We start from the raw sequence: 57,671 nt of genomic DNA on the forward strand, positions 1-57,671 counted from the left end.
CGTACGAGACCACACCAGAACGGCCTTACACCCGCGAGACCACCCTCCGCTGGTCGAGTAGCGACCGAGGCGCCAGCCGAGGCCGCGTATCGAGACCACACCAGAACGGCCTTACACCCGCGAGACCACCCTCCGCTGGTCGAGTAGCGACCGAGGCGCCAGCCGAGGCCGCGTATCGAGACCACCGCCGCCGTGGCACACCGTCTACAGCTGCACCTGCGCCAGGATCGGTGTCGTCGGCTGCGGCGACCCGCCCTCCGGTTCCACGGTGACCGCCAGAACCGTTGCCGAGTCGAGGTTCTCGACCAGCGTCGGATCGTCGGCGCCCGTCGACGGGATGAGACCCGCCGACACCGGTTGATCCTCCTTGCCGACCAACCAGAGTTGGAACTCGCGGTCGGAAGCAATGGGGTTGTTCAGATCACGCAGCAGTGCCACAGCCTGATTGCGCTCGCGTGAGGTGACGACCGACATGGTGCCGCGATCATCGTCGAGCTGTTGTGCGGCGAGTTGGGCGTCCGGTGCGGTCAGCACGTCGAGTGCCTGCTGCCCCGCAGCGGTCACCGTGGGCGCCGCCGGGTCCGGTGCGGTACCGCGTCCGATCACCACTCCGGCGCCGAGCGCCACCACGATCGCTGCTGCCGCGGCGGCGATCACCGCGGCCCGTCGGCGGCTGCGTGCTCGGTCGATCGGAATCGGCGCGGGCGCCGAATCGGCCGTCATATCACCGCTGGGTCCGTCGGACGATACAGCGTCACCACGCCCGTCGGACACCGCAAAGACATGGTCGAGCACCCGCGCACGCAGGTCACCCGGGGCATCGATTGCATACGAACTCGCGAATTCCACCATCGCCGCGCGCGTCTCGGCAACTCGCGTGTGGTAGATGCGCCGCTCGACCTCGCTCAGGTCCGCCAGTTCACGTTCCACGCGGTCGTGTTCGGTGGGCGGCAGTACCGCGACGGCATACAGTTCGATGTGATCGTCGAGCCAGTCGGTGTCAGACATGATCTCGACCTCTCAGACAATTGCGAAGCTTGCGAAGTCCGTCGCGAATACGCGTCTTGATGGTGGGCAGCGGAGTCGACATGTGTTCGGCGACCTCCGGATAGGTCAAGCCGCCGAAATAGGACATCTCGATGCTGTCACGCTGCAGGACACTCAGCGTGTTCAGACACGTCCGCAGTTCGGTGTTCTCTTCGCGGGCCACCACGATCTCCAACGGCACCGCCGACGCGGGCGCCTGATTGCTCGACTCGTATTCGGTGGCCTTGCGGTGATGCACCTCCTCGGATCGGACCCGATCGACAGCGCGCCGATGAGTGATGGTCATCATCCAGCTGATCACCGAGCCACGGCCGGGGTGATACTGGTCGGCCTTCTGCCAGAACTGCAGATAGGCCTCCTGAACGATCTCCTCCGCGTAGTTCCGGTCCCGGACGACGCGCAATGCCAGGCCGTAGACACGGCCGCTGGTGAGGTCGTACAAGCGGGTGAATGCACCGCGATCGCCGAGCGCGGAATCCGCGAGCAGGGTACGCAGGAGATCGGGATCGTCGGCCGCCCCCGTGGATGTCATCCCTCCACGGTAGCCAAAGCGGTCCGGGGCAGACCGGGATCACGGCGGGAGAACAGCACCGGAGGATCGCCCGCTAGACTTGGGCAGCCACCCAGCCATGGGTTTTCGGCGAGTGGGGGTTTTCGGCGAGTGGGAATGGATTGGGGCATCGTGGGGAGACATCAGCGTCTGATCGTCGGGATGTTGTCGGTGATTGCGGCGGTCGTCGCAACGGTGGGTGTGGGTACGGCATCGGCCGCACCGGCATCGCGCATCGTGAGCACCTATGACGACGATCCGCAGCAGGTCACGCTGCTCGTCTACTCGGCGGCGATGAACAAGAACATCCCGGTCACCGTGCTCACTCCCCGTGATCGGTCCACGCCCAGCCCCACGCTGTATCTGCTCAACGGTGCCGGCGGCGGCGAGGATTCGGCGACGTGGGACGCACGTACCGACTACAAAGAGTTCTTCGCCGACAAGGATGTATACGTCGTCACACCGATCGGCGGCGCCTTTTCGTACTACACCGACTGGCAGCGCGACGACCCGGTGCTCGGCCGCAACAAGTGGCAGACCTTCCTGACCAAGGAACTGCCCCCGCTGATCGACGCGCAGTTCAACACCACCGGGCGCAACGCCGTCGCCGGCATCTCGATGGCCGGCACGACGGTGTTCAACCTCGCCATCGCCGCCCCCGGCCTCTACCGCTCGGTGGCCGCATTCAGCGGATGCGCCCGGACCAGTGACCCGGTGGGTCAGCAGTACATCCGGTTCGTCACCGCCGACCGTGGCGGCGGCAACCTGGAGAACATGTGGGGTCCCCTTGACGGGCCGGGGTGGCGCGCCAACGACCCGTATCTCAACGCCGAGAAGCTGCGGGGCACCAAGATCTACATGACCTCGGGCACCGGGCTGCCCGGCACCCACGAACGCCTCGAGGACCCCTTTGTCCAGGGTGATCCGTTCTTCCTCGCCAATCAGGCCCTACTGGGTGGCGCGATCGAGGTGGCGATCGATCAGTGCACGCGTCAGATGGCCGGCCGCCTCGCCGAGCTGCGCATCCCCGCCGACGTCACGTTCCGAAACACCGGAACCCATTCGTGGGGCTACTGGCAGGACGACCTGCACCGGACCTGGCCGCAGATCGAACGCGACCTACGCTGACTTCCCCGGGTTCCCCACCCCCGGGGGACTCACCAGCTGTCGAGGCTGGTGTAGCCGTCCTGTAGTGCGCGGGCCAGCAGATGCGCCTTGGTCGGCGCTTCCCGGCCGACACCGGAGTACTTGGCGCGGATACGGGCCAGGTGGGTACTCACCGTCGACGCGGAGATGAACAGCGCAGTCGCCGCCTCCTCCTTCGACTCAGCCGCCAGCCACGCGAGCAGGACCTCGACCTCGCGCGACGAGAGTTCCGGTCGTCGTGGGTCGGGCATCGTACCTTCCGCTTGACGGTAATCCGACAGTCGTGTCACCCGCGCGTTCAGCCCCACGGCGGCAGGCTGGGCCATATCGTCGGGACCCGCTGGGCGGGCGGGTGTCGAGCGGCCCGGATACGGCGTATGCGAATGCGCGGTCATCTGTCTTCCTTCGCTCGGCACCAACATTTCCCGCTGATGCGGGCGCTCCAGTCCCCCGACAAGACCGCACCACAGAAACAGCAGGTTAGGCGATCACCGCCGCGCGGTGTAGACCCAGAACTGGGGACACCGATGCCCGTCAGGTCCAGCGCATAGAGTCGGAGCCAGCGCTCCGGGCCGCGGCGATGTATGGATTCACCCACGCGTACCGAGTGAGACGGGATGTGACATTCACCCCGCCTTACTCAGGTGTGCGCCCGATACCACCTCTGCGTGAGGATCGGTCCGGTGCCGGGGCGGGCCGTCGGCCGGGGAGGGGCAGCCAACCGTCCTCGACCGCGCGCTTGAACAGATCGAGCTTGGTCCGGGTGGGACGCCCCGCGGCGGCGTACTTCTGCCGGATTCGCTTGAGGTACTCGTTCACCGTTTCCGCGGTCACCCCCAGAGCGGCACCGACTCCGGCCGACGTCTCGCCGGAGGCGTACAGGGTCAGCACCCGCTGCAGCTGTGGACTCAGATCGACCGCGGCGAGGTCGGGGTCGGCATCGATGGCTGCCGCCCACTCGGTGGTCAGCACCGCATGTCCGGAAGCCGCCGTTCGGATCGCATCGACGATCTCACCCTCCGAAGCGGATTTGAGGACCACGCCAAGAGTGCCCGCCCGCGCGGCGGAACGGAGCAGATCCGGGTGTTCCCCCGAGGTGTAGACGACGGTCCCGATGCCCTCTTCGGTGAGCCGGGCGACGTTCTCACCCGGGCTCGTGCCGTCGTCGAGCCGCAGGTCGAGGATGACGATGTCCATCGCGATACCCTGCGCCAGCAGTCCGTCCACTGTGGACGCCGAGCACACCAATTCCAGGTCGGGTTGGCGGTCGAGAATCCGTTCGATTCCCCACACCGGTGAGGGATGATCGTCGACCATCCCCACCCCGACCACCGACCGGTCCGCGGTTGCCACCCGTCCTCCCTCCGACCACCGGTATGCGCACGCGCAACGCCCAGAGTGCCGACGACCCGACGTCACCAACGCCTTCCGACAACCTTGTCACAGCGCCGCGAGTGCGCGGTCGCCGATGGCGCGTAATTCGGCCGGATGTCCGACCCACCGAGCTCACCGGGTGGAACCGGCCCACCGCCGGTTCGGATCTGACATGCTGACGGAAGCAAATGAGAACATGTTCCAGTTTCGAGGAGACCTATCGATGTCCCAACCCGGGTCCACCCATGACGTCCTGGGCACCGCCGTCTCGATGCCGGTCGAGATCCGCAATGCTCGGTGTTTTGTCGCCGGATTCACCGCTGACGCCGCCGCGGTGGCCCACGCGATGCGGTCGGCTGGCCCGGCGGCGCCCGAGCTGCGGCCGTTGCGCCTGCGACCAGGCCGGACGATGTGCATGCTGGTCTTCGTCGACTACATCGACGGCGACCTGGGACCGTACAACGAGTTCGGCGTCTGCTTCCTGGTCGAGGAGCCCGGCCGGCCGGCCGCATCGCCGGCCTCCGCGTTGCGCTCGCTGGCCCGCGGCGACGCCCGTGCACTCATCCACCACCTGCCGGTCGACGGCGACTTCACCCTCGCCGCCGGCCGGGGCATCTGGGGCTTCCCCAAGACCCTCGCCGACTTCGACGTGGACCACGACTCCCCCACCCGCCACGGCAGGGTCTCCGCGGATGGACACCTCATCGCAGACCTCACCACCCGACGCGGCATCCCGGTGCCCGACAACGCGAAGGACACCGTGCTGAACGCGTACTCCCAACTCGACGGGGTGCTGCGGATGACGCCGTGGAAGCTGACGTCCACCGCCGGCACCCGCACCCGGTTGGGTGGTGCGCGCCTGACCTTGGGTGACCATCCGATCGCCGCCGAGTTGCGGACACTACGCCTGAGCCGGCGCGCGCTGATGACGACATCGGTGGATCGACTGACGATGACGTTCGAGGATCCGACAACCATCTCCTGAGCCCGGCGCCCCTTCCCGAGCCCCCGCCCCAGCAGACCGCAGGCCGAGTGAGGCGAACGTGTCGCTTTCCGCGACGTTCACCTCACTCGCCGACGACACCGGTCTCGCTACACTGACTCCGAGGAACCCGGACAACACGTGGAGCGGCCGCACCGATGAGCAACCTGGAGACGCGTCCCGACGAGATCGATTGTCGCTCAACTGTTCACCGCGGCGACGCGGGAGCCGAAGGGACCGTGACGGTCGAGGTGCTCGCCGCCCGCGACGTTCCGTTGGGCGGCCCGCGCGCCATGACGGTGCATCGCACCCTGCCTCAACGTCGCCGTTCGTTGATCGGCGCATGGTGTTTCGCCGATCACTATGGTCCCGACGATGTCTCGGCGACCGGCGGGATGGATGTGCCACCGCACCCGCACACCGGGTTGCAGACCGTGAGCTGGCTGTTCTCCGGCGAGATCGAACACCGCGACACCATGGGCAATCACGCGATGGTGCGCCCGGGGGAACTCAACCTGATGACCGCCGGACACGGAATCGCACACACCGAGGTGTCAACACCCGACACGACGATCTTGCACGGCGTTCAACTGTGGGTGGCGCTGCCCGAGTTCGCCGCCGACACCCCGCGAGATTTCGCCCACCACATCCCGTCGGCGTTCCACCACGACGACGTCGAGATTCGGGTATTCCTGGGCGAACTCCTGGGTGAGCGGTCACCCGTCCACACCTTCACACCCCTACTCGGCGCGGAACTGCGGCTGCCACCCGGCGCCCAGATCGAGCTACCGGTCACCACCGCACACGAGCACGGTCTGCTCGTGGACGCCGGGGTGATCCGCGTCGTGAATTCCGCGGCCGAACCCCTGCAACCGACCGAACTCGGCTACATCGGGCTCGGTGCGACGGCACTATGCCTGCGCAACGAGTCCGACGAACCGGCGCGCGTGATACTGCTCGGCGGCGCACCGCTCGACGAGCAGATCATCATGTGGTGGAACTTCCTCGGGCGCAGCCATGAGGACATCGTCGCGTTCCGTCAGCAGTGGACCGAGCACAGTGAACGATTCGGCCAGGTCGAGGGCTACTCCGGTGACGTCCAGCATCTGCCGGCGCCTACGTTGCCGAACAGCCGGCTGAGCCCGCGGCACAACATCCCGGGCCAGGCGTGAGCGACCGTCAGGGTTGCTGACCGAGCAGGCGCGCGAAGTTCGCGATACCTGCATCCTCGGCCGAGGACCGTACCCCGTTCTCGGTACGCTCCGGCTCGGGAGCCGGTACGCCCGGCGCGGATGGTCGACCCACCGCGGCCGCGAGTTCACCCGCCGCCCGCCGGATGCGATCGCCGAGCGCCGCAGTGTCGCCGGCCGCACCGGCCCAGTCCTGCGCTGCCGCGTACACAGCAGTCGGCAGCACGATCGCGCGCAGGTAGGCGAACAACGGACGCATGGCATGGTCGAGCACCATCGAGTGTCGTGGGCTCCCGCCGGTGGCGGCGAGCAGCACCGGGGTGCCCCCGAGCTTCTCCACGTCGACCAGGTCGAAGAACGACTTGAACAATCCGCTGTAGGACGCGTTGAAGACCGGCGTGGCGACGATGAGTCCATCGGCCTCGTAGAGCCGCTGCAACGCCTCGCGCACCGGGTCGACTGCGAATCCGGTGGCCATCGAACGGGCGATGTCGGTGGCGAGGTCACGAAGATCGATCACCGTCACGTCGACCGCACCAGCCCCGGTCCCGTCGTCGAGGGCTCCGACGACGGCCTCGACCAACCGATCCACGAGCAGGCGCGTCGACGACGGATCGCCCAGTCCGGCATTGACGGCGACGATCCGCCGGGGAGTCCGAGCCGCGGTCATACACTCGCCTCTTCGCGCGTGTCGCCGGCCGCGGCTGCGGTGCGCGCAGCCACCAGGGAGGCGTGGGTCGGGGCGTCGGGTACCGCGGCGGGTCGGCCGGCCTCGAAGCCGGCACGCAACTGCGGCAACACCTCTCCCAACTCGTCGAGCTGGGACAGCACCGTCTTCAGCGGCAGCCCCGCGTGGTCGACGAGGAACAGCTGTCGCTGGTAGTCGCCGAAGCTCTCCCGGAACGAGAGGGTCTTGTCCACGAACTCCTGAGGGCTCCCGACGGTCAGCGGCGTCTGCTCGGTGAAGTCCTCGAGCGAAGGGCCGTGACCGTACACCGGCGCGTTGTCGAAGTACGGGCGGAATTCCCGCACCGCGTCCTGCGAGTTCTTCCGGATGTAGAACTGGCCGCCCAGGCCGACGATGGCCTGCTCGGCTGTGCCGTGTCCGTAGTGCTCGAACCGTTCGCGATAGAAACCGATGAGTCGCTGGAAGTGTTCTTTGGGCCAGAAGATGTTGTTGGCGAAAAAGCCGTCACCGTAATACGCGGCCTGCTCGGCGATCTCAGGGCTGCGGATCGATCCGTGCCACACGAACGGGGCCACGGAGTCCAATGGCCGTGGCGTCGACGTGAACGACGTCAGCGGAGTGCGGAAGTTGCCCTCCCAGTCGACGACGTCCTCACTCCACAGGCGGTGCAGCAGGTGATAGTTCTCGATGGCCAGCGGGATGCCCTGCCGGATGTCCTGACCAAACCACGGATAAACCGGCCCGGTGTTGCCGCGCCCCAGCATCAGGTCCACCCGACCGTCGGCGAGGTGTTGCAGCATGGCGAAGTCCTCGGCGATCTTGACCGGATCGTTGGTGGTGATGAGCGTGGTGGCCGTGGACAGCTGCAACCTCTCGGTCTGGGCTGCGATGTAGGCGAGCGTCGTCGTTGGTGACGACGAGAAGAACGGCGGGTTATGGTGCTCGCCGAGCGCGAAGACGTCGAGGCCGATGTCCTCGGCCTTCTTCGCGATCTGCACGATCGCCTTGATCCGTTCGTGCTCGGTGGGCGCGACCCCGGTGGTGGGATCGACGGTGATGTCGCTGACGCTGAAGATTCCGAACTGCATTGTCGCGCCTCCTGCGCACTCGGCGGATGTGTCATTCAGTCTAACCGGACCACGGTCCGATTAATTCCGCGGTGCTGCCGCCCGACAACCATGAGTTAGTGTGGGCTTACTCAAGAGGAGGAGACGAAATATGAAGGTTCGCAAGCCCCTTGCCGCGGCAGTTCTCGCCGCCGCCACCGTCCTGGCCACGGCCGCCTGCTCCGAGGAGGCGTCGGACACGGCCAGCAGTGTTGCCAACGACGCGTCGGCGGCGGTCGCCTCGGCGGCCGGTGACGCAGCCAGCCAGGCCCGCGATGCCGTCAGCGGTGCGGTCAGTTCGGCGAAGGATGCGGTGATCGGACTGAGCACCGAGGACGCCCAGAGCACGCTGCGCACGGCGGTGGACCCGGCGAGCACCACCGAGCAGGTCGAAGGAGCCGTCGACACCAACAATCCGGAGACGATCAGCGCGCTGCAGACCTATGCCGAGACCTCCAGCGCCGCCGGCTACACGCCCGACGTGTACACGGTCAAAGAGGTGACTGAGCAAGGCTCGAGCACCGCGACGGCGACCGTTGCTGTCGCCAGCCCGCACGCCCCGGCACCGGTGGACATCCAACTGAATTATGTGCGTGTCGGCACCAACTGGAAGCTCACCGCGGACGCGGTCGACACGCTGACCAGCATGGGCGGTCAGCACGGCGGCTGAGCTTCAACCGATCATCGGCTTGCACCACGCTGTCGCCGCGTCCGGAACCCGGACGCGGCGATTGTCGTCGCACCTATCGTTATCGCTATGTGATGTTCTTCGGGTGCAGTGGAGGCAGAGCGTCGGGCAACCGTGCCCGGCAATCGTGCAGGACCAGCACCATGTAGACCCAGCACCGTGCAGCGCCGCGTTCGTTCGTGCAGTACTGGAGATCGAACAGAACCGATGATCGGCCACCCGTGGGCCGCCGGCCAGGAGGGTACGCCATGCGGGAGACCGATCACCCCACCGAGTCAATACCGCCCGCGTTGACCGATCGCATCGCCCGGTGGCCGCTCGAGAACATCGACACACAGCTCCCGGAGACCGGCGAATCCACAATCGAGACGTTGCGAGACCGGCCCGGCGCGACCGACGAATCGGCCGCCGTACCCGGTTCTATGTGGCCGCCCTCAGCGATGAATGCGAGTTGGCCACTCTCGGCGAGTAGCTCCGCGAACGACGCCCCGCTACCCCCGGTCGCCGACGTCTGGTACCCCGCTCCGGTTATGGCGACCGACTCGAGGCACCTGAACACGAACGGGATGAATGTCCCGGCACAGCCGAGTTCCCGGATGGCGACGACGGCGTTGGTCACGTCGATGATCTCGCTCCCACTGGCCCTCGTGGGTGTGGGAGCCATCCTCGGCTTCATCGCGACGACGCTGGGGGTGATCGCCCTGGTGCAGATCGCGACCGGCCGACGACCGGCGCCGGAGCCGAACCGCTATCGCGGCACAGGCCGGGCCGTGGCCGGCACGGTGGCGGGAATCGCGAGCATGATCATCGGCGCACCGATACTGCTGGTGATCTTGATGGTGCTCGCGATCGTTTGAGCGTCGATCGGACAGCGTCGGGGCGGCCCAGGCCGACCCCTACCCACAAGCGTGTCGGTGAAGTGGATCAGCTGACGGCGCGCAGGCGGCGACCTTCCCCGCCGCCGAGTTCGCGACCGAGCCACGCGACGATGTCGCTCATGACCCGGTTGCGCTCGGCGGCTCCGTCGATACGCGTGAGACCGGGCATGCAGTGGATGAGGCCGGCGTGGAATGCCGCGTCGTGCGACATGCCGTGGCGGTCCATCACGGAGCGGTACGAATCGATGGCCTCGTCGAGGGCACCGTAGGTGACGACATCGTCACCGAAGCGAACAGCAGTCAGGCGCGGGGTGATCTCGGCCCGCCGCCGGATGTCTTCGATCAAATCCAACATGTTCACAGTCGTTCCCCCGAACTCCGTGTTGTGACCCTGGCCACGTTGCCTCCCAGAATGGTTCTGGCGCCAGGTCCGTCTATATAGCTTGCCTTGCTAACGGCTCTTTGGGAACCGCGGACGCCAGATTGTGTGCGAATCCACAGGTCAGAGCAGATTCTCGGTACAACTCCATGTTACTGTTGTGACTCAAGTTGTTGGAGTGGCGAATAGTGCTTGATGTTCAAGCGTTATCCCGGCTACACAGCCTCGCGACGTCGTGGCCGGATGAGAGTCACGCGCGGCGCGCCGCGTCCGCGTCCATCGCCTCGATCAGACTCTTGGGACGCAGGTCGGTCCAGTTCTTCTCCACGTAGCCCAGGCATGCCGCCCTACTGTCCTCCCCGAACACCGTCCTCCAGCCGGCGGGGATGTCGGCGAAGGTCGGCCACAGCGAGTGCTGATTCTCGTCGTTGACCAATACGTAGAAGCGGCCGTTGTCGTCGTCGAAGGGGTTGGTCACGGGTGTCCTCCAAGGATCGTGGGTGGATAGTGCAGATGGATTGCGGGTGACGGATGTGGTGACGGTGCCGCTGCGGTGACGGTGTCGGTGCTGCGGCTCCTACGACTCCGCGGCGTCGGCGTCGGCGAGCCACCGGTCGAGTTCGGGCCCGATGACCTCGAGCGCGCCAGGGTTTGCCAGGCCGAGGTGATCGGCGTCGACATCGACATTCGCGATGCGGCCCGCGACGTGGGGTCGCCAACCGTCGGCGACCGCGGCCGGATCCGCCTTGTCGCGGGTCGCGGTGAACACCAGCAGCGAACCGTCATACGGGGCCGGCCGGAACTGTTCGACGAGCGTTTCGCCGACCGCGAAGCTGTCCATGACGCCCTGCACCTGGTCGACGCTGAGCAGGCCCATCGACGCGATCTGTTCGCGGATGATCTCGGCGACCTCTTCGGCGCTGTCCGCGTGCACATTGTCGTCGAGGTCGAACAGATCGCGCCATCCGCCGAGGAAGTCGCCGACATAGTCGCCGCCGAGCTCGACACCGGCCGGTGCAGACCCGGAACCGTCGTCGGGTTGCGGCGGGATCGGCGACGAGTCCATGACGCCGAGGAAGGCGACCTCCTCTCCTTCGGCGCGCAGCGCGGTCGCGATGGCGTACGCGACGTAGCCACCCAGCGACCAGCCCAACAGGTGATACGGACCGTGCGGCGACACCCGGCGGATCTCGGTGAGATACCGCTGGGCCATTTCCTCCACGCTCCGCGCGCTGGGCTCGCCGGCGACCACATGCGGGTCCTGCAGGCCGTACACCGGGCGATCCCCGAGATAGGGCACGAACCCGCCATAGAACCAAGCCAGGCCACCGGCAGGATGGATGCAGAACAGCGGCGGCCGCGTCCCCTGCGCGTTGAGGGTGATCACCACCTCGCCGGAACCGGAGCCGCCGGAGATCCGAGCCGCGAGCCCACGCGCCGTGGGGTCGTTGAACAGCCAGGCCAACTCCACGTCATGCCCCTGCTCGCGCAACGCACCGAGCACCCGCGTCGCCGACAGCGAGTTGCCGCCCAACTCGAAGAAGCTCTGGGTGACACCGACCTGCTCGAGTTCGAGCACGTCGGCGAACGCGGCGGCCACCACGGCCTCCATCTCGGTCTCCGGGGCCACGTACTCCTCGGTGCCGGTCTCGATCACCGCTTCTGGGAGCGCCCGTTTGTCGAGCTTGCCCACCGGGGTCAACGGCAGCGCGTCGAGCACCATGATCGCGGCGGGGACCATGTGCGACGGCAGCCGTCGGCCGACGAACTCACGCACCTCGGCCACTTCGATCCCACCGTCGCCGACGATGTAGCCGGCCAGTGCGGTCGCGACCGAGCCGCCCACACCGACGACAACGGCCGACTCCACCGCCGGATGTTCGGCCAGCACGGCCTCGATCTCGCCCAGCTCGATCCGCAGTCCGCGCAGCTTCACCTGATCGTCGGAACGTCCGGCGTACTCCAGCACCAGTTCGCCGGCACCGTCACGGCGCCAGCGAACCACGTCGCCGGTTCGGTACATCCGCTCCCCCGCGGTGCCGAAGGGGTTGACCACGAAACGCTCGGCGGTCAGTCCTGGCCGGTCCAGGTAACCCCGGGACAGTGCCGGACCGACGGCGTAGAGCTCGCCGGGCACACCGACCGGCACCGGCCGCAGACGACCGTCGAGCACGAGCAACGTCACCCCGGCCAACGGCCGTCCCAACCGCACCGGCGCGCCGACGGCCATCGGCTCACTCAGCGTGATGCCGATGGTGGTCTCCGTTGGTCCGTACAGGTTGTGGATGGCCACATGCGGCGCCCACGCGTCGACCAGCGACGGCGGCACCGCCTCACCGCCGGCCATCAGCGCGGCCAGATCCGGCAGCGCGGCCGGGTCCAGCGTCGAGAGCACCGTCGGGGTGAGGAAGGTGTGCGTCACTCGGTGACGCTGCATGAATTCCTGCAACACGTGACCGCCGACGGCCGCGGTCGGCCGGTAGGCCAGGGTGCCGCCGTTGACCGTGGCGAGCAGGTACTCCAGGACCGACGCATCGAAACTCGGCGATGCGAACCCCAGGACCACCGGGGCATCTGCGACCGACAGTCGTGAGGTCTCCTGTGCGGCGAAATTCGCCAGCCCACCATGAGTGACCGACACACCCTTCGGCCGGCCGGTGGAGCCGGATGTGTAGATCACGTACGCGACATTGTCGGTCCGCACGCGACCCGACATCTCGACGGCGCTCACCGCGGCGTCGGACAGGTCGGCGATCGCCGCTCGGGTCGAGTCTCCGTCGAGACGCACCCACTCGAACTCGTCGCCGGGAAGTTCCCCGGTGCGGACGGTCAGCCCGAGGATCGCCCCCGAGTCCTCGATCATGTTCGCCACCCGTTCGGCCGGGTAGTCGGGGTCGATCGGCACATATCCGGCACCGGTCTTGGTGACCGCCCAGATCGCGGTGAGCAGCTCCACCGACCGACCGATCGCCAACGCGACCAGCGACTCGACGCCGATCCCCCGCGAGATGAGCCAGCGCGCCAGCTGATTGGACCGCGCATCGAGTTCGGCATACGTCAGCGCGGCACCGTTTCCGTCGACTACCGCGACGCGGTCGGGGTGCGTGTTCGCAACCTCGGCGAACATGTCGCCGAGCAGGCGCGGCGCGGTCCCCGTGCCGCCGGACACCGTGGTGAACGCGGCCATCTCGCCGCCGCCGAGAAGACCGATGTCGGCCGTCAGGGTCTCCGGAGCGCTCGACACGGTCCGCAGGATCTGCACCAGTGCGTCGATGAACACCTCGATCTGGGTGGCGTCGAAGGCGTTCGGCAGATACTTGAGAGTCAGCGAGAGTCGTTGGCCCGCAACGGGTGAAGTCGACATGTTGAGCGGGTAGTGGGTGGCGTCGGAACCGGCGAAGTCCACGATCTCCAGCCCGCCGGTCAACGAGGCACCCGTGGTGGACAGCGAGTCGGTGTCCACCGGATAAGACTCGTGCACCGTCAACGTGTCGAACAGCTGGCCGCCGATACCGTTGCCGCCGGCCAGTCCGGTCAACTCCGCCAGCGACAGATGCTGGTGATCGAGAACCGCCACCTTGCTCTGCTGCAGGCGACCCAGCACGGTCGAGATCGACGCCTCCGGATCGACGTCGACCACCGCGGGCAGCGTGTTGATGAACAACCCCACCATGGATTCGACGCCCTCGAGGTCGGCCGGACGACCGGATACGGTCTCGGCGAAGGTGACCACCCGGTTGCCGGTCAACCGCGACACGAGCACCGCCCAGGCGAACTGCAGCACCGTCGCCACCGTGGCCCCCTCGGCGCGAGCGAGGGCCTCGATGCCGGCGGTCACGTCGGCATCAAGAATGACCGACAGATCTTGCGGCAGTGCCTCATTCGTTGCTTCCGCGCCCGGCGCCACCAAGGTGGGCGCCGTCACCGGCGCGAGCACCTCGCGCCAGGCCTGCCGACCGGCGACGTCGTCGGTCGCCGCGAGGTGACGCAGGTAGTCCTCGAAATCACCATCGCCGGTACCGATCTGGCCGGTGTAGGTGACTCCGTTGGCATACAGCGCCAGCAGATCGGCCAGCACCAGCGGGCCCGACCAACCGTCGATCAGGATGTGATGGTTGGTCACCACCAGATGCGCGGTATCGCCGTGGCGGACCACTGCGAACCTCATCAGCGGCGGGCGCGCCAGGTCAAACGGGGTGCGCCGCTGGATCTCGGCGACCTGTGCCACCCGTTGCTCGACCACATCGTCGGAGGGGCCGGTGCCGTCGGTGACGTCGACGACCTCCCAGGGCACCTCGACCGACGGCGGAACCACCGTCACCACCGCACCACTGCCGGTGCGCACGAAGCCCGACCGCAGAGCGCGATGGTGCGCGAACAGGGCCTGGGCCGCAGCATGCAGGCGGTCGATGTCGACGGTCCCACCGAGTTCTAGGATCGACTGCACCACGTAGACATCCACCGGCGCGTCGGTCTCCGAGCCCACGGCGCCGCCGGCGAGCTCGGCCTCGAAGTGCAAGCCCTTCTGCAGGGGAGACAGCGGCCAGATGTCGGCCCCGGGCCACCGCTGGGCCACGTCGTCGAGGTCGTCCTGGGTGACCCCGGCGCCCGGAACGTCCGACGGGGACAGGCCCGGATCACCGATCACCGACAACGTGTCGACGATCGCGGCCAGTTCCGCCTGCCACCGCGATGCGATATCGGCGGCATCCGCATCGCCCAGCACCCCGCGGACGAACAGGAAGTCCGCCGAGAGTTCGCGGCCGTCCCGGTCCGAGAGGGTGCCGACGTTCACCGTCAGCGTGTTCATCGCGGTCATCGCACCCGACACCGTGGCCGGCAGGACCGGCGCCGCCGGGTCGGCGGTGAACGGCACCACCACGTCGTCGCCGGATGAGCGGCTGCCGGCACCGAAGAAGTTGAAACCGATCGACGGCAACGCGGTCCCGGCCAGCCGGTCGTCCCCACCGGCATCCGCCGCGGTGAAGCGCAGCAGTCCGTAGCCGATGCCGCGGTCCGGTTGAGCCAGGCGCTCCTCCTTCGCCGCTTTCACCGCGTGCACCACGTCGTCGGCCGGGTCGAGCGCCAACGGCACGAGGGTGGTGAACCAGCCGGCGGTTCGGGACAGGTCGGCGGTGTGCGGGTCGGTCCCCCTGGCCACCACTTCCTCGTAGCGGCCGTGGCCTTCGACCAGCACGGTGACCGCGGCGGTGTCGACGATGCCGCGATCGCGTTGCCACGATCGCACCGCGCGGGCCAGCGCCGCGATCAGCGCATCGTTGACGTGACCGGAGTACGCGTCGACGACCCTCGTCAGCAGCGCCTCGGTGACCGTGCGGTCCACCCGGACCCGCAGAGAGTCGACGGTCGCGAAGGTATCGCGGTGCGGGTCGAAGGGCACACCGAAGTCGGTGGGATCGCGGTCCACGCGGGCCAGCCAGTGCCCCATCTCGTCACCGCGTTCGCCGGCCTGCGCGGCGAGTGCCGCATGCCAGGCCCGCGCCGAGGTCACCTCGGGACGCACCGCCGGCTCCGCACCGGACTGCAGTCGACCCCAGACGGTGATGATGTCCTCGATGAGGATCGGCCAGGAGACCGCATCGACACCGAGGTGATGGATGGCCAGGACCACACGGGCACCGCCGTCGCCGACGACCAGGACCGCGGACACGATCACTCCGGCAGCCGGGTCGAGCCGGCGCAGTGCTGCGGCATGCGCGGTGCGCAATACCTCGTCGTACTCGGCGGAGCCGGGCGCCGCGGCCGTGGTCGCCTCGTCGACGACACATCCGATGCCCTCGCCAAGCGCATACGCCCAGCCGTCGTCGGTGTGGCGCAACGTCGCCGACAGCATCGGATGGGCACGCGTCACCGCATCCAGCACGGCGGTCAGCGTCGGGAGGTCGAGTCCATCGGGTGCGATGAGCACCGTCGACTGGGAGAAGTCGGCGAAGTCCGCCCCGCTCTGCGACAACTCGAGCATCCAGGCCGCCACCGGCGGGATCGCGACCTGCTCACCGGCAGGCTCGCTCAACAGCGGCAGCCGGTCTCCGCCCGCCGCCACCGCATGCGCCATGGCCCGAACCGTCTTGTGTTCGAAGACATCTCGCGGGGACACCGAGAACCCGGCGGCACGGGCGGCAGACGAGAGCTGGATCGCGAGGATCGAGTCGCCGCCGAGCGCGAAAAACGACTCGGCCACACTCACCCGATCGACACCGAGCACGCCCGCCACGACACGCGCGAGTGTTTCCTCGGTGGAGGTCTCCGGCGCCACGTAATCGTCACCGGCGCCGTCGAGTTCGGGCACCGGAAGCGCCCGACGATCGAGCTTGCCGTTGGCCGTCAACGGCAGCGCGGTCACCGGGACCACGATGCTGGGCACCATGTAGCCGGGTACCGCCCGGGCAACCGCGTCGCGCACCCGCGCCGCGTCGACGTCGGCGCCCGGTTCGGCGACGACGTAGCCGATGAGCTGTTCACCACGCCCCGGGAGTTCGACGACATTGGCGGCACCCGCGGTGATCCCGTCGACACCGAGCAGCGCTGCCTCGATCTCACCGAACTCGATGCGGAATCCACGTAACTGCACCTGCGCGTCACCGCGACCGAGGTACTCGATGTCGTCGCCGATGCGGCGGGCGAGGTCACCTGTCCGGTACATGCGGGCACCGCTGCGATCGAAGGGATTGGCTACGAACCGGGTCGCCGAGAGTCCCGGCCGGCCCAGATAGCCCTGCGCCAGTTGCCCACCGGTGACGTACATCTCGCCGACGACGCCCGGCGGCACCGGATGCAACCGCTCGTCGAGGATGTGGATCGCCAGCGAGTGCAGGGGCCGCCCGATCAGGGATGCGTCGCCCGCGGCGACGAGGTCGCGGTCGAGCGGACGGAAACTCACGTGCACGGTGGTCTCGGTGATGCCGTACATGTTGACCAATTGGGTGGTCTCGTCGGGATGGTCGTCGAACCAGCGCCGCACCTGCTCGAAGCCCAGCGCCTCACCGCCGAACACGATGTAGCGCAACGGCAGATCGACCGGGTCGCGCCGCCGCGCGTCGATGAGTTGATAGAACGCCGACGGCGTCTGGTTGAGCACCGTCACGCCCTCGGCGGCGAGCAGCTCCACGAAGGCATCGGGGTCGCGCGCCAGGGCACGATCGACGATCACCAGCCGCGCCCCACACAGGAACGGTCCCCACAACTCCCACACCGAGAAGTCGAACGCATAGGAGTGGAACATCGTCCACACATCGGTGGGCCGGAAGTCGAAGTCGCCGGCCGCCGTGTCCATCAGGGTGATGACGTCGCGATGGGTGATCTCGACGCCCTTGGGCAGACCGGTCGAGCCGGAGGTGTAGATGACGTAGGCCCGCGAGGACGGCCGCACCGAGGGTACCGGCACCGCGAGATCGGTCCCGGCCGAGGCGAGTTCGTCGACGTCGACGGCCACCACGCCGGCGGGCAGACCGGCGAACAGCTCGTGGCCCGAGGTCGCCGCGTCGGTGATCACCACGCGCACCGACGCGTCGGAGACGATGAACGCCAACCGGTCCACCGGGTTGGTGGTGTCCAGCGGCAGATAGCCGGCACCGGCCTTGAGCACGGCGAGGATCGCCACCGGGAGGTCGACCGAGCGTGCGGTGGCGATACCGACGAGGTCACCGGCGCGGACACCCCGGGCCGCCAACGCCGCTGCCACCGCACCGGAGCGGCGATCGAGGTCGGCGTAGGACAGCGACACGTCCTGCGCGGTCACCGCGGTCCGCGTCGCGTGGTCGGCGACGGTGTCCGCGAACAGCTCCACCAGGGTGCGGTCGGTGTTCGTCGTCTCGGTCACGGGCGCCGGAAGTGCCGCCAGGGCGCTCGATTCGTGATCGGTCAGCAGCGCGACATCCCCCACCGGCACCTGCACGTCGGCCAGGCAGGTGGCCAGCACCCGGACGAATCGATCGGCCATGGTGCGCACGGTCGCCGCATCGAACATGTCGGTGGCGTAGACGATCTGCGCCGGCCACGGTTGTCCCTGGGTGCCGCCGGCGATCGCGAAGGTCAAATCGACCTTGGCGGGTGTCTCCGGCGCCTCGATCGGCGCGATGGACAGTCCGGCGATGCTGGACGCTTCGGCGACCGAGTCGCCGAGATCGGTGGAGAACTCCGGCAGCGTGGACTGATGGAAGGTGAGCAGGATCTGCGTCAGCGGTGCGAAAGCCTCTGACCGCACCGGATCCAACTGCTCGACCAGCGTCTCGAACGGCACGTCGGCGTGCGCGTACGCCTCGAGATCGGTACCGCGGACCTGGTCGATCACTGCGGCGAAGGTCATGCCCGGATCGATCTCGGCGCGCAACACCAGCGTGTTGACGAACATGCCGACCAGCGCGTCGACGGCACGCTGCCCGCGTCCGGCGATCGGGGTGCCGACCGCGATGTCGGAGGTCGCCGACAGCCGGGCGAGCAGCACCGCGAGACCGGCGTGGACCACCATGAACGGGGTGACGCCCCGTCCGGTGGCGACCGCCGAGATGGCCTCGACCACGTCGGCAGGGATCTCGAACGACACCTGATCGCCGCGTTGGGAGGCCACCACCGGACGGGGCCGGTCGCCGGGCAACTCGAGCACATCGGGAAGGCCGTCAAGCTTGCGTGTCCAGTACGACAGCTGTTGTCCCACCACTGAATTCGTATCGCCGACCGAGCCGAGTTCGCGGTGTTGCCAGAGCGCGACGTCAGCGAACTGTACCTCGAGCGGGGCGAACGTCGGGGCGTCGCCGGCCTCCCGTGCCGCGTATGCGGTCATCAGGTCGGCCACCAACGGCGCCATCGACTCGCCGTCGGCGGCGATGTGATGGGCGACGATGGCGAAGACGAATTCGTCGTCGGCGACGCGGAGCAGCCGCGCCCGCAGTGGCCACTGTTCTGTGACGTCGAATCCGGCGCTCACCGCGGTCTCGAGATCGGCGGTCGAGTTCACCTCGGCCCAGTCCAGGGTCGAGGTGGCCGCCTCGGCCGGGGCGATGATCTGCACCGGCACACCGTCGACCGCCGGGAACGTGGTGCGCAGGACCTCGTGGCGCACCACCACGTCGGCCAGTGCCGCACGCAGCGCGTCCACGTCGAGGCTACCGGTCAGGCGTAGCAGCAATGGGACGTTGTAGGTCGACGCCGACGGATCGAACTGATTGATGAACCACATACGCTGCTGCGCGAACGACACCGGAATCCGTTCCGGCCGCGGTGAAACCGCGGCGACCGGGGGCAGGCCCGCCCCGCGGCCGGCGACCGCGGCGGCCAGCGCCCGCACCGTCGGCGCCTCGAACACGTCGCGGACCGACACGTCGACACCGAACACGTCGGCGACCCGGGCAGCCACCCGCGTTGCCGACAGCGAGTTGCCGCCGACCTCGAAGAAGCTGTCGGTCGCGCCGACGCGATCGACGCCGAGCACCTCGGCGAAGACCGCCGCAACCGATTCCTCCGACTCGGTCTCGGGTGCCACGTATTCCGCAGCGATGTCGATGACCGGTTCGGGCAGCGCGCGCTTGTCGAGCTTGCCGACCGGGGTCAACGGCAGGGCATCGAGCACGGCGATACTCGCCGGCACCATATGCGAGGGCAGGGCCTGACCGACGAAGGTCCGCAGCTCGTGGGGGTCCACCGTGGTGCCGGCGGACTCGCGCAGCACCACATAGCCCGCGAGTGCCGAGGCGACCGAGCCGCCCACGCCGATCACCACCGCTGACTCCACCGCCGGATGCGAGTTGAGTACCGTCTCGATCTCGCCGAGCTCGATGCGCAGCCCCCGCAGCTTGACCTGATCGTCGCTACGGCCGACGTACTCGAGCTCGAGTTCACCGGTCGGCCCGGGCCGCCAGCGAACCAGATCGCCGGTCCGGTAGAGCCGTTCGCCGTTGCGTCCGTAGGGGTCGGCGATGAACCGCTTCGCGGTCAACCCGGGTCGTCGAACATAGCCGCGGGCGAGCGCGCCGCCGGCCACGTACAGCTCGCCGGTGACGCCGACGGGCACCACGTTCAGACGCGAGTCCAGCACGAGCATGCCCACCCCGGGGATGGGTCGGCCGATGGTGATCGACTGCCCGGGCGCCAACGCCGCGCTGAGCGTCACGGCCACCGTCGTCTCGGTGGGACCGTAGGCGTTGAAGAACGCGTGTTGGGCTCCCCACCGGTCGATCATGGCCTGCGGCACCGCTTCCCCACCGGAGGCCACCGACCGCAGCTCGGGAACGGCGTCGGGGTCGATGGTGGCCAGCACCGACGGCGTCAGGAACAGGTGAGTGATGTGCTGGTCGCGAACGAACTGCGCGAGCGCCTCGCCGCCGACGACATCGGCCGGTCGATAGACCAGCGTGGCTCCCGATCGCAACGGCAGCAACCATTCCAGGATGGACGCATCGAAACTCGGTGACGCGTAACCCAGGATCACCGAATCCGGTGTGACGGCGAACCGGCGCAGCTCCGCGTGGGCGAAGTCGACCAGACCGCGGCTGGTGACCTGGACACCCTTCGGCGTTCCGGTCGAGCCCGACGTGTAGATCACGTAGGCGATCGCGTCGACCTCCGGCGTCCCGTTGCACTCGGCCGCCGACAGCGCGGCCGTGTCGTGCGTCGCGACCTCGCCGACGATGTCATCGGCGTCCAGGCACTGCCAGTCGACGGTGTCGCCCAGGCCCGACCGCCGGGCCGTGGTGGTCAGACCGAGTTCGGTCCCCGAATCGGACAGCATGTAGGCGATCCGGTCGGCGGGATAGTCCGGATCGATCGGAAGGTAGCCCGCGCCGGTCTTCGCGACCGCCCAGATCGCGGTCATCAACTCGGCCGAGCGCTCGATGGCCACCGCCACCAGCGTCTCCGGCCCGGCGCCGCGCTCGGTCAGCCACCGCGCGAGCTGATTGGCGCGCGCATCGAGTTCGGCATAGGTGAGGCTGTGGCCGCGCGGATCGCGCACCGCCACATTGTCGGGATGTAAGGCGACGGCTTCGGCGAAGATCTCGCGCAGCACCATCGGCGGCGCATCGGGTGCGCCCCCGGACACCGGGGCCAGCGCCGCCCTCTCCCGTTCGCCGAGTAGGTCGATGTCGCCCACGGCGACCGAGGAATCGGCCACCATCGCCTCGAGAATCCGCAACCAGGCGGTCGCGAAGCCCCGGATCGTCGCTTCGTCGAAGATCGACCGGGCATAGATGAAGTCGACGCTCATCGGGGTCGATTCGGTGCGGTTCGAGACGCCCACCGACAGTTCGAATTTGGCGATCTGGTCGGGCAGTTCCAGCGGTTGGACCACGAGGCCGGCGCCCTCGAGGGCGGTCATCGACTCCTCGCCGTCGACGTGGCTGAACGCGATCTGCGCCAGCGGCGGGAACGCCGTCGAGCGGGTGGGGGCGAGTTCGTCGATGAGTTCCTCGAACTGGACGTCCGCGTGGGCAAACGCCTCGAGATCCTCGGCACGCACGCGGGCCACGAGGTCGGCCACCGAGGATGCCGGATCGACCTGCGTCCGCAACACCAGGGTGTTGACGAACATGCCGACCAGATCGCCCAGTGCGGCGTCGGTGCGTCCGGCGATCGGCGTGCCGATCACCACATCACTCGTCGACGCCAATCGCGAGATCAGGATCGTCAGCGCCGCATGTGATGCCATGAAACCGGTGACACCCTGCGCGTGGGCGAACTCGTCGAGTTTCGCGGCCAGCTCGTCGTCGAGCTGCACCGTCACCACTCCGGCGGTGGTCTCCATCACCGCCGGTCGGGGCCGATCCATCGGCAGGTCGGTGACCGACGGCAGTGACTGCAGATGTTCGCGCCAATAGCCGAGCTGCTCGGCCATCCGGCTCGACGGGTCGTCGGCCGTACCAAGCGTATCCCGCTGCCACAGCGCGAAATCGGCGTACTGGACTGCGGGCGCCGGTGCCGTCGGCACCGTATCGTCGATCCGCGACAGGTACGCGCCCATCAGATCTCGCACGAACACTGCCGTCGACGCTCCGTCGAAGGCGATGTGGTGGACCGTCAACACGACGTCGACGGTGTCCGGACCGACACGCCGCACCCGTCCGCGAATCGGCAGGTCCTCGGTGACGTCGAAGCCTCGCGCGACCGACGTGGTGAGTTCGGCCGCGTCGTCGACCACCGACCAATCCAGCGCCGCACGCGCTGCACCCACCTCGAGGATCTGCTGGTATGGACCGTCCGCATCGAGCGGATAGACAGTACGCAGCACCTCGTGCCTTTCGAGCACGTCGGAGACCGCAGCGACCAGAATGTCGAGATCGAGATCACCGGTGAGCCGCATGGCCATCGGGATGTTGTACGCGGCCGACGTCGGGTCGAATCGGTTGATGAACCACATCCGGGCCTGCGCCATCGACAGCGGCAGGCGGTCCGGGCGCTTTCCGGCCACCAGCGGGGCCACCGTCTGTTCACGCCCGGCCACCGCCGCCACCAGCGACCGGACCGTGGGGGTGTCGAACAGGTCACGCACGGAGACATCGACACCGAGTTCCTCGGCGACTCGCGCCGCGACACGCATCGCCGACAATGAGTTGCCGCCGATGTCGAAGAAGGACTCGGCGACGCTGACCCGGTCGAGACCGAGCACTCCGGCGATCACCGCGGCGACCGCGGCCTCCGCGTCGGATGCCGGCGCCTCGTATTCGCCGATCTCGAACACCGGGGCCGGCAACGTCTTCCGGTTGAGCTTGCCCGAGCTGTTGAGTTCGATGTCGTCGAGCAGCATCCACACCGAGGGATGCATGTACTCCGGCAAGCGGTCGGCGACGACCGCCTGCACCGCCGCCTGATCCACCGTCGCCGGTGCGATGTAGGCGACAAGGTGCTGCGGACCGGTCGGTGCGTCGACGACATCACATGCCGCATGCACCACCCCCGGTGCGGACGCGATGACCGACTCGATCTCGCCGAGTTCGATGCGCTGGCCGCGCAGCTTCACCTGGAAGTCGGTGCGGCCCAGATATTCGATGGCGCCGGACGCCTCCGGTCCACTCCCGGCCCGGGTGCTCCAGCGCACCAGGTCACCCGTCCGGTACAGCCGGGCGCCGGGGGGACCGAACGGATCGGCGACGAATCGTTCGGCGGTCAGCGCCGACCGGGACGCATAGCCGCGGGCCACCTGCACACCACCGAGATAGAGCTCACCGGGCACCCCCGGCGGCACCGGACGCAGGCGCGCGTCGAGCACCCGGGTCGAGGTGTTCCACACCGGGCCACCGATGGTGATGTCGACGGCCTCGGTGACGTCAGTCGAGGTGACGTCGACGGTGGCCTCGGTGGGGCCGTACAGATTGTGGATGGCGGTGTGCGGCAGTGCCTCATGGGTGTGCCGCGCCACCGCGGGCGGCAGTGCCTCACCGGAGGTGAGCAGCCACCGCAGCGTGGTGAGCTGCGCCAGTCGGGCGGCGGGCACCACGTCGAGGAACACCGACAGCATCGACGGCACGAAGTGCACCGAGGTGATGGCTTCGGCGGCCAGCAGATCGGCGATGTAGGCCGGTTCCCGGTGCCCACCGGCCCGGGCGATCACCGTGGTCGCACCCACCATCAGCGGACCGAACAGTTCAGGCACCGACACGTCGAAGGTGAACGGGGTCTTGAGCAACACCCGATCGGCCGGCGACCAGTCGAATTCGTCGACACACCAGCGCAGACGGTTGGCCAGCGCACGGTGGGTCACCGTGACGCCCTTCGGCCGGCCGGTGGAACCCGAGGTGAACAGTGTGTAGGCGGCGTCGTCGGGTCGCAGCGGGCTGCGTCGGTCCCGGTCGGTCACCGGAGGCTGCATCGACTCCACTGCAGCCGCGGCGTCGACCTCGATCACTCGCATGCCGGGGACATCGGCTGCGACGACACCCGACTCCCGGGCGGCGTCGACGATGACCACACCGACTCCGGCGGTGTCGATCATGTACTCGGCACGATCGAGCGGCGCATCGGGGTCGATCGGCACATATTGTGCACCGGCGGCCAGCACCGCGTTGACCGCGATGACCATCGCCGCCGAACGCTCCAGCGAGACACCCACGGCCGCCCCGGGTCCGACACCGACGGCGATCAGTTCGCGGGCCAGGATCGCAACTCGGTCGGCGAACTCACGGTAGGAGATCTCTCGCCCGTCGACGGCCAGAGCCGTCGCGTCGGGGGCGTGGGACGCCTGACCGAACACCGCATCTCCCACCAGCTCAGCGGGTACATCGACGACCGCGCCGGTCGACCATTCCGCGACCGCGCTCTGCTCGTCGTCGAAGATGATGGCGGCGTCGCCGATCGGGAGTTCCGGTGTGGTGAGCAGATGATCGAGTAATGCGGTGAACCGCGCGGCCAGTCGGGCCACGGTCGCGGATTCGAACAGGTCGGTGGCGTAGACGATCGAACCCGTCCAGTCGGCTCCCGAGGGTGCCGAACTCACGGTCACCGACAGGTCGAGTTGGGCCGGCACCCACGCGGGTTCGACCGATCGCACCGACAACCCGGCGATCGGTAGGTCGGTGTTCTCCGCCGACGCCGCCGGATCAAAGGACAACATGACCTGCGCCAGTGGGGCAAAAGCCGCCGTCCGCGTCGGGTTGACCGCTTCGACGACCGTCTCGAACGGTACGTCGGCGTGCGCGAAGGCCTCCAGGTCGGTCAACCGGACGGCGTCGAGCAGTTCGGCGAAGGTGGTCGCGGGATCGATGGCGGTACGCAGGATCAGCGTGTTGACGAACATGCCGACGAGCGGGTCGAGCGCGGCCGAACCGCGGCCGGCGACCGGGGTCGCGATCGTGATGTCGTCCTGCGCGGTGAGCCGACCCAGCAGCGCAGCCAGCCCGGCGTGCACGACCATGAACGGAGTGACGCCGAATCGTGCGGCGACGTCGGTGACCTGGTCGCCGAGCGTGGCCGGCAACGCGAACTCCACCCGCGCACCGACATGGGATGCGATCGCGGGTCGCGCATGGTCGGCGGGGAGTTCGAGGACATCAGGTGCTCCGCCGAGAGCTTCGGTCCAGTAGGCCAGCTGTCGGGCCACCACCGAGTCCGCCTGCTCGGGTGACCCGAGCGCGGTGTGCTGCCAGATCGCGTAGTCTGCGAATTGCACTGTCAGCGGTGCGAACTGGGGCGACCGCCCCTCCGAGCGCGCCGCATAGGCGGACACCACGTCGGTGACCAGCGGCAGCATCGATTCACCGTCGGCCGCGATGTGGTGGGCCACCACGGCGAGCAGGTACTCGCCATCGGCCACCCTGTGCAACCGGACACGCAGCGGCCGATCGACGGTGACGTCGAATCCGGCGGTCATCGCGGCCTCGAGGTCGCCCTCGGAGTCCACCAGTGCCCAGTCGAGGTGGTCGGCGACGTCGTCGACCGGGCCGATGACCTGCACCGGCACCCCGTCGACGGCCGGGAAGGTGGTGCGCAGAACCTCGTGGCGCACCACGGTGTCGACGACCGCCGCGCGCAGCGCCGCGATGTCGAGGCTGCCGTCCAGGCGCAGTACCACCGGGATGTTGTAGGTTGGGGTGCCCGGCTCGAAGCGGTTGATGAACCACATCCGGGTCTGGGCGAACGACAACGGGATCGGCAACGGGCGAGGGGTGATCGCCACCAGCGGCGGTAGTCCCGTCTCCCGCCCGGCGACCGCCGCGGCCAACGCCCGCACTGTGGGCGCCTCGAAGAGATCCCGAACCGAGACGTCGACGCCGAACGCGTCGCCGACTCGGGCGGCGACTCGCATCGCCGACAACGAGTTGCCGCCGATGTCGAAGAACGAGTCGGTGACGCTGACGCGGTCGAGCCCGAGGACCTCAGTGATCACCGTCGCGACCGCCTGTTCCGCGTCGGTCGCCGGGGCGATGTGGGTGGCGGTCTCGAAGACCGGGGCCGGCAGCGACCGACGGTCCAGTTTGCCCGCGCTGTTGAGCGCGATGTCGTCGAGCAGCATCCACACCGTCGGACGCATGTACTCCGGCAGGGATTCGGCGACGGCACCGCGCACCACGGCTTCGTCGACCGTCGACGGCGACACATAGGCGACGAGATGCTGTCCCCCACCGGGGGTTTCGACAACCGTGCAGGCCGCGTGCACCACTGCAGGCGCGGCGGCGACAACCGATTCGATCTCACCGAGTTCGATGCGCTGACCGCGCAACTTCACCTGGAAGTCGGTGCGCCCGAGGTACTCGATGGCGCCCTCGGTGTTCCAGCGAACGAGGTCACCGGTGCGATACAACCGCGAACCAGGGGCCCCGAACGGGTCGGCGACGAACCGCTCCGCGGTGAGGCCGGGGCGGGCGGCGTACCCGCGCGCGACCTGGACGCCACCGAGATACAGCTCTCCCGGGATGCCCGGCGGCACCGGCCGCAGCCGGGCGTCGAGGACCAGGGTCGAGGTGTTGGACACCGGCACACCGATGGGCACCACCTCGGTGGCGTCGGTGACGTCGACGTAGGCCACCTCGACGGCCGCCTCCGTGGGCCCGAACAAGTTGACGATCTGCACCTGCGGCAGCAGCGTGTGGGCGCGCGCGACCACCGAGGGCGGCAACGCCTCGCCCGAGCAGAACAGCCACCGCAACGAGCTCAACGCCGAGATCTTTTCCGCCGGCACCACATCGAGGAACACCGACAGCATCGACGGCACGAAATGCACCGAGGTGGCACCCGTGCCGGTGATCAGATCGGCGATGTAGACCGGGTCGGCGTGGCCGCCCGCGCGCGCGACGACGACCGTCGCGCCGGCCATCAGCGGGGCGAAGAGTTCCGGCACCGAGACGTCGAAGGTGAACGGGGTCTTGAGCACCACCCGTTCCCCCGATGCCCACGGGTATTCGTCGAGACCCCACCACAGCCGATTGAGGACCGAACGGTGCGACACCGTCACACCCTTCGGCCGCCCGGTGGAACCGGACGTGAACAGCGTGTAGAGCGCATTGTCGAGCCGCAGCGGTGCGTTTCGGTCCGCGTCGGTCACCGGCTCGACCGCCAGGTCGACGTCGTCTGCGGCGTCCACCTCGATCACCCGCACCGAGGGCCCGAGACCGGCTACCGACGCCGGAGCGCCGTGCGGGCCGACGAGCACGGTACGCACACCGGCCGTCTCGACCATGTACTGCACCCGGTCGGCGGGGACGCCCGGATCGATCGGCACGTACTGCCCACCGGCCGCGACCACGGCGTGGATCGCCAGCACCATCTCGACCGAGCGGTCCATCGAGACACCCACGGCGACGCCGGGTGCCACACCCGTCGCGATCAGCTCGCGCGCCAACACGGCAGTCCGCGCACCGAGTTCGGCGTAGGTCAAGGTGCGGTCGCCGAACATCAGGGCGACGTCGTCCGGTGTCCGGGCGACCTGCGCGGCCACGGCGTCGGCGACCGTGCCTGCCGGCACACTCACCTCGGCACCGGTGGACTGCTCGACGATGTCGGCGCCGGTCCCGGCCAGCAGATCGACGTCGGCGATCAGCGTCTCGGGTGCGCCGGCGGTCTGTCGCAGGATCGCCACGACCGCGTCGGCGAACACCGCGATCTGCGCATCGGAGAATGCATCTGGCAGATACTTCAAGGTGATGGACAGTTCCTCGCCCATCGGTGACGTGATCATGTTGAGCGGGTAGTGCGTGGAGTCGCTGACCTGCGCCTCGCGGATGTCGAGGCCGCCGGTCGCCGCCGCGTCGGTGGTCGACAGCGAGTCGGTATCCACCGGATAGGACTCGTGCACGGTCAAGGTGTCGAAGAGTTGCCCGACACCGGCCAGCGCGGTCAGTTCCGGAAGGCCCAGGTGCTGGTGGTCGAGCACACTGATCTTGGCGTCCTGCAGCCCGGCCAGCACCTCCCCGACCGATGCGGACGGGTCGACGTCGACGACCGCGGGCAGGGTGTTGATGAACAGTCCGACCATCGTCTCGACCCCGTCGAGGTCGGCCGGGCGTCCCGAGACTGTCTCGCCGAAGGTGACGATCCGGTTGCCGGTGAGGCGCGACACGAGCAGCGCCCAGGCGAACTGCAGCACCGTGGCCATGGTGGCGCCGTGGGACCGCGCGAGGCGCTCGAGTGCGGCGGTCAGCTCGGCATCGACCACAACCGCATGGTTGCGCGGCAATGACTCCCTGGTCGCCTCGACGCCGGGTGCCACCAGGGTGGCGCCCTCGACGGGCGCGAGAACTCGTCGCCACGCATCCCGGCCGGCGGCATCGTCAGCTGTCGCGAGGCGGAGCAGGTGGTCGGCGAAATCACCGCCGCCGGAAGCGATCTGACCGGTGTAGGTGGCACCGGAGGCGTACAGGGCCAGCAAGTCGGCCAACACCAGCGGCCCCGACCAGCCGTCGAACAGGATGTGGTGGTTGGTGATCACCACACTCACCCCGACCGCATCCCGGACGAGGACCACGCGCAGCAGCGGCGGGCGCGCCAGATCGAACGGCTCCACGCGCTCGCGCGCGGTGTGTTCCTCGACCAGCCGACGCCGGTCCGCCTCGTCCACCGCACCGAGATCGACGGTGCGCCAAGGTACTTCCACAGTGTCGGGGATCACCGCGACCACGGCGCCGCTGTCGGTGCGCAGGTAGCCCGACCGCAGGACGCGGTGATGGGCGACGAGCGCCTGCACGGCGTCGCGCAGCCGCGCCTCGTCGACGTCCCCGCCGAGCCGCAGGACCGCCTGACTGACGTAGACGTCCACCGCGTCGGCGGCGTCGGTGAGCGCCGATTGCAGATACAGACCCTTCTGCAGGGGTGACAGCGGCCAGATCGCGGCACCCGGGTGCAGTTCGGTGATCCGGTCCAGATCCTCCTGCGTCACCGACGTACCCGCGATATCCGAGGGTGACGGGCCGACGTCACCGTGGGCCACGACGTCGACGATTGCCGCGAGTTCCGCCGACCACCGTTGCGCGATACCGGCGACGTCGTCCTCGGTGAGGATGCCGTCGATGAACAGCAGATCGGCCGACAGTTCCCGGCCACTGCCGGTCTGCCGGGTACCGACGTTCACCGTCAGTACGTGCATCGCGGCCATCGCGCCCGACACCGTTGCGGGCAATGCCGGCGCATCCGGGTCCACCATGAAATCAACGACCAGGTCCTCGGTCGCGCCGGCGCGACCACCCGCGCCGAAGAAGTTGAAACCGATCGACGGCAGTGCGCGGCCGGCCAGGCGTTCGTCCCCACCGAAGCGCAACGCGCCGAACCCGACCCCGCGGTCGGGTTGTCCCAGTCGTTGCTCCTTTGCCGCCTTCACCGCGTGCACCACGTCAATGCCCGGGTCGAGCGCCATCGGAGCGATGGTGGTGAACCAGCCGACCGTGCGGGACAGGTCGGCGTGGCGCGGGGGGTCGCCCTGCGCGACGAGCTCTTCGTAACGGCCGTGCCCCTCGAGCAGCACGCCGATCGGCGATTCGTCGGCGATACCCACCGAGTGCTGCCAGGACCGCACGGCACGGGCCAGCGCGGCCAGAAGCGCGTCGTTGACGTGGCCGCCGAAGGCCTCGGGCACCACCGTGACCAGCGCCTCGGTCACCTCTGCGTCGACCCGATGCCGTACCGAGCGCAGCGTCGAGAACCGATCCCGGGTCCGGTCGAACGAGGCGCCGAACCCAGTGGGCTCACCCAACCGGGCCGACCAGTACGCGACCTCGTCGGCCCGGTCGTCGGCCTGCTCGCTCATCGCGGCATGCCAGGCCTGTGCCGAGGTCACCTCGGGCCGCACCTGCAGCTCACTGCCCGACTGCAGTTGCCCCCACACGGTGATGATGTCCTCGATCAGGATGGGCCACGACACCGCATCGACCCCAAGATGATGGACGGCGAGCACCAGCCGTGCGGTGTCGGCGGCCGACACCAGCACCGCGGAGACCAGGACGCCTGCGGACGGATCGAGACGGGCCAGCGCGTCGGCGTGCGCGGTCTCGATCGCCGACTGCAGCTCCACCGATCCGTCGGTCGCCGGGGTGGATGTCGTGCGCACCACCGGACGCGATCCCACACCCGCGGTCGAGGTCCAGTGACCGTCGACCTCGGTCAGCCGCGCCGAGAGCATCGGGTGGGCATCGACGACGACCGACAACACACGCATCACGTCGTCGGCGGTGAGACGCTCCGGCGCGATCAGTACGATCGCCTGCGAGAAGTCCGCGAAGTCGGCTGCGGTGTCAGAGGATTCGAGCATCCACGACACGACCGGCGACAGCGCGATATCGCCGACCCCGCCGTGTGGGTCGGCCAGCAAGGGCAGGCGCTCGCCGCCCTCGGCGACCGCCTGTGCCATCGCGCGGACCGTCTTGTGCTCGAAGATGTCGCGCGGTGAAAGCGACAACCCGGCCGACCGCGCGGCCGACGACAACTGGATCGAGGTGATCGAGTCACCGCCCAACGCGAAGAAGGACTCGGTGACACTGACCCGATCGACGCCGAGCACACCGGCCACCACCTGCGCCAATCGCTCTTCCAGCGATGACCCGGGAGCGACGTAGTCCGTTGTATCGGTGTCGATCTGCGGGTCCGGGAGGGCGCGTTTGTCGAGCTTCCCGGCCGGCGTCAACGGCAACGAGTCGAGGATCTGGAGGCTGGCCGGCACCATGTGCGCCGGCAGACGTTCGGCGATGAAGCCACGCAGCGCGGCGACGTCGACGCCGGGATCCGTGGCAGCCGGGTCGGCCACCACGTACCCGGCCAGTGCCGAGGCCACCGAACCGCCCACGCCGATCACAACCGCCGAGGACACCGCCGGATGCGACGCCAGGACCGCCTCGATCTCGCCGAGTTCGATGCGCAGGCCGCGGAGCTTGACCTGATCGTCACTGCGGCCGACGTATTCCAGCACCAGATCACCGGATTCGTCGCGGCTCCACCGGACCACGTCGCCGGTGCGGTACATGCGCTCGCCGGGCGCGCCGTAGGGATCGGCGACGAACCGCTCGGCGGTGAGCCGGCGTCGGTCGAGGTAACCACGTGCGAGGGCCACCCCACCGGCGTACAGATCGCCCGCCACGCCGACGGGCACGGCGTGCAGCCGTTCGTCGAGCACCATCAGTCCCACACCGTCGACCGGGCCACCGATGTGCACCGGCCGGCCGGCCCGCAGCGGAGCACTCATCGCCACCGCCACCGACGCCTCGGTGGGGCCGTACGCATTGAAGAACCGCAGTCGGTCAGACCACCGGTCCACCAGGGACTGCGAGACCGCCTCGCCGCCCGACATCAACACCTGCAGGCCGGGAACCGACCCGGGTTCCAGCGTGGAGAGCACCGTCGGGGTCAGGAAGACATGGGTGAGTCGTTGCTCGGTGATGAACGCCGCCAGCATGTCCCCACCGAGTACGCCGTCGGGCCGGTAGATCAGCGCACCACCGGCCACCGACGCCAGCAACCACTCGAGGATGGAGGCGTCGAAACTCGGGGAGGCGAAGCCCAGGATGCGCGACGACGGCCCGGTACCGAAACGGACGACCTCGGCGGTGGCGAAGTTGTGGATGCCGCGATAGGTGACCGACACCCCCTTGGGTACGCCGGTGGACCCGGAGGTGTAGATGACGTAGGCCGTGGCGTCGAGATGCCGCGCGGCCGACAGTTCGTCGGCACGCAGCGGCGCGGAGTCGAGAGTGTCGAGAACCCCTGCGGCACCGAGCTGTTCGACGGTGGACCACTCGGGACCGGCCGGCAGCCGATCGTGCACCCGCGCCGTGGTCAGGCCGATGCGCACCTGCGAGTCGGTCAGCATGTGTTCGATGCGCTCGGCCGGGTAGTCGGGGTCGATCGGCAGATAGCCGGCGCCGGTCTTGGCCACCGCCCACATCGCGACCAGCAGTTCGGCGGAACGTCCGACGGCGAGCGCCACCAGCGACTCGGTCCCGACGCCACGCGAGATCAGCCAGCGGGCCAGTTGATTCGAGCGTTCGTCGAGTTGTGCGTAGGTCAGCGCGGCGCCGGTGTCATCGGTTACCGCCGGACGCTGCGGATGGCGAGCGGCAACCTCTGCGAACACCTCCGCGAGATGCCGCGCCGGCGCGCCCACCGCTCCGGCGACCGGAAGCAGCGCCGCCGCCTCGTCCTCACCGAGCAGCGCGACATCTCCCACGGCCACAGCGGGGTCGGCGGTGAGCTGATCGAGGATCCGGACGAACTGGGCGGCCATGTGGTCGGCGGTGTCGGCATCGAACAGGTCGACCGCGTAGATCAAGGTGCCCTGCCAGCGATCGCCGGCATCGGTGACACCGACGGTGAGGTCGACTTTCGCCGGGATCTCCTCGACCGGAACCGAACTCACCGCCACACCCGCGACATCGTCGGCGAGGACACCGGTGGAGAACTCGGCGAGCACGGACTGGTCGAACGACAGCAGCACCTGGGTCAGCGGCGCGAAGGACTCCGACCGAACCGGTTGCAGGTGTTCGACGACCGTCTCGAACGGCACGTCGGCATGCGCGAAGGCCTCCAGGTCCGTGGCACGCACCGAATCGAGCAGTTCGGCGAACGACATCGACGAGTCGATCTGCGAGCGCAACACCAAGGTGTTGACGAACATCCCCACCAGCGGGTCGAGGACGCGTTGGCCGCGACCGGCTATCGGTGTGCCGACGGCGATGTCGTCCGACGCCGACAGCCGCGCCAACAACACGGCGAGACCGGCGTGCACCACCATGAACGGGGTCACACCGTACTCGCGGGAGATCACGCCGATCCGGTCCACGACCCAGCCGGGAACCTCGAATCCAACTTGCGCGCCGTGCTGGGTGGCCACCACCGGCCGCGGCCGGTCGGTCGGCAACTCCAGGACGTCAGGGAGTCCGCGCAGTTGGGTGTCCCAGTACGACAACTGCCGTGCGACCACCGAGTCCACATCGTCGGCGGAACCGAGGACCTCGTGCTGCCAGATCGCGAAGTCGGCGAACTGGACATCGAGGGGGACGAACTCCGGTTCGACCGTGGCCACGCGCGCCGCATAGGCGGTCACCAGGTCTGCCACCAGTGGCCCCATCGACTCGCCGTCGGCGGCGATGTGATGGACCACGAGGCCGAAGACGAATTCGTCTTCGGCGACCTGCCACAGCCGCGCCCGCAACGACCACTGCTCGGTGACGTCGAACCCGGCGCCGATCGCGGCCGCGAGATCGGCCTGCGATCTCACGATCGCCCAGTCCAGCCGATCGGTCACCTCGTCGGCCGGCGAGATGACCTGCACCGGCACGCCGTCAACCGTGGGGAACACGGTGCGCAGAACCTCGTGACGGATCACCACGTCGGTCAGCGCGACACGTAGTGCGTCGGCATCGACCGGCCCGGTCAACCGCAGCAGCATCGGGATGTTGTACGTCGACGCCGCCGTGTCGAACTGGTTGATGAACCACATCCGCAGCTGCGCGAACGACAACGGAATCCGTTGCGGCCTAGGCTCTACGGCCAGCACCGGGGCTACGCCCACGCTACGGCCACCGATCGTCTCGGCCAATCCGCGCACCGAGGGCATGTCGAACACATCACGCACCGAGAGTTCGACGTTGAACGCCTCGCCGGCGCGGCCGACGATACGCGCGGCCGCCAGGGAGTTTCCGCCGAGATCGAAGATGGACTCGGCGACACTGATCCGCTCGAGCCCCAGCACGTCGGCAGCGATCTCGGCGAGGATCTTCTCGGTCTCCGTACTCGGCGCGACATACTCTGCGGCGCCGGTGATCTGCGGTTCCGGCAGTCCCCGCCGGTCGAGTTTGCCGTTGACCGTCAACGGCAACTGGTCGAGCACCATCACGACGTCGGGCACCATGTAGCCGGGCAGCGACGCCGCCGCCGCGATCCGCACATCCGACGGTGTGGCGGCGTCGTCCGCCTCGAGTACGACATAGCCGACCAACAGCTCGTCGCCGTTGTCGCGACGTTTCACCGCGACTGCGGCGGCATCGACTCCGTCGGTGCTCAACAGCGCGGTCTCGACCTCGCCGAGCTCGATCCGGAAGCCACGGAGTTTGACCTGCGCGTCGGAGCGGCCCAGATACTCGAGGGTTCCGTCGCGGGAGATCGCCAGATCGCCGGACCGGTACATCCGGGATCCGTCTGCGGCGAACGGATCGGCCACGAACCGGATCGATGACAGACCGGGACGGCCGAGGTAGCCACGGGTGACCTGGGTGCCGCTCACATAGATCTCGCCGGGCACACCGTCGGGCACGGGCCGCAGACGATCGTCGAGCAGGTGGATCGTCAGGTTGGGCAGCCCGGTGCCGACATCGGAGCCCTTGGCTGTCTCCACGAAGTCGGGGTCCAAGGCCCGGAAAGTCGAGTGGACCGTCGTCTCGGTGATGCCGTACATGTTGACCAATACCGGCCCGACCCTGCCTTCACTGGCGAGACGGTCGGCGTACCACCGCTTGACCTGAGCGAAATCCAGTGCCTCACCGGCGAACACCATGTAGCGGACACTGTCGGCCAGGTCGTTGGGCGCACCTGGGCGGACGGCGGCGGCCAGCTGATAGTAGGCCGACGGGGTCTGGGAGACGACGGTCGCGGCTTCGGTGGTCAGCAGGCGGGCGAACTCATCGGGGCTGCGGGTGGTGAGGAAGTCCACGACCACCAGACGTCCGCCGAACAGCAGCGGACCCCACATCTCGAACACCGATACGTCAAAGGCATAGGAGTGGAACATCGTCCACACGTCGTTCTCGGTGAAGCCATAGTGCTGTTGCGCGGCCGCCATCAGCGCCACGACGCTGCGGTGTTCCACCACAACACCTTTGGGTCGACCGGTGGAGCCGGAGGTGAAGATCATATACGCGGCGGTGCGGTCGTCCACGACTGCGGGAAGCTCGGCCGCACCGGCGTGTGGGTGTTCGATCAGATCGGAGATGGTGTGCCGCGCAACGTCGAGGAAGCCCAGTGCTTGGCGACCGTCGTGATCGGTGATGACCAGTGTCGGGCCCGCATCCTCGACGATGAACGTCAGCCGGTCGGCCGGATGAGAGGTGTCCAGCGGCAGATAGGCTGCGCCGGCCTTGAGAATGCCCAGGATCGCGACCATGACGTCCACCGTGCGCGGCGTCGCCAGACCCACCACGGCACCCGCCGACACGCCGGCGGCCAGCAGTCCGGCTGCGACGCGGTCGGAACGATCGTCGAGTTCCCTGTAGGTCAGCGCACCGTCGTCGAGGTCGGTGACCGCGACCCGATCGGGGTGACGGTGCACCGCCGACCGGAAGATACCCGGTAGCGACTGCCAATCGGTGGTGCCGGCGATCGCACACGCGCGTTCCCGGATGCCGTCGGTGGCCGATCGGATCGCCGCCGCGATCCCCGCCGGATCGAGTCCGTCCTTGGGTATCAGAGCGGTGACGATGGCGCTGACCGCGGCCTCGGTGTCCATCCCGCGCGCCTCGAACACCGCGGCCGTCGCCGACACCCGCGTGAACAGGTCGGCGAAGGACACCTCGGCTCCGTTGGCGTCGAGCGCGACGGACTGCGGTGCGAGCTGCGCCGCGATGGTGATCAGGTCTCGCGTCGGTGGTCGTCTTCCCCATACAGCAGAAATGTCCACCGCGTCCACACCGATCCCTGTCACGTTCGTTCGCTGCCTTCCGACTCAGTGGAATCTGTCGCATGGTCGCCCTGGGCCACTACCCTCCCGGCACGTTCGCGCAACTCGTAGAGAACCGCGTCGAACTCTTCGGGTCCGGCCTCCGCGAGGCCGGGTATCAACGTCATCGCCGCCATCGTCAACGCCGAGTCCGCGTCGGGCGCAGTGGGACTCATCGCCTGCATCATGATGTCGAGATCACCGAAGCTCAGCGCGGGTGGCCCGGCGACCGCCAATGCGGCGGGGTCGGCGGCCGACGCCTGCGCCACGAGATCGGCGAGCGCCACCTCGGCCACGGTGTCGTCGACCGCGCTGGCGAGGAGCTCATCGTCGAGACGGATACTGACGTCGCCGACATGGAGGTCCGGATCAGTGGTGACCGAATCCAGCACCTGCACGTACCGTGCCGCCAGCCGCTCGATGGTACTCGGGTCGAACAGGTCTGTGGCGTAGAGGAATTGCGCCCGCATCCCGCCACCGCGACTGTCGCGCTCAGGGTCGTTGGGGAACAGGGTCAGCTGCAGATCCACCTTCGCCGAGGTCAGTTCCTCCCCGATGGGTGCGACCGTCAACCGGTCGAACTGCAGGGTGGGGAATTCGACGTCCTGGAAGGCCAACATCACCTGATAGATCGGGTTGTACGACGTCGGAGGCTTGGGTAGAGCGCGCGCCACGATGTTGTCGAAGGCCACGTCGGTGTGCGACATGTCGGCGAGGTCCTCGTTGCGGACTCGCGCCAGCAGGTCCACGAAGGGCTCGGACGGGTCGATGCGGGTACGCAGCGCCAGGGTGTTGACGAACATACCCACCACGTCGTCGAGGCTCTGCTCGCCGCGGCCCGCGAACGGCGTACCGATCACCAGGTCGGTGGCACCCGACATCCGGTTCAGCAACACCGCGAAGGCAGCGTGGATCACCATGAATGATGTCGTATGGTGTTGGCGCGCAACTATTTCGAGCTGCGCAACCACCGCGGCGGGGATTTCCAGGTCAACCGCAGCGCCACGGAAGGTGGGCGACTTCGGCCGCGGGTGGTCATGCGGCAGATCCAGTCGCTCCGGGACACCGGCCAGGCGATCATCCCAATAGGCCAGCTGACGCTCTTCCTCGGTGGTGCCCTCGCCATCGGTCACCGCGAGGCGTTCCGACAGCCACAGGCTGAAGTCGGCGTACTGCACCGGAAGCGGCTTCCACGCGGGTTCGGCCCCGGTGTTGCGTGCCGCGTACGCCGTCATCAGATCGCGCGCCAGCGGCGACATCGACGCACCGTCGGCGCTGATGTGGTGGATGACGAAGACCAGAATGTGCTCGGTGGTCGACAACCGCAGCAACACCGCACGTACCGGCGGCCGGGTGGTGATGTCGAATCCTTCGCCGGTCACCTCACCGATGGCATCCTCCAGCGCGGACCCCACCTCCCGGACCTGCACCGTCAGCTCGCTCTCGACGACATCGGCGGGCAGGATCACCTGGATCGGCTCCCCGTTGATCATCGGGTAGGTGGTGCGCAGCGACTCGTGGCGGCGCACCAGGTCGGCGGTGGCCAGCTGTAATGCAGCGACGTCGAGATCACCGGTCAACCGCAACGCCATCGCGACGTTGTAGGCCGCCGATCCCGGGTTGGCGCGGTTGATCAACCACAGCCCGCGCTGCATCCCCGACACACGAACCAGCTCGGCACGACTGCGGGCCAGCAACGGTGGCGCCCCGTGACCGGTTGGGCTCGCCGCCAACGCCTGTGCCAGCGTTGCGACGGTGGGACGTTCGAACAGCAACTTCACCGGCACCGGCCGGTCGAGCAGGGCCGACAGCCGCGAGGTGACCTTGGTCGCCGACAACGAGCTGCCGCCGAGGTCGAAGAAGTCGGCGTCCGCACTGATCCGATCCTGCCCGAGCACCTGCCCGAAGATACCCGCGACCACGGTCTCCATCTGCGAGCTCGGTGCGCGATACCCGATCGTGGCGGAGAAGTCCACCGGCGGTAGCGATCTGCGGTCGATCTTGCCCGATGTGGTAAGCCGGAACTCCGAGACGACCACCAGCGAATGCGGCACCATGTAGGCGGGCAGGTGCACTGCCGCCTGCTCCAGGATGCGCTTGGGGTCCGCCGCCGCCCCGTCGACCAGACGCGCGTAGGCGACCAGCACGTCGTCGCCGCCGGGCCCCGGCACTCCCAGGCTGATGACCTCGCTGACCATGGGATGCCGCGCGATGGCGGCATCGACCTCGCCTGGCTCGATCCGCAGGCCGCGGATCTTCAGCTGGAAGTCGGTGCGTCCCACGTACCGTAGCGCGCCGGACGTGGTGCGGACCACCCGGTCACCGGTGCGGTACATGCGCTCGCCGTCACCGAACGGATTCGCCACGAACCGCGTCGCGGTCAGGTCTGGCCGACCGTGATACGCCTGCGCAAGCTGTATGCCCGACAGGTACAGCTCACCGGGGACCCCGGCGGGGACCGGCCGCAGCGCCGGATCCAGTACCAGCGCACCGACTCCGGGGACCGCGCGGCCGATGGTGACCTCGTCCCCCTCGTGCAGGGGTCCGGCAGCGGTCGCCCAGATGGTGACCTCGGTGGGGCCGTAGAGGTTGAAGAACGCGCGACCCGCGCGGGCCCATCGGCGCATCAGGTCCGGCGGGCAGGCCTCACCGACACTGATGACCCGCGACAGACTGGGCACCGCAGCCGGTTCCAGCGTCGCCAGCGCGGATGGTGTCATCACGGCGTGACTGACCTGATGAGTGTCGATGACCGTCGCGAGTTCGTCGCCGCCATAGACGCCGTTGGGGCTCACCACGAGTTCGGCGCCGGTGCACATCGCCATCAGGATCTCGAAGATCGAGGCGTCGAAGCTCGGCGACGCGACATGAAGCACCCGAGACCGCTGATCCAGTCGCAGGATCTTCTTCTGATTGGCCACCACCGTGGCCAGGCCGCGATGACTCAACGCGGCGGCCTTTGGCTTACCGGTGGAACCGGAGGTGTAGATCAGATACGCCAGGTCATCGAGGACCGGCGGCCGGATCAGTTCGTCGGTGCGCACCCGCGCGCCGCTGTGTCCGGCGAGCTGCAGCTCCATGGTCTCGTCGTCGATCGACAGCCACTCGACCCCGTCGGGGGCCTTGCGGGACACCTCGAGGACCGTCAGCCCCAGCGCGGCCTCGCTGTCGGCGAGGATCTCCGCGAGCCGGCCGGCGGGATGAGCCGGGTCGATGTTCACAAACGCCGCACCGGATTTGGCGACCGCCAGCATGGCCATCACCGACTGGTGTGAACGGGGGATGCACAGGGCAACAACATCACCCGGACCGAGTCCACGGGAGATCAGCTCGCGGGCGAGTTGGTTGGTGCCGGCCTCCAGGGTGGACCAGGTGATCGTACCGGCGCCGCTGATCGCGACACCAGAGGGATTGGCCTGGACCACACCGTTGAACAGCAGATCCCGCAACGTCTCGGGGATCGCCGGAGTCTTCGGACGCTCGGTGAGTGCGGCGAACTCCGCGCCGGCCACCAGGTCGATGGTGCCGACCCGCCTGGTGGGGGCCGCGACCATCGCACGCAGCACCGTGACCAGCTGATCGGCGACCCGCTCGATGGTCCGCTGGTCGAAGAGGTCAGCGGCATAGGCGAGTTCGACGTCCAGACCGGCGTCGCGGACCTGATCGGTGACGGTGATCGACAGATCGTACTTGGCCGACTGCACACGGGCGTCGAGCATCTCCGCCGAGTCGGCCCATTCCTCGAGCGCGCGGGCCTGACCCGGATGCATGGTGAGAGAGACCTGGAACAGCGGGGTGTGGGCAGCCGACCGCTCCGGCGCCACGGCCTCGACGACCCGCTCGAACGGGATCGTCGCGTGCCGCATCGCGCGGGTGCGGGTGGTGTGCGCACGATCGAGCAATTCGGCGGTGGTGTCTCCTGGTGCGATCGCGGTACGCAGCACCACCGTGTTGACGAACATGCCGACGAGATCGCTGGTCTCGGGTTCGTCGCGTCCGGCGACGGCAGTACCGATCGCGACCTCGTCCACCTCGGCCCACCGTGCCAGCAGGATGGCAAATGCCGTGTGCAGCACCGAAAACGGGGTGACGTTGTGGTCACGTGCCAGCGCGCGGACGCCGGCAACCAGATCGGGCTCGATGGTGATGTCCACGTATCCACCGCTGCCGGTGGCCACATGCGGGCGCGGATGGTCGGTGGGCAGCGGCAGGAAACCGGGCAGACCGGCCAGTTCCTGCTCCCAGAAGGCCAGCCCGTCGATCGCGACCTCGGTCGGCTCATCGGGGGCGCCGAGCAGGCGGTGTTGCCACATCGCGAAGTCTGCGTACTGGACATCCAGCGGCGGCAGCGGGTTGTCGACGCCGTCGCGCCGGGCGGTGTAGGCGACGAACAGGTCTCGGATCAGCGGCACGAGGGAAAAGCCGTCACCGGCGATGTGATGCAGCACCACCACCACGACATATCCCGAGCCGTCACGCAGAATCCTTGCCCGGAAGGGGATCTCGTGTGCGAGGTCGAATCCACGAGCCGCCTCGGCGCCGATCACCTCATCGAGGCGGCCATCGACGTCGACCACCTCGGTGTCCACCGATGTCGACGCCTCGGCGGCATCCAGAATCTCCTGAATCGGTTCCCCACCATGGGATCCGAACCGGGTGCGCAGGGTCTCGTGGCGCTGGATGAGGTCGCCGAGCGCCTGCTGCAGGGCCGCGACATCGACGTCGGCGCCGAGCCGTACCGCGCCCGGCATGTTGTAGGTACCGGCACCCGGATCCATCCGGTTGACGAACCACAGTCGCGTCTGCGAGTGCGACAGCGGAATGATCTGCGGGCGTGGGTCGACACGGGTGAGCGCCGGCCGGCCGTCGGCCCCGCCCGATCGAGAACGTTCGGCGATCTCACCGACGTCCACCGAGGTGAACACGTCGGTGAGATCGACCCGGACGTTGTGCTCCACTCGCGCTCGCGACACCAGGCGGGCGGCCATCAATGAGTCACCGCCGAGCGCGAAGATGTTGTCACGCAAACCGATTCGCTCCACCCCGAGCAGCTCGGAGATCAGCGAGGCCAGCGTCATCTCGACCGGTGTGCGCGGCGCCTCGTAACCGACGACCGGGGTGAGATCGGGAGCCGGCAGACTCTTTCGATCGAGTTTGCCCGCGGTACCCACCGGGAACTGGTCGAGCAGCACGGCCGCCGACGGCACCATGTGCGAGGGCAGATGGCGGCGACACCACGACAGCGCCGCAGCCTCGGTCACCGAGTCGTCGTCGGATCGCAGGTAGGCCACCAGTACGGGGCTGGGACCCAGGTCGGTACGGGGTACCACCGCGGTGGCGTCCACACCTGGCATCGCGTCGAGCACCGCTTCGATCTCACCGGGTTCGATCCGCTGGCCACGGATCTTCACCTGGAAATCGGTGCGCCCCAGGTATTGCAGCTCGCCGGCCGCATCCCAGCGCACGAGGTCGCCGGTACGGTACATGCGCGAGCCCGCGCCACCGAAGGGGTCGGCGACGAACCGGTCGGAGGTCAGATCGCTACGCCCCAGGTAGCCGTCGGCCAACTGGCAGCCGGCGAGATACAGTTCTCCTGCCACACCGGTGGGCACCGGACGTAGCCGGGTGTCGAGGACGTAGGTGTCGGTGTTGGCCACCGGCCGACCGATCGGCACCGGACCGTCGTCGGCCACCACGCGGTGCTCGGTGACGTCGACCGCGGCCTCGGTTGGGCCGTACAGGTTCACCAGTTCGGCGGTGGAGCCGTCGATCACCCGATCGGCCAGCAGCCGCGGCAACGCCTCACCGGAGGTGAACACACGGCGCACGGTGGCCGGCAGCAGGGTCTCGTGGCCCTCGTTCTGCAACACCTCGGTGTACACGTCCAGCATCGACGGAACGAAGTGCGCGACGTTGACCTCACGTCGGGTGATCAGGTCCAGCAGGTATTCGGGATCGCGATGTCCGTCCGGGCGGGCGATCACCATCCGCGCGCCTTCGGCCAACGGCCACAGCAGTTCCCACACCGAGACGTCGAAGGTGAAGGGGGTCTTGTACAGCACCCGATCCGCCTCGGAGAGCGGATAGTTCGCCTGCATCCAGGCGAGCCGGTTGAGGACCGCCGAGTGCGACACCTGCACACCCTTCGGCGTACCCGTCGAACCCGAGGTGAACAACACATAGGCGGCCTCGTCGCGCCCGCCGACCGCAGCGACGGCGGGCGGTTGCGCGGCCGCGGCATCACGGGCCACCGCATCGACGCCGATCGCGGAGAGCAGCGCGGCATCGATCACCACCGGAGCCGACACCGCATCCACGATGAGTCGTCGCCGCTCGTCGGGCTGGGTGGGATCGACCGGCACATAGGCGGCCCCCACCGTGAGCACAGCGTAGATCGCCGCCACCTGCCCCGGGCCGCGGCCCACCGACACGACCACGCGGTCGCCGCGTCCGACGCCCTCGGCGAGCAGATGCGCGGTGATCACCGCACGTAACTGGTCGAATTCGGCATACGTCCACTGCCGATCGTCGAACTCGACCGCGATGCGGTCCCCGTGATCGCGGACCTGACGCTCGAATGAGGTCAGCAGATGATCAACCGATTCCGGCAGCGCGAGCGCGGGCCCCTTGCCCAGCGCCAGCATCTCCGCACGTTCGTCGTCCATCAGCAGATCGACGTCGGCCACCAGGGTGTCGAGACCGGCGAACACCCGTCCGAGGAACACCAGGAACCGCTCGAGATGACCGCGCAACTCGTCCTCGGTGTACAGATGCGGATTGCCGTGGAAGTCGACGACCAGGCGTGCGCCGGGGCTGGCCTGGTACACGTTGAGGCGCAGATCCTCCAGGATGCCCGAGCTGAGGATCTGGTATTCGACGTCGGCACCGACCATCTCGATCGGCTTGTCGAAGAACATCAGATTGACGATAGGTCCGAAGGACGCCGTGTTGGCATCGGCCAGCCCGGCATCGATGCGGATGTCCTCGAACCGATATCGCTGATGGCGCAGGGCGCCGGTCAGTTCGAGCTGGCTCTGCTCGATGAGGTCGCGCATCGTCAGCCGGGACACGTCGCGGGCGCGGATCGGCAGCATGTTGGCCAGCATCCCGGCGGCATTCTTGATCTTCGCCGTGGCGCGGCCGGTCACCGGAAGGCTGAGAACCACATCGTCGGTGCCGGCCATCCGCGCGAGATAGGCCGAGAAACCGGCCGTCAGCAGGACGGCGGCCGAGGTGTTGAGTTCGGTGGCCACGCGGTCGAGCTGATCCTGGGCAGCAACGCTCATCTGGGCGCCGGCAACCAGATTGCGTGGCGACAGCGTGGCGGCGGCGGACTGCTGCGCCAGCGTGACCCGCTCGGGCAGATCCGCGACCCGGTCCACCCAGTGCGCCCGATCGGCGGCGCGACGAGTGCCCTCGCGGTACTTGATGTCGTCGGCGACGAGGTCGGCGAGGCTTGCGCCCGCCTTCGGCGCGTACTCGTCGCCCGCAAGCTCCGCGTTGTACCGGTTGACGACGTCGAGGACCGACATGAGTCCGGCATATCCGTCGAGTGCGATGTGGTGGGCCCGCACGTACCAGAACGACCGATCATCCGCGACGCGGATCAGCGTTGACACCACCAGCCGGTCACCGCGCAGATCCATTTGTCGTTGATAATCGTCATTCATCCATTGGTGCGCGGCGGCGACCGGATCGGGTTGATCGCGAAAATCGAGAAAATCGAGATCATTGTCGATCTGTTGATCGACAATCTGCATCGGGACGCCGTTGACCTCGACGATCCGGGTGAATGCGGACTCCCGGGCGCGACCGCTCTCCACCGTGACCCGACGGAACAGCTCGCGGTCGAGTTCCCGGCCGGCGTCGCGGATGTCGAGGTACTGAGCAACGGTAACGGAATAGTCGGCGGAGAGGTTCTCCGCGAACCACATCCCGCGCTGAGCAGCGGTGAGTTCGAGAGGGGTCGCTTCCGTGCCGTCGGCATCACGCGCAGTATGTGCTGACCCCATCGCCTCTCTCTTCCAGTTCGTCGGCCAGCCTGATCCAGCGACTCATCGGCAAGCCCGGTCGTACGTCGATCGATGTGTCCACCGCAACGACCGTTGTGGGCTGTCTGTTCCGCGGAAACGGTGTTCCCTCGCAACAGTGTGCGTCATTATCCACCCTTCAATTCCTACTTCACCATGATTCGGTTGAATGGATGAGCCCAGACCGAACCACCTGAATTGCCGGTAAACGACAAGCTCACAGATGGATTTCGTATCCGGACGCCAGATCGTTACGCGCGGCCCCGGCGCGTCGTCCAAACGTAGGAACCGTACCTGCCCGAAAGTAATGTTTTGGTATCCCCCGACGACAATGTCGCAGGGCGTGTCGATTGTTTGGGTACCATCGCCCACAGCAACCGGCCGTGTGCTCCGGCAACCGACGTGGCCCGAGAGGAGTAGTCGATGGCCGAGCCGTCCCACAGGTCCACGACCTCGGCGACGCCCCGTTCACCCGTCGATGTCGGTCGGGACGCCGATCTGCTGACCTCTCGTGACCTCGAGATCACTCGTGCACGGACCAACGGCAACGCAGGCGATTCCGATGGCTCGGGCCCGTCGGACCAGGGCGTTGCGCCCGCAGCCCGCCACCGCCGGGCACGGCACGCGAAAGTGACCGGCGACGATTCGCCGACCGTCGCCTTTCCGGCGCTGACCCCGGCCGCCACGCCTGCACCCGAGGCCACCGACAGCCCCCGGCCCACCGTCGATGCCCCTACCGCCGACCCGGCCACCCGGGACGGTTCGATCGCCGACGGTCCGGTGGACCAGGTCGCGCCAGACGTCGCCGATGGATGGCGAATCCTCACCCCGCCGGGTGATACTTCCCACATCGCCGACATGAGCGATCCCGCCGTCAGCGATCCCGCCGTCAGCGACACCGGCCTCCTCGATGAAAACCGCGCCGAGCGCGCCCCGATCGCTGCGCCGTCCGTGCCGGAGCCGGCACGACGGTCCGAGGCCGCGCACCGGGCCGCGTCCCCGTCAGCGACCGAACCCGACACCGCAGCCGAATCCGATTCCCTCGATCTCACGCCGGCCGCTCCCGCCGCGATCGAGGTGACCGGTCTGCACAAGCGGTTCGGCGCGAACGTGGCCGTCGAATCGGTGAGTTTTTCGGTCGCCAAGGGTTCGATCCTCGCGCTCCTCGGCCCCAACGGGGCAGGCAAGACCACGACCGTCAACATGCTGTGCACACTGCTCAAACCAGATGGCGGTACCGCGACGGTGGCCGGCCATGACGTGGTGTCCGACGCTGCGGGCGTGCGACGCTCGATCATGTTGACCGGACAGTTCGCTGCACTGGACGAAGCGCTGTCCGGCCGCGACAACCTCATCCTGTTCGGACGGCTGATGGGGCTGTCCAAATCCGCGGCACGCGTCCGCGCCGACGAATTGCTCACATCCTTCGACCTCACCCGAGCCGCCGGCCGCCGGGTCGGTGAGTATTCCGGTGGTATGCGGCGTCGCATCGACATCGCGTGCGGCCTGGTCACCCAGCCCGAGGTTGTCTTCCTCGACGAGCCGACCACCGGTTTGGACCCGCGCAGCCGCCAGGAGGTGTGGAAACTCGTCGAGTCGCTGCGCGACCAGGGCGTCACCACGCTACTGACCACCCAATACCTGGAAGAGGCCGATACGCTCTCCGACCACATCGTGGTGATCGACCGCGGTCGTGTCATCGCATCGGGTACGGCCGACGAGCTCAAGGCCGCTACCGGTGCCTCGCATTACGACGTCACGCCGGCCGACCCGGAGGACCTGCCACGGTTGCGCGATTGCCTCGGTGACCTGCTCACCGATTCCCCCAGCGACCCAACGTCCCCACGTGGCCCAGCGTCCCCTAATGGCGGAGCCGACGGCGAATCGTCGGCCTCGGTCGCGGTGCCCGCACCGGACGGCGCGGACACCCTCGTCGAGATCGTGCAACGCACCACCGGGGCGGGGATCCGGCTCTCGGATGTCGCACTGCGCCGCCCCAGTCTCGACGAGGTCTTCCTCGCGTTGACCGATCCCAGCGCGCCGAGTTCCAACCCGGCTGCCGAACCCGCGGACGATCCGGCGTGACCTCCACCCCAGCCGCTCGGACCGCAGTGCACACCGCGCGGGCGAACACCGCTCGGGTCGACCCGGCCGGAGTCGGGCGTGCGGGTGCGACGGACACCGTCGCGACGCCGACGGTGATCACCCGCCCGCGGACTCACGCCACCGCCCAGTGGTGGGCCCTGACGATCCGCGGGTTGCGCGCGATCTTCCGCAATGGGGAGATCATCTTCGCCTTCGCCGCGCCGGTGCTGCTGGCGATCTGCTTCTACCTGCCACTGCGGTCGATCATGGACGCCGATCCCGACATGGATTACGCCGCGTTCCTGATGCCGATCATCTCGCTGCAATCGGTGAGCTTCGTGGCGTCCTCGGCGGCGATGCGCGCCTCCGTGGACACCACCAAGGGCATCAACACCCGGTTCCGGACGATGCCGATGCCGGTCGCGATCCCGACGCTCGCCCGGTTCGGCACCAACGGGGCTCTGCTGGTGATCTCGGTCATCTGCGCGGCGGTCACCAGCTTGGTGATGGGCTGGCGACCGGCGGGTTCGGTACTCGAGACGGTGGGACTGTTCGCGGTGGTGCTTGCCGTGGGGCTGCTGATCGCCATCCTCGCCGACGCCCTGGGTCTGTTGTCGAACAGCCCCGAGGCGACCAGTCAGGCGCTGTCCCTGCCGATCCTCGTCCTCGGCCTGCTGTCCACCGGCTTCGTCCCCGAGGACCAGTTCCCGGAGTGGATACAGCCGTTCGTCCGCAACCAGCCGATCTCGCAGTTCGCGACGTCGATGCGAGCGCTGAGCGACGGCACGGTCACCCTCGAGATCCTGACTCCCACGATCTGGTGGTGCGTGGGACTCGGGATCGCCGGGGTGTTCCTGACCGGACTCGGCATCCGGAAGGCTGTGCGATGACCGCCGTGCCCGCCCGGACAGCCGGTGCCGCGCCCACCCCCGCCGTCGCGCCCCACACCACCCCGGTGCAGGACCAGACCAGCGCGGAGCAGGACCGGGCCGCGTCTGCGCAGAAGGCGCCACCGGTCGCCACCCCCGGCGAGGGCACGATCCGCGCCTGGTTCACCCAGAGCGGGGTGCTGTCGTGGCGTCAGCTGTCGGTGATGGTGCACGACAAGGCGACATTCCTGCAGTTGGTGCTGGTCCCCATCCTGACCCTGCTGATGTTCAAGGTCGTCCTCGGTGATGCCATCGGCAGCGCGACCGGCCAGGACAGCACCTACGGCACCGTTCCGTTGGTCATCCTGGTGAGCGCGATGTTCGGATCGGTCGCCGCGGGCATCCGACTCAATCAGGAGCGTGGCACCGGTCTGCTGTCGCGGCTGTACGTGCTGCCCATCAACCGCGCGGCCGATCTGACCTCGCGACTGCTCAGCGAGATGTTCCGGATCGTGCTCGTCACGGCGCTACTGATCGTGGTCGGTTCGTTCATCGGGTTCGACATCACCGGCGGGTTCGGTGCCATAGCCGGAATCTTCGGGGTGACGCTGATGTTCGGCGTCGCCTACGCCACACTGGTCCTGGCACTCGCGGTCAGTGCCGCTCCATCGGCCCCGCTCGTGCCGCTGCTGTCGCTGGTGTCGAGCGTGCTGATGTTCTTCAATTCGGGGTTCTCCCCCATCGACGCCTACCCCGGCTGGCTCCAACCGATCGTGGAGAACCAGCCGATGACGCCCACGATCGAGGTGATGCGTTCGTTGGCGGCCGGCGGTCCGATCGCCGAGAACCTGATCAAGGTGACGATCTGGACCGTCGGGATCATCGCCGTGTGTGTGTACCCGGCCCTGCGCGGCTACCGAAAGGCGGCGACCGCGCGGTGACGCCGGCGCGGTTTCCGACGCCGGGTCGCCCGGCCCACCGATCGCATCAGCCGATGGCGCGAAGACCGCCGAAACCTTCGTCGAGGTCACGCGCCAGCCAATCGAGCACCTGACGCACGGTGTGTACCACCGCCATCGGTTCGCCGAGTCGGCCGATGCGGGGCAGACAGTGCAGGATCGCCGCAGCGATCGTGGAGCCCACCCCGAGCCCGTTGAGGTCGGACACCCGGCCGTAGCGAACCAGTGCACCGGCGAGCTCGCGGTAGGTGGCGGACTCGCCATGCACCCGCACCGCTGTGAGCGTCGGGGTGACTTGAGCCCTGCGCGCGATCTCGTCACTGGTCGCACGCAAACGTGCGGCCTCCCACGGTCCGTATTCGCCGACCATGTCTCACCTGCTTCCGCAGCACCTGAGAACCACCGATTCCAGACCCGACCAGTTCCCTGTTGAGGAAATGATGACAGCTCACGCCCCGAATGTCACCGGGGCACGGTGGATTTCTACTGGTTTGGCTGCCCTTACCGGCGTGTCACTCGGCGGCGCGCTCGGCGCGGTCGGCCTCCATGGCGTCGATCAAGCTCTTCGGACGCAGATCGGTCCAGTTCTTCTCGACATACTCCAGACACGCCGCCCGGCTGTCCTCGCCGAACACCGCGGTCCAGCCTGCCGGGATGTCGGCGAAGGTCGGCCACAGCGAATGCTGGTTCTCGTCGTTCACCAGGACGTAGAAACGCCCGTTCTCGTCGTCGAACGGATTGGTCATCTGCTCTGTCGTTCCTCTCGTGTGGGTAGTGCATCCGTCGCCCTGGGCGCCCGCGGCAGGCGCGCCGCAACGTCCCCGGACCCGGATGGTGCGCATCGAGGTCAGTGGACCCGATGGTACCGGTGACGACAATCGGCCCAGACGCCCGCGTCGCCCCACGCGGGTGCACGTCATCGCCGCGCGCACGTGCCAGCTGTGCGCCTGGCGAGAACTCCGGGCGGCCGACCGGCCGTCTTCGGCCGGTCCTCCCACTGCCAGGCCGTAAGGTCGTCACCATGACGACCGACAAGACCGGGGCCGCGGTCACCGTCACCCACGAGCCTGACGTGCAGCGCTTCGAGATCGCGGTCGCCGACACCGCATCCGAACCGGCCCCGGCGGGATTCACCGCCTACCGCGATCGCGCTGACGGCGACAGTCGGCAACGGGTGTTCTTCCACACCGAGGTGGCCGAGGAGTTCGGAGGCCGCGGACTCGGCACGATCCTGATCCGACACGCCCTCGACCAGACCCGCGCCGAAGGCATCGTCATCGTCGGCGTGTGCCCGATGGTGGCGGCCTATCTCGGCAAACATCCCGAATATGCCGACGCCGCACGCAAGCCCACGCCGGACATCCTGAGGTGGCTCGACGCCGAACTCAGCTGAGGGTTCCCGGAAACACGCACACGGCGCCGTCGAACCGGCACTCGGTACGACTGACCCCGGTGCTGGAGTTCACCACCACCGATGCGATCACCTCGCGTCCCGGCGGGAGCACCCGGGCGGTGATCTGACCGTCGCGAGCTGCTCGGAGCTCGGCGACCAGCAGCCGCCGCAGTCGGCGGGCGGTCTCCGTATCGCCGCGCGCGTCCAGCGCCCCGTCGTCGAGCAGCAGTACCGTCACTCCGCGCCGCCGCGCCTGCCACGCGGCGCTGCGCACCTCCTCGGACTCCCAGGCCCGCGCCCGGATGCCGTCACGCAGTTGTGCCTCGGTCAGCCGGGCGTCGATCACCTCGTCCGGGCCGAAGGCATGCCGGTCGACCATCCGCTGCAGGATCGGGCGGGCACCGCGGTCGAGACGACGTAACTGATCATGACGTTCGGCAGCCCCGGCTCTCGCGGCGGCCTCCGTCTGCGCCTGCGCGATCTCCCGCTCGCGCAGCGCTCGGATGCGGACCTCCATCGGCGGTGCCATCAACACGAACAAGGTGGCCATCACCAGCACCGGGAAACAGAAGAACGTGATCTCGGCGCCGGCCGGATAGCCGAACCCCTGCGCGACACCCCACACCCCGGCGACCACACTGGCGCACACCGCACCCACCCAGGCGAACACCGGGCGCCGATGCAGTGCGAGCATCGTCGCCACCACGGTCAGCGCCGACACCGGTGGCGACGTCTGCAACATGCGGTAGGTCTCCACCGGAAGACTCCACAACGACAGCGCCAGCGCACCCACCACCAATCCGGTCACCGCCACGGCGACCGGTGCCGGCGTCCGCGCTCCGCGGCCTCCGACGACGAACGCCGCCGCAACGCCGAACGCCGCCAGTCCCGCCGCCGCACCGACCCAGCTCACCCACGACCGGATCTCCCAACCCGCACCTACCGCCACCACCACATAGGTCAAGGCGAATATCCCCAACGACCAGATCACCGCAGCCGAACCGAGGCCGAACAGATCGACTGCGGCGGGATCGGCCGGGTGCTCGTCGTCGTGATCTCCGGTACCTTTCGGCGTCCGGCGACCACCGCGCAACCCGCCATCGCGTCCGGTCATGAGCGGCGCCAGCCCACGTGGATGCGGGTACCGTCGCCCGGCGCTGCCGCGACGTCGACCGACCCACCGGCCACGGCCTCCATCCGGCCGCGGATGCCGACCGCGACCCCGTATCGCTCATTGCCCAACGCGGTCGGGTCGAAGCCGACGCCGTCGTCGCGCACGGTGATCGAGACCGCGTCGCCGGCCAGCTCACCGTCGACGACGCACCGACTGCCCACCCCGGCGTGTCGTCGCCAGTTGCGCAAGGCCTCACCCACCGCACCACTGATCGCGGTGAACGCCTCGGCGGGGTACGCAACCGCGTTGTCCACGACCCGTAACTCGACCACCACCCCGTCCCCCACCTCGTCGGCGAGGGCCTGCAGTCGGTGCGCGAACAGCGACGCGGGCACCTCGGCACTGTCCCGCTCGTCGCCCAGGTCGAGTTCGGCCAACGCCGATGCCGCCTGGGCGGCGAGGCGCCGATCGGGCTTCCCCACCCCGACCGCCAGCAGCGCGGCGATCACCCGATCGTGGATCACCGCGGCGAATCGAGCGCGCTCGGATTCGCGCGCCACCATCGCTGCAGTGGCGGCTGCCGCGGTGATGGTGGCGGCCCGACGGGTGTCCAACGACCGGACGTTGCGCGCGGTCGCGTACGCGACCGCCATGAACACCCCACTGAGCGCCATGGTCAGTGGCGCACTCAACAACTCACGCGGCGTCACCGCACCGTCGAGCCCGATCTGATTGGCCGCATGTACCAGGGTCGTCGCGACGACGAGATGCGTGATTGCCCACCGGGTCCGGCCGATCAACACCAGCGCGATGGCGGCTACCGACGGGAACTGGATCAGCCAAATGGTGTAGCGGTCGGTGCCGTCGGGTACGCCCCGCCACGCCACGAACCACAGCAGCGTCGACAACACGTAACCCACGGCGCAGGCGCCCACCGGCCAGTCGAGCCTGCCGGGTTCGTCGCGGAACGACATCGCCACGAGTGCGACCGCCGGACCCACCACGAGTACGACGCTGAGTACCGTCCACCACAGGTCGGTGAGGTGCATGGTGCGCACCGCGACCGGCGCCATCAGCAGGCTGAACGCCAGCAGCCCGCAGCCCACGAACCGGGTGCCCACGCGTTCGAGCCGCGCCAGGTCGGAGTCGTCGGCGCGCAGTTGGCCGCGGCCGACCCCGTGGGTGGCGGTCTGCAGTCGAGCGATGCCGTTCACCGCACGGCCGTCCTCATCGGCTTTCGACATCCCCGCCGGTGATCTGTCCGTTGTGGGCACAGTCGTAGCGTCGCACGCCGTCTGCGCGAGCGAGCACGATACTGGCGCGGGTGGGTCGCCCGGGTGGCATCACCCGCGCGGTCACCCGGCCGGTCCGCATCGCTCCGAGTTCGGCCACGAGCAGGTCGTCGAGGTGCGCCTGCACGGCCGGGACCTCGGCCGTGCCGCCATCGTCGAACAACACCACCGTGACCCCGCGTCGTCGTGCCTGCCACACCGCCGCACGCACCGCGGCCGCCTGCCAGGCCGGTGCCCGGATGCCGTCACGCAATCCGGCTTCGACCAGACGCGCATCCCTCACCTCGTTGACGGTGAATGCGTGCTCGGCAGCTACCTGCATGAGCAGGGGTCGCGCCTGCCGGTCGAGCAGCGCCACCTGGCGCTCCCGCTCCTCGGCGGCGGCCACCGTCGCCGCCGAATCCGACGCGTCCCGGACCGCCCGGGCGCGCAGCGTGCCAATCGTCTCGGCGATGGGCCGCAGCATCACGCCGAACAGCGATGCGAACAGCATCACCGGATAGACCCACGAGGTGAAGACCAGACCGGCGGTGAATCCGAGTCCGCGCGCCGCCGCCCAAGTCGCAGCAGACAGACTCATCGCGACGGCACCGACCCATGCCGTGCCGATCCGTCCGCGGACCACCAGCAATGCCAGGGCGACGATGCCCGCGATGGCCGCCGGCAGACACTGGACCGGCGCGAAAGTCGCGGCCGGCACCGACCACCACGCGAGTGCGGTCCCGGCGAGCAGCAATCCTGCGGCGACCACCGCTGCCCGCGCGGGTAGCGGGTCGCCTCGCAGCCGGGTCAGCACGGCCAGGTCGACGGCCAGCAACCCGAAGGCACCGGCGAAGCCGACCCAGCTCCACACCGACGTGATGTTGACGCCGGAGCCGATCGTGACGACCAGGTAGATCACAGCCAGGGCGAGCAGTGCGCGCACCACCAACGGCGAGCGCAGACCGAACAGGTCGGTGGTGTCCTCGATCGCCGGGTCGACCTCGTCGGCCGCCACGTCAGGCCCGTCCATCCGGCACCGCGATCGCCACCGGCGCGTGTGTGGTCGGTTCGTCGGTCCACCGCAGGATCACCGTGGTGCCGTGTCCAGGCGTGCTGCGTACCTCGGCCGAACCACCGGGAACCGAGGCCATCCGCCGGCGGATACCGATCGCCAACCCCAACCTTTCCGGTCGCACATCCGCCTCGTCGAATCCCCGGCCGTCGTCGACGACGGCGAGGCTGATCGATGCGTCCCCGAGGTCACCTACGACCAGGCAGGAGGCGTCGTCGCCGGCGTGGCGCGCCTGGTTGCGGATGGCCTCGCCCATCGCATCGATCAGGGCCGCAGCGACCTCGGCGGGATAGCGCCGACTCGCGTCGGGGTCGATCGACAGCTCACGGTCCACCTCGACCCCGGTCGATCGGATCGCCAACCGGATGCGCCGCGCGAACTCGTCGGCGTCGAGCGGGCCGGCCGTCGGGTGCTCGCCGCGACGGTCGAGCTCATGGACGGCCGAGGACGCCTGCGCCGCAAGCGCCGACGATGGTCGACCGACGTCGATGGCGAGCAGGATGGCCAGCACCTTGTCATGGATCAGCGTGGCGAACCGGGTGCGTTCGGCGTCCTCGGCGGCCGCCGCCGACGACGCGGCCGCCGCCTCGATCGCCGTTGCTCGGGTCTCGTCGAGGACCTGCGCCGTCCGGACGGTGACCACTGCGACCGCCAGGAACACTGCGGTCAGCGCGATGGTGAGCAGCGAACCCAGGTACAACTCCGGGCGGATCTGACCGTCCAGCCCGAGTTGATTGGCGGTTTGGGTCACCAGCGTCGCGATGACGATGTACGCCAACGCGAGACGCGGGTGGCCACTGAGCCCGAGGAGTAGACCCGGCACCCCGGGGAACTGCACCAACCACACGCTCCAGGTGGTGTCCTCGGATGCGACCGCTCCCGTCCAGGCGCCGAACCACAACAGGGTGGCCAGCAGCAGGCCGGCGCAGCAGGCCGTCGCCAGAACGGTGAGTCCGGTCGGTCGCCGACGGTAGGTGGCGATGATGACGACCATGGCCGGCACCGTCACGAGCAGGACGCTCACCGGTGGCCACCACCGGTCGGTCAACGCGGACTCCGAGGCGATCAGCGGCGTCAGTGCGACCGGGAAGATCAGTAGTCCGGTACCGACGAACCGGGCGCCGAATCGGCGGATGCGAGCCAGATCGGAGTCGTCGGTCGGCCCGATCAGCCGCAAGCGCCAGGCATGCAACCATGCCCTGCGTTTCGGCGTGGAGACGATCGTCATTGCCGCGGCCACCTCGTCGCCCGGTCCTGTGGTTCGGTGACGACCTTGCCACGCTTTGCCGCCGTCACGGCACCCACCCGACATCAGCGCGGTCGGTGTCGGTGTCGATGAGGCGCAGCACCAACCACCCCCATGGCCCCAGCCGCACGTCGACGGCTCCGTCGCCGCAGATGTGCAGCGGTTGGCCGGAGAGCGCGTCGACCAGCCGGGTGCCCGGTGCGGGTTGTCCGGCCGGGTGCGCCTCATCGGGATCGGAATCAGGATCGGACCAGTCCGGCCTGATGCGCCCTGCCGTCGCCGTACCCGCAGTGTTCACCACGATGAGCCACCGTCGTGCGCCCCGTGTCCAGGCGAGCAGAGCGGGTGCAGACCGGGTGTCGCACCACCGTTGCCCGCCCGACCGGAACGCGTCGTCGTCGACGACGCCGAGCAGGGCACGGTAGAACACCGCGCGGTCACCGTCGACCGGTTCGTCAGGGCTGCGACCGAGTTGGACGGGAAGGCGACGTCGGCGGCCGGTGAGCTGCCCGTGGTGGATCAACCGGGCTCCTGGCACGGTGAGGATCACCACCGCGGCCTGCCGGTCGCGTTCGCCGAAGGCCTCCGGAGCGCGCGGCTCGTCGTGGTTCTCGATGAAACGCACGCCTGTGTGGGGATCTCCATCGTCGGCGTTCGGGCGGTGGGCCAGTGTGCCCGGTTCATCTCGCAGTGTGTCGTAGAGCGTTTTGTCGTAACAGTGGTCGAAACCCTGATCGATCAGCGCGCACTCGGTGCCCCAGTAGGCCTCGGCGATGAACACGAACCCCGGGTGTCGGGCGCGCACCGAGGCGATGATGTCGGGCCAGAAGTCGTCGGTGGGCACCGGGCCCGCTCGGTTACCCCAGGTCCACGCGAAGACCTCGTTCATCACCAACATCGCCATGTCGCAGCGCACGCCGTCGCATTGCGTCGCGATCCGGGACAGCTCGGCGTCGGTGGCCGCGCGCAGGTCCGGGTCGAACGCGTTGAGTTGCGCCACATCGGTCCACGCCGGGAAGTACGGGTCGCGGCCGTGTGCGATGACCCGGCCGTCGATCTCGGTGAACGACGCGTCGTCGGCGGCGAGGTCGGCCCGATCCCCGCCGATGAACCAAGTCGGATGCGTGCCGACCCACGGGTGGTCGAGTGCGACGTGATTGGGCACGTAGTCCAGGATCAGCGCCACTCCCCGGTCGGCGAGTGCGCGCCGTGCCGCCACCAACCCGGCGGGCCCGCCGAGATGGTCATCGACGGTGTAGTCGCGCACGGCATACGGTGAGCCGACGACGTCCTGCGACTGCAGGTCCCCTACCGCTTCGGCGAACGACTCCATCAAGGCGCGATCGCCACGCGCGATCCGGGCGCCGGCCGCACTGCGCCGCCACACCCCCATCAGCCAGACGGCGTCGAAGCCGGACTCCGCGATGGCGTCCCAGGTGGCGTCCGGGACGTCGGCGAGCGTGATCGGTTCGCTCGCGCCCGTGCAGCCGATTCGGTCGGACAGCTCGGCGAGCCACACCCAGGTGTTGATCTCGTAGATCAACGGGGACGGCGGGAGCCGACGCGGGCCGATATCGGCTGGTCGATCCGTCATCGACGCCACCGGTGCACACCGCTGGGCCGCAGCCGCACATGTCCTGCGTCGGATGCGTCAGCGCCACCGTCGTGAGGGTATCGGCGGGCCACCGGACCGGCGGTCGCTCCGTGTAGGACCACGCTGGCGAGCACGGTCACCGCGATCGCGGCGACGGCGGGACCGGCGCCGCCGTCGGTGCCGAGTTGTTCGACACCGAGGAGTGCGAACACCACCGATGCCAGGCCGCGCGGACCGAACCAGCCCACGATCAGCACATCGCGGGTCGGCAGACCGCTCCCCCACAGGGACACCGCGACCGGGATCATGCGGAACATGGTGAGGCTCAGCATCGCGTAGCCGGCCATGAGTGCGAGATCGCCCGCCTCCACCACGTGAAAGGCCAGCGGCATCAGAATGGCGCCGAACAGGAACCACACCACCAGCGCGAGGAGTTCGCCACCGAGCTCGGGCAGCACCTCCAGCACGGTGGAGTCCTCGTTGCGACGGCGGCCCAACTCCTGCGTGGAAGGGTCTGCGCTGCTCTCCGCCCGATCGCGGTCGAGCACGTGACCGAACGTCATTCCCGCAACGAATGCAGCGATGAAACCGTTGCCATCGATCGTGACCGCCAGCGCGAACACGCCGACCGCGGTCGCCAGTGCAGCGATCTGCCGGGTCTTGGGCGACGAGAGGTCGCGCAGCGCCGAGACGTTGATCGCCCACGCGGCGATGCCGCCGACCACGGCCCCGGTGGCCACCCCGACCGCCAACTCGATGCCGGCCTGGCCCAGGGTGATGCCCTCGGCACCACCGACGCCGAGCGCCGTCGCCCCCAGTGCGATGGCCAGGGTCACCACCGGCGTCGCGATCCCGTCGTTGAGTCCGCTCTCCACGTTCAGCGACAACCGCAGTCGGCGTGGGATGCGGTCGTCGTCGATCACCTGCACGCTCAGCGCCGCGTCCGTGGGAGCGAGGGCGGCACCGACGAACAACGCCAATCCCCAGCCGAACTCGCCGAAGATGACTTCGGCGCCGAGGGTGCCCAGCGCGATCGTCAGCGGCAGACCCACCAGCAACAGCCGCGCCGGTAGTCGTATCGCCCGGCGCAGTCGGCCCACGTCGACGCGGGAGGCGTCGGTGAACAGCACCAGGCCCAGGGTCAGCTCGGCCAGGATGTGCACGATGGAGGTGTCCACATCGACCGCCAACACACCCCACTCCGGGTTGGCGAGCAGGTACCCGGCGAGCACGAACAGCAGCGGCCCGGTGACGTCGTGGCGGGTCAGCACCCGCGACAGCACCGCCCACAGCAGCAACAGCACACAGATGACGGCAACCGCGGAATCGGTCATCACACACTCGCGGTCCGGCCGATGAGCATGGTCGGGATTATGCCGCACCCCGACGGACTCTGCGGGTCCGCGCGTCACAGCGGTGTCCGAACACGACAGCGGCCCGTCCCCCATCGGGGAACGGGCCGCGTGTACGTCTCGCGTCGGAGAACGGCCTACTTGGCCTTCTCCAGCACCTCGACGATGCGCCAGTGCTTGGTCGCCGACAGCGGGCGGGTCTCCATGATCCGCACGCGGTCGCCGATACCGGCGATCTCGTTCTCGTCGTGTGCCTTGACCTTGCTCGTGGTCCGGATGATCTTGCCGTACAGCGGATGCCGCGTACGATCTTCCAGCTCGACCACGATGGTCTTCTGCATCTTGTCGCTCACCACATAGCCGATCCGCTCCTTGCGGCTCGCACGCGGGTTGCTCGCGACGTTCTGGCTTGCGCTCACTGTCTGGTCCTCACTCATGCGTCATCACCATCCGGTCCCGACGCCAGACCCAGCTCACGCTCACGCATCACCGTGTAGATCCGCGCGATCTCGCGACGCACAGTCCGCAGACGACGGTTGTTGTCGAGCTGGCCGGTGGCCATCTGGAAACGAAGGTTGAACAGCTCTTCCTTCGACTCACGCAGACGATCGACCAGATCGGTGTCATTGAGCTCGCGCAGCTCAGACGCAGCCACTCCGAGTGCCATCAGAACTGCTCCTCTCTGGTCACGATGCGGGTCTTGATCGGGAGCTTGTGCTGCGCGCGACGCAAAGCCTCGCGAGCGGTCTCCTCGTTGGGGTAGGTCATCTCGAACAGCACACGGCCCGGCTTGACCGGGGCCACCCACCATTCCGGCGAACCCTTACCCGAACCCATACGGGTCTCGGCAGGCTTCTTGGTCAGCGGACGGTCCGGGAAGATGTTGATCCACACCTTGCCGCCACGCTTGATGTGCCGGTTGATGGCGATACGAGCGGACTCGATCTGCCGGTTGGTGATGTACGCACCCTCGAGAGCCTGGATGCCGTAATCGCCGAACGTCACCTTGGTGCCGCCCTTGGCCTGGCCCTTCAGGCTGGGGTGATGCTGCTTGCGGTGCTTGACCCGACGGGGGATCAGCATGA

At 68.4% G+C, this 57,671-nt stretch carries 30 protein-coding genes; 9 read left to right on the plus strand and 21 right to left on the minus strand.

Annotated features, from left to right (window positions below; all coding sequences use genetic code 11):
- Positions 1-204: 204 nt before the first annotated feature.
- Entirely contained in the window at positions 205-1,008 is an 804-nt protein-coding gene (locus ACIGKQ_RS10905) for an anti-sigma factor (protein ID WP_328712863.1), read from the minus strand.
- Positions 1,001-1,579 (minus strand): ECF RNA polymerase sigma factor SigK, encoded by a 579-nt coding sequence (sigK, locus tag ACIGKQ_RS10910; protein WP_235725614.1) that lies wholly within the window; start codon positions 1,577-1,579, stop codon positions 1,001-1,003. The genes ACIGKQ_RS10905 and sigK overlap by 8 nt, the downstream gene beginning before the upstream one ends.
- Before the next feature lie 180 nt (positions 1,580-1,759).
- Here sigK and ACIGKQ_RS10915 point away from each other — a divergent pair, with 180 nt between their 5' ends.
- On the plus strand, positions 1,760-2,725 hold the full coding sequence (locus tag ACIGKQ_RS10915) for an alpha/beta hydrolase family protein (RefSeq protein ID WP_328713031.1): 966 nt from the start codon (positions 1,760-1,762) through the stop codon (positions 2,723-2,725).
- A gap of 29 nt (positions 2,726-2,754) precedes the next feature.
- Here the strand turns inward: ACIGKQ_RS10915 and ACIGKQ_RS10920 are convergent, their stop codons facing one another.
- Together ACIGKQ_RS10920 and ACIGKQ_RS10925 are read right to left on the minus strand one after the other, a co-directional pair.
- Positions 2,755-3,069, minus strand: coding sequence for a LuxR C-terminal-related transcriptional regulator (locus ACIGKQ_RS10920; RefSeq protein WP_328713029.1), 315 nt, complete (start codon positions 3,067-3,069; stop codon positions 2,755-2,757).
- A gap of 310 nt (positions 3,070-3,379) precedes the next feature.
- Entirely contained in the window at positions 3,380-4,060 is a 681-nt protein-coding gene (locus tag ACIGKQ_RS10925; protein ID WP_328713027.1) for a response regulator transcription factor, read from the minus strand.
- A gap of 280 nt (positions 4,061-4,340) precedes the next feature.
- On the opposite strand from ACIGKQ_RS10925, the gene ACIGKQ_RS10930 reads away from it, so the two are divergent.
- Together ACIGKQ_RS10930 and ACIGKQ_RS10935 are read left to right on the plus strand one after the other, a co-directional pair.
- On the plus strand, positions 4,341-5,102 hold the full coding sequence (locus tag ACIGKQ_RS10930) for an acetoacetate decarboxylase family protein (protein WP_328712861.1): 762 nt from the start codon (positions 4,341-4,343) through the stop codon (positions 5,100-5,102).
- A gap of 155 nt (positions 5,103-5,257) precedes the next feature.
- Positions 5,258-6,271, plus strand: coding sequence for a pirin family protein (locus ACIGKQ_RS10935; RefSeq protein ID WP_287015705.1), 1,014 nt, complete (start codon positions 5,258-5,260; stop codon positions 6,269-6,271).
- Between the two features lie 7 nt (positions 6,272-6,278).
- On the opposite strand, the gene ACIGKQ_RS10940 is transcribed toward ACIGKQ_RS10935, so the two are convergent.
- Both ACIGKQ_RS10940 and ACIGKQ_RS10945 read right to left on the minus strand, forming a co-directional pair.
- Positions 6,279-6,959: a CE1759 family FMN reductase gene (locus ACIGKQ_RS10940; RefSeq protein ID WP_287015704.1), complete on the minus strand. Its 681-nt coding sequence runs from the start codon at positions 6,957-6,959 to the stop codon at positions 6,279-6,281.
- On the minus strand, positions 6,956-8,065 hold the full coding sequence (locus ACIGKQ_RS10945) for an LLM class flavin-dependent oxidoreductase (RefSeq protein ID WP_266061517.1): 1,110 nt from the start codon (positions 8,063-8,065) through the stop codon (positions 6,956-6,958). Before ACIGKQ_RS10945 ends, ACIGKQ_RS10940 begins: the two co-directional genes overlap by 4 nt.
- 130 nt (positions 8,066-8,195) lie before the next feature.
- On the opposite strand from ACIGKQ_RS10945, the gene ACIGKQ_RS10950 reads away from it, so the two are divergent.
- Positions 8,196-8,753 carry a DUF4878 domain-containing protein gene (locus ACIGKQ_RS10950; RefSeq protein WP_287015702.1) on the plus strand — a complete coding sequence of 186 codons (558 nt, stop codon included), beginning with the start codon at positions 8,196-8,198 and terminating at the stop codon, positions 8,751-8,753.
- A gap of 266 nt (positions 8,754-9,019) precedes the next feature.
- Positions 9,020-9,628, plus strand: coding sequence for a DUF4190 domain-containing protein (locus ACIGKQ_RS10955; RefSeq protein WP_396573616.1), 609 nt, complete (start codon positions 9,020-9,022; stop codon positions 9,626-9,628).
- A 67-nt stretch (positions 9,629-9,695) separates the two neighbouring features.
- On the opposite strand, the gene ACIGKQ_RS10960 is transcribed toward ACIGKQ_RS10955, so the two are convergent.
- The 4 genes from ACIGKQ_RS10960 to ACIGKQ_RS10975 all read right to left on the minus strand — a co-directional run bounded on the left by ACIGKQ_RS10960 (position 9,696) and on the right by ACIGKQ_RS10975 (position 43,610).
- Positions 9,696-10,004, minus strand: coding sequence for a hypothetical protein (locus ACIGKQ_RS10960; RefSeq protein WP_235725595.1), 309 nt, complete (start codon positions 10,002-10,004; stop codon positions 9,696-9,698).
- Between the two features lie 274 nt (positions 10,005-10,278).
- On the minus strand, positions 10,279-10,506 hold the full coding sequence (locus tag ACIGKQ_RS10965) for an MbtH family protein (RefSeq protein ID WP_235725594.1): 228 nt from the start codon (positions 10,504-10,506) through the stop codon (positions 10,279-10,281).
- A gap of 99 nt (positions 10,507-10,605) precedes the next feature.
- A complete protein-coding gene (locus tag ACIGKQ_RS10970) occupies positions 10,606-35,583 on the minus strand; it encodes a non-ribosomal peptide synthase/polyketide synthase (protein WP_396573619.1) in 24,978 nt (8,325 codons plus the stop codon).
- Positions 35,580-43,610: an amino acid adenylation domain-containing protein gene (locus ACIGKQ_RS10975; protein WP_396573621.1), complete on the minus strand. Its 8,031-nt coding sequence runs from the start codon at positions 43,608-43,610 to the stop codon at positions 35,580-35,582. Before ACIGKQ_RS10975 ends, ACIGKQ_RS10970 begins: the two co-directional genes overlap by 4 nt.
- Before the next feature lie 441 nt (positions 43,611-44,051).
- On the opposite strand from ACIGKQ_RS10975, the gene ACIGKQ_RS10980 reads away from it, so the two are divergent.
- From ACIGKQ_RS10980 to ACIGKQ_RS10990, 3 genes are all read left to right on the plus strand, one after another.
- Entirely contained in the window at positions 44,052-45,713 is a 1,662-nt protein-coding gene (locus ACIGKQ_RS10980) for an ATP-binding cassette domain-containing protein (RefSeq protein WP_235725585.1), read from the plus strand.
- A 113-nt stretch (positions 45,714-45,826) separates the two neighbouring features.
- Positions 45,827-46,603, plus strand: coding sequence for an ABC transporter permease (locus ACIGKQ_RS10985; protein ID WP_235725617.1), 777 nt, complete (start codon positions 45,827-45,829; stop codon positions 46,601-46,603).
- The gene (locus ACIGKQ_RS10990) at positions 46,600-47,523 is read left to right on the plus strand and encodes an ABC transporter permease (RefSeq protein ID WP_287015698.1); all 924 of its coding nucleotides are present in this window, start codon (positions 46,600-46,602) and stop codon (positions 47,521-47,523) included. Before ACIGKQ_RS10985 ends, ACIGKQ_RS10990 begins: the two co-directional genes overlap by 4 nt.
- A gap of 46 nt (positions 47,524-47,569) precedes the next feature.
- On the opposite strand, the gene ACIGKQ_RS10995 is transcribed toward ACIGKQ_RS10990, so the two are convergent.
- Together ACIGKQ_RS10995 and ACIGKQ_RS11000 are read right to left on the minus strand one after the other, a co-directional pair.
- Positions 47,570-47,911 (minus strand): hypothetical protein, encoded by a 342-nt coding sequence (locus ACIGKQ_RS10995; RefSeq protein ID WP_235725575.1) that lies wholly within the window; start codon positions 47,909-47,911, stop codon positions 47,570-47,572.
- Positions 47,912-48,053: 142 nt separating this feature from the next.
- On the minus strand, positions 48,054-48,287 hold the full coding sequence (locus ACIGKQ_RS11000; RefSeq protein ID WP_235725573.1) for an MbtH family protein: 234 nt from the start codon (positions 48,285-48,287) through the stop codon (positions 48,054-48,056).
- A 275-nt stretch (positions 48,288-48,562) separates the two neighbouring features.
- Between ACIGKQ_RS11000 and ACIGKQ_RS11005 the strand changes: the two genes are divergently transcribed.
- On the plus strand, positions 48,563-48,934 hold the full coding sequence (locus ACIGKQ_RS11005; RefSeq protein ID WP_235725572.1) for a GNAT family N-acetyltransferase: 372 nt from the start codon (positions 48,563-48,565) through the stop codon (positions 48,932-48,934).
- Here the strand turns inward: ACIGKQ_RS11005 and ACIGKQ_RS11010 are convergent.
- The 9 genes from ACIGKQ_RS11010 to rplP all read right to left on the minus strand — a co-directional run bounded on the left by ACIGKQ_RS11010 (position 48,927) and on the right by rplP (position 57,669).
- On the minus strand, positions 48,927-50,048 hold the full coding sequence (locus tag ACIGKQ_RS11010; protein ID WP_396573625.1) for a hypothetical protein: 1,122 nt from the start codon (positions 50,046-50,048) through the stop codon (positions 48,927-48,929). The two genes, ACIGKQ_RS11005 and ACIGKQ_RS11010, sit on opposite strands and share 8 nt — an antisense overlap.
- A complete protein-coding gene (locus ACIGKQ_RS11015; RefSeq protein WP_235725568.1) occupies positions 50,045-51,322 on the minus strand; it encodes a sensor histidine kinase in 1,278 nt (425 codons plus the stop codon). Before ACIGKQ_RS11015 ends, ACIGKQ_RS11010 begins: the two co-directional genes overlap by 4 nt.
- The gene (locus ACIGKQ_RS11020; protein WP_235725566.1) at positions 51,276-52,352 is read right to left on the minus strand and encodes a hypothetical protein; all 1,077 of its coding nucleotides are present in this window, start codon (positions 52,350-52,352) and stop codon (positions 51,276-51,278) included. Before ACIGKQ_RS11020 ends, ACIGKQ_RS11015 begins: the two co-directional genes overlap by 47 nt.
- Positions 52,339-53,622, minus strand: a complete 1,284-nt coding sequence (locus tag ACIGKQ_RS11025; protein ID WP_235725564.1) for a sensor histidine kinase — start codon at positions 53,620-53,622, stop codon at positions 52,339-52,341. Before ACIGKQ_RS11025 ends, ACIGKQ_RS11020 begins: the two co-directional genes overlap by 14 nt.
- Before the next feature lie 64 nt (positions 53,623-53,686).
- Positions 53,687-55,234: an alpha-amylase family glycosyl hydrolase gene (locus ACIGKQ_RS11030; protein WP_266061505.1), complete on the minus strand. Its 1,548-nt coding sequence runs from the start codon at positions 55,232-55,234 to the stop codon at positions 53,687-53,689.
- On the minus strand, positions 55,231-56,568 hold the full coding sequence (locus ACIGKQ_RS11035; RefSeq protein WP_396573628.1) for a cation:proton antiporter: 1,338 nt from the start codon (positions 56,566-56,568) through the stop codon (positions 55,231-55,233). Before ACIGKQ_RS11035 ends, ACIGKQ_RS11030 begins: the two co-directional genes overlap by 4 nt.
- Before the next feature lie 155 nt (positions 56,569-56,723).
- Positions 56,724-57,023 carry a 30S ribosomal protein S17 gene (gene rpsQ / locus ACIGKQ_RS11040; RefSeq protein WP_235725558.1) on the minus strand — a complete coding sequence of 100 codons (300 nt, stop codon included), beginning with the start codon at positions 57,021-57,023 and terminating at the stop codon, positions 56,724-56,726.
- Positions 57,020-57,253 carry a 50S ribosomal protein L29 gene (gene rpmC, locus ACIGKQ_RS11045; protein WP_235725556.1) on the minus strand — a complete coding sequence of 78 codons (234 nt, stop codon included), beginning with the start codon at positions 57,251-57,253 and terminating at the stop codon, positions 57,020-57,022. The genes rpsQ and rpmC overlap by 4 nt, the downstream gene beginning before the upstream one ends.
- Complete coding sequence (gene rplP / locus ACIGKQ_RS11050) at positions 57,253-57,669, minus strand: 50S ribosomal protein L16 (protein WP_086534385.1); 417 nt, start codon at positions 57,667-57,669, stop codon at positions 57,253-57,255. Before rplP ends, rpmC begins: the two co-directional genes overlap by 1 nt.
- Between the last annotated feature and the right edge of the window lie 2 nt (positions 57,670-57,671).

The sequence above is a fragment of the Gordonia sp. NPDC062954 genome, from assembly GCF_044543825.1.
In the GTDB taxonomy this organism is placed as follows: Bacteria; Actinomycetota; Actinomycetes; order Mycobacteriales; family Mycobacteriaceae; genus Gordonia; species Gordonia tangerina.

What these genes read in the sequence shown, in the direction of transcription:
- ACIGKQ_RS11030 (WP_266061505.1), bottom strand. Translation starts at nt 55,234, where the DNA reads ATGACGGATCGACCAGCCGATATCGGCCCGCGTCGGCTCCCGCCGTCC.
- ACIGKQ_RS11035 (WP_396573628.1), bottom strand. Translation starts at nt 56,568, where the DNA reads ATGACCGATTCCGCGGTTGCCGTCATCTGTGTGCTGTTGCTGCTGTGG.
- ACIGKQ_RS11000 (WP_235725573.1), bottom strand. Translation starts at nt 48,287, where the DNA reads ATGACCAATCCGTTCGACGACGAGAACGGGCGTTTCTACGTCCTGGTG.
- ACIGKQ_RS10905 (WP_328712863.1), bottom strand. Translation starts at nt 1,008, where the DNA reads ATGTCTGACACCGACTGGCTCGACGATCACATCGAACTGTATGCCGTC.
- ACIGKQ_RS10925 (WP_328713027.1), bottom strand. Translation starts at nt 4,060, where the DNA reads ATGGTCGACGATCATCCCTCACCGGTGTGGGGAATCGAACGGATTCTC.
- sigK (WP_235725614.1), bottom strand. Translation starts at nt 1,579, where the DNA reads ATGACATCCACGGGGGCGGCCGACGATCCCGATCTCCTGCGTACCCTG.
- ACIGKQ_RS10990 (WP_287015698.1), top strand. Translation starts at nt 46,600, where the DNA reads ATGACCGCCGTGCCCGCCCGGACAGCCGGTGCCGCGCCCACCCCCGCC.
- ACIGKQ_RS10995 (WP_235725575.1), bottom strand. Translation starts at nt 47,911, where the DNA reads ATGGTCGGCGAATACGGACCGTGGGAGGCCGCACGTTTGCGTGCGACC.
- ACIGKQ_RS10960 (WP_235725595.1), bottom strand. Translation starts at nt 10,004, where the DNA reads ATGTTGGATTTGATCGAAGACATCCGGCGGCGGGCCGAGATCACCCCG.
- ACIGKQ_RS11005 (WP_235725572.1), top strand. Translation starts at nt 48,563, where the DNA reads ATGACGACCGACAAGACCGGGGCCGCGGTCACCGTCACCCACGAGCCT.
- rpsQ (WP_235725558.1), bottom strand. Translation starts at nt 57,023, where the DNA reads ATGAGTGAGGACCAGACAGTGAGCGCAAGCCAGAACGTCGCGAGCAAC.
- ACIGKQ_RS10940 (WP_287015704.1), bottom strand. Translation starts at nt 6,959, where the DNA reads ATGACCGCGGCTCGGACTCCCCGGCGGATCGTCGCCGTCAATGCCGGA.
- ACIGKQ_RS10935 (WP_287015705.1), top strand. Translation starts at nt 5,258, where the DNA reads ATGAGCAACCTGGAGACGCGTCCCGACGAGATCGATTGTCGCTCAACT.
- ACIGKQ_RS10980 (WP_235725585.1), top strand. Translation starts at nt 44,052, where the DNA reads ATGGCCGAGCCGTCCCACAGGTCCACGACCTCGGCGACGCCCCGTTCA.
- ACIGKQ_RS10920 (WP_328713029.1), bottom strand. Translation starts at nt 3,069, where the DNA reads ATGGCCCAGCCTGCCGCCGTGGGGCTGAACGCGCGGGTGACACGACTG.
- ACIGKQ_RS11010 (WP_396573625.1), bottom strand. Translation starts at nt 50,048, where the DNA reads ATGACCGGACGCGATGGCGGGTTGCGCGGTGGTCGCCGGACGCCGAAA.
- ACIGKQ_RS10930 (WP_328712861.1), top strand. Translation starts at nt 4,341, where the DNA reads ATGTCCCAACCCGGGTCCACCCATGACGTCCTGGGCACCGCCGTCTCG.
- ACIGKQ_RS10975 (WP_396573621.1), bottom strand. Translation starts at nt 43,610, where the DNA reads ATGGGGTCAGCACATACTGCGCGTGATGCCGACGGCACGGAAGCGACC.
- ACIGKQ_RS10945 (WP_266061517.1), bottom strand. Translation starts at nt 8,065, where the DNA reads ATGCAGTTCGGAATCTTCAGCGTCAGCGACATCACCGTCGATCCCACC.
- rpmC (WP_235725556.1), bottom strand. Translation starts at nt 57,253, where the DNA reads ATGGCACTCGGAGTGGCTGCGTCTGAGCTGCGCGAGCTCAATGACACC.
- ACIGKQ_RS11020 (WP_235725566.1), bottom strand. Translation starts at nt 52,352, where the DNA reads ATGGACGGGCCTGACGTGGCGGCCGACGAGGTCGACCCGGCGATCGAG.
- rplP (WP_086534385.1), bottom strand. Translation starts at nt 57,669, where the DNA reads ATGCTGATCCCCCGTCGGGTCAAGCACCGCAAGCAGCATCACCCCAGC.
- ACIGKQ_RS10950 (WP_287015702.1), top strand. Translation starts at nt 8,196, where the DNA reads ATGAAGGTTCGCAAGCCCCTTGCCGCGGCAGTTCTCGCCGCCGCCACC.
- ACIGKQ_RS11025 (WP_235725564.1), bottom strand. Translation starts at nt 53,622, where the DNA reads ATGACGATCGTCTCCACGCCGAAACGCAGGGCATGGTTGCATGCCTGG.
- ACIGKQ_RS10955 (WP_396573616.1), top strand. Translation starts at nt 9,020, where the DNA reads ATGCGGGAGACCGATCACCCCACCGAGTCAATACCGCCCGCGTTGACC.
- ACIGKQ_RS10915 (WP_328713031.1), top strand. Translation starts at nt 1,760, where the DNA reads ATGTTGTCGGTGATTGCGGCGGTCGTCGCAACGGTGGGTGTGGGTACG.